The sequence below is a fragment of the Gryllotalpicola reticulitermitis genome, from assembly GCF_042651345.1.
GTDB classification, from domain to species: Bacteria; Actinomycetota; Actinomycetes; order Actinomycetales; family Microbacteriaceae; genus Gryllotalpicola; species Gryllotalpicola reticulitermitis.
In genome coordinates, this window is the sequence record NZ_JBHSCN010000005.1 from 1018316 (window position 1) to 1075585 (window position 57270).

Annotated in this window: 50 protein-coding genes and 1 pseudogene (2 of these 51 only partly in view); 33 read left to right on the plus strand and 18 right to left on the minus strand. The window is 70.6% G+C overall.

Going from position 1 to position 57270, the window contains the following annotated elements:
• Positions 1 to 1408, plus strand: partial view of a cell wall-binding repeat-containing protein gene (locus tag ACFOYW_RS11930; RefSeq protein WP_390229149.1) — the 3' portion only. 680 nt of this gene lie to the left of the window's left edge; the window shows 1408 of its 2088 coding nt (coding positions 681–2088); its start codon lies off the left edge, out of view; it ends in the stop codon at positions 1406 to 1408.
• Here the strand turns inward: ACFOYW_RS11930 and ACFOYW_RS11935 are convergent.
• Positions 1383 to 2648 carry an MFS transporter gene (locus tag ACFOYW_RS11935; RefSeq protein ID WP_390229150.1) on the minus strand — a complete coding sequence of 422 codons (1266 nt, stop codon included), beginning with the start codon at positions 2646 to 2648 and terminating at the stop codon, positions 1383 to 1385. The two genes, ACFOYW_RS11930 and ACFOYW_RS11935, sit on opposite strands and share 26 nt — an antisense overlap.
• A gap of 103 nt (positions 2649 to 2751) precedes the next feature.
• Here ACFOYW_RS11935 and ACFOYW_RS11940 point away from each other — a divergent pair, with 103 nt between their 5' ends.
• Positions 2752 to 3864, plus strand: a complete 1113-nt coding sequence (locus tag ACFOYW_RS11940; protein WP_390229151.1) for a LacI family DNA-binding transcriptional regulator — start codon at positions 2752 to 2754, stop codon at positions 3862 to 3864.
• Between the two features lie 62 nt (positions 3865 to 3926).
• Here ACFOYW_RS11940 and ACFOYW_RS11945 read toward each other — a convergent pair whose 3' ends face one another.
• Complete coding sequence (locus ACFOYW_RS11945; RefSeq protein WP_390229152.1) at positions 3927 to 5318, minus strand: glucose-6-phosphate dehydrogenase; 1392 nt, start codon at positions 5316 to 5318, stop codon at positions 3927 to 3929.
• 222 nt (positions 5319 to 5540) lie between these two features.
• Positions 5541 to 6878, minus strand: coding sequence for an MATE family efflux transporter (locus ACFOYW_RS11950; protein ID WP_390229638.1), 1338 nt, complete (start codon positions 6876 to 6878; stop codon positions 5541 to 5543).
• A 44-nt stretch (positions 6879 to 6922) separates the two neighbouring features.
• Here ACFOYW_RS11950 and ACFOYW_RS11955 point away from each other — a divergent pair, with 44 nt between their 5' ends.
• The 9 genes and pseudogenes from ACFOYW_RS11955 (at position 6923) to ACFOYW_RS11995 (ending at position 17400) form a co-directional block, all read left to right on the plus strand.
• Positions 6923 to 7990: a PrsW family glutamic-type intramembrane protease gene (locus tag ACFOYW_RS11955; protein ID WP_390229153.1), complete on the plus strand. Its 1068-nt coding sequence runs from the start codon at positions 6923 to 6925 to the stop codon at positions 7988 to 7990.
• A gap of 103 nt (positions 7991 to 8093) precedes the next feature.
• Positions 8094 to 8768, plus strand: a pseudogene (locus tag ACFOYW_RS11960) (ABC transporter ATP-binding protein); the annotation flags it as partial.
• Positions 8769 to 8839: 71 nt separating this feature from the next.
• Positions 8840 to 10453 (plus strand): ABC transporter permease, encoded by a 1614-nt coding sequence (locus ACFOYW_RS11965; RefSeq protein ID WP_390229154.1) that lies wholly within the window; start codon positions 8840 to 8842, stop codon positions 10451 to 10453.
• Entirely contained in the window at positions 10450 to 10962 is a 513-nt protein-coding gene (locus ACFOYW_RS11970) for a GbsR/MarR family transcriptional regulator (protein ID WP_390229155.1), read from the plus strand. Before ACFOYW_RS11965 ends, ACFOYW_RS11970 begins: the two co-directional genes overlap by 4 nt.
• Positions 10963 to 11024: 62 nt before the next feature.
• On the plus strand, positions 11025 to 12515 hold the full coding sequence (locus tag ACFOYW_RS11975; RefSeq protein WP_390229156.1) for a four-carbon acid sugar kinase family protein: 1491 nt from the start codon (positions 11025 to 11027) through the stop codon (positions 12513 to 12515).
• A complete protein-coding gene (locus tag ACFOYW_RS11980) occupies positions 12512 to 13441 on the plus strand; it encodes an NAD(P)-dependent oxidoreductase (RefSeq protein ID WP_390229157.1) in 930 nt (309 codons plus the stop codon). The genes ACFOYW_RS11975 and ACFOYW_RS11980 overlap by 4 nt, the downstream gene beginning before the upstream one ends.
• Positions 13438 to 14400: a DUF4862 family protein gene (locus ACFOYW_RS11985; protein WP_390229158.1), complete on the plus strand. Its 963-nt coding sequence runs from the start codon at positions 13438 to 13440 to the stop codon at positions 14398 to 14400. The genes ACFOYW_RS11980 and ACFOYW_RS11985 overlap by 4 nt, the downstream gene beginning before the upstream one ends.
• Positions 14397 to 15386: a D-erythronate dehydrogenase gene (gene denD / locus ACFOYW_RS11990; protein WP_390229159.1), complete on the plus strand. Its 990-nt coding sequence runs from the start codon at positions 14397 to 14399 to the stop codon at positions 15384 to 15386. Before ACFOYW_RS11985 ends, denD begins: the two co-directional genes overlap by 4 nt.
• 22 nt (positions 15387 to 15408) lie before the next feature.
• Positions 15409 to 17400: a M13 family metallopeptidase gene (locus ACFOYW_RS11995; RefSeq protein ID WP_390229160.1), complete on the plus strand. Its 1992-nt coding sequence runs from the start codon at positions 15409 to 15411 to the stop codon at positions 17398 to 17400.
• 26 nt (positions 17401 to 17426) lie between these two features.
• Here the strand turns inward: ACFOYW_RS11995 and ACFOYW_RS12000 are convergent, their stop codons facing one another.
• Positions 17427 to 18326, minus strand: a complete 900-nt coding sequence (locus ACFOYW_RS12000; RefSeq protein ID WP_390229161.1) for a serine hydrolase — start codon at positions 18324 to 18326, stop codon at positions 17427 to 17429.
• Between the two features lie 113 nt (positions 18327 to 18439).
• Between ACFOYW_RS12000 and ACFOYW_RS12005 the strand changes: the two genes are divergently transcribed.
• Entirely contained in the window at positions 18440 to 19828 is a 1389-nt protein-coding gene (locus ACFOYW_RS12005; RefSeq protein ID WP_390229162.1) for a glycine--tRNA ligase, read from the plus strand.
• A 2-nt stretch (positions 19829 to 19830) separates the two neighbouring features.
• On the opposite strand, the gene ACFOYW_RS12010 is transcribed toward ACFOYW_RS12005, so the two are convergent.
• Genes ACFOYW_RS12010 through hemE form a run of 5 tightly spaced genes read right to left on the minus strand, consistent with a single transcriptional unit; the run spans position 19831 to position 23574 of the window.
• Positions 19831 to 20088 (minus strand): hypothetical protein, encoded by a 258-nt coding sequence (locus ACFOYW_RS12010; protein ID WP_390229163.1) that lies wholly within the window; start codon positions 20086 to 20088, stop codon positions 19831 to 19833.
• A complete protein-coding gene (locus tag ACFOYW_RS12015) occupies positions 20078 to 20476 on the minus strand; it encodes a phage holin family protein (protein ID WP_390229164.1) in 399 nt (132 codons plus the stop codon). Before ACFOYW_RS12015 ends, ACFOYW_RS12010 begins: the two co-directional genes overlap by 11 nt.
• Before the next feature lie 12 nt (positions 20477 to 20488).
• Positions 20489 to 20881 carry a YtxH domain-containing protein gene (locus ACFOYW_RS12020; RefSeq protein WP_390229165.1) on the minus strand — a complete coding sequence of 131 codons (393 nt, stop codon included), beginning with the start codon at positions 20879 to 20881 and terminating at the stop codon, positions 20489 to 20491.
• Positions 20882 to 20929: 48 nt separating this feature from the next.
• A complete protein-coding gene (gene hemG / locus ACFOYW_RS12025) occupies positions 20930 to 22450 on the minus strand; it encodes a protoporphyrinogen oxidase (RefSeq protein ID WP_390229166.1) in 1521 nt (506 codons plus the stop codon).
• Positions 22447 to 23574 (minus strand): uroporphyrinogen decarboxylase, encoded by a 1128-nt coding sequence (gene hemE, locus ACFOYW_RS12030; RefSeq protein ID WP_390229167.1) that lies wholly within the window; start codon positions 23572 to 23574, stop codon positions 22447 to 22449. The genes hemG and hemE overlap by 4 nt, the downstream gene beginning before the upstream one ends.
• A 112-nt stretch (positions 23575 to 23686) precedes the next feature.
• Between hemE and ACFOYW_RS12035 the strand changes: the two genes are divergently transcribed.
• On the plus strand, positions 23687 to 25015 hold the full coding sequence (locus tag ACFOYW_RS12035; protein ID WP_390229168.1) for a glutamyl-tRNA reductase: 1329 nt from the start codon (positions 23687 to 23689) through the stop codon (positions 25013 to 25015).
• Positions 25016 to 25069: 54 nt separating this feature from the next.
• A complete protein-coding gene (locus ACFOYW_RS12040; RefSeq protein WP_390229169.1) occupies positions 25070 to 25690 on the plus strand; it encodes a GNAT family N-acetyltransferase in 621 nt (206 codons plus the stop codon).
• Positions 25691 to 25841: 151 nt separating this feature from the next.
• On the opposite strand, the gene ACFOYW_RS12045 is transcribed toward ACFOYW_RS12040, so the two are convergent.
• Positions 25842 to 26105, minus strand: coding sequence for a hypothetical protein (locus ACFOYW_RS12045; protein ID WP_390229170.1), 264 nt, complete (start codon positions 26103 to 26105; stop codon positions 25842 to 25844).
• Between the two features lie 146 nt (positions 26106 to 26251).
• Here ACFOYW_RS12045 and hemQ point away from each other — a divergent pair, with 146 nt between their 5' ends.
• The 6 genes from hemQ to hemL all read left to right on the plus strand — a co-directional run bounded on the left by hemQ (position 26252) and on the right by hemL (position 32477).
• Positions 26252 to 26983 (plus strand): hydrogen peroxide-dependent heme synthase, encoded by a 732-nt coding sequence (gene hemQ, locus ACFOYW_RS12050; protein ID WP_390229171.1) that lies wholly within the window; start codon positions 26252 to 26254, stop codon positions 26981 to 26983.
• Positions 26980 to 28041: a ferrochelatase gene (locus ACFOYW_RS12055; RefSeq protein WP_390229172.1), complete on the plus strand. Its 1062-nt coding sequence runs from the start codon at positions 26980 to 26982 to the stop codon at positions 28039 to 28041. Before hemQ ends, ACFOYW_RS12055 begins: the two co-directional genes overlap by 4 nt.
• 55 nt (positions 28042 to 28096) lie before the next feature.
• Positions 28097 to 29062, plus strand: a complete 966-nt coding sequence (gene hemC, locus ACFOYW_RS12060; protein WP_390229173.1) for a hydroxymethylbilane synthase — start codon at positions 28097 to 28099, stop codon at positions 29060 to 29062.
• Positions 29059 to 29841: a uroporphyrinogen-III synthase gene (locus ACFOYW_RS12065; protein WP_390229174.1), complete on the plus strand. Its 783-nt coding sequence runs from the start codon at positions 29059 to 29061 to the stop codon at positions 29839 to 29841. Before hemC ends, ACFOYW_RS12065 begins: the two co-directional genes overlap by 4 nt.
• Positions 29842 to 29991: 150 nt before the next feature.
• Positions 29992 to 30972, plus strand: a complete 981-nt coding sequence (hemB, locus tag ACFOYW_RS12070) for a porphobilinogen synthase (RefSeq protein ID WP_390229640.1) — start codon at positions 29992 to 29994, stop codon at positions 30970 to 30972.
• 80 nt (positions 30973 to 31052) lie between these two features.
• On the plus strand, positions 31053 to 32477 hold the full coding sequence (hemL, locus tag ACFOYW_RS12075) for a glutamate-1-semialdehyde 2,1-aminomutase (protein ID WP_390229643.1): 1425 nt from the start codon (positions 31053 to 31055) through the stop codon (positions 32475 to 32477).
• A 136-nt stretch (positions 32478 to 32613) separates the two neighbouring features.
• Here hemL and ACFOYW_RS12080 read toward each other — a convergent pair whose 3' ends face one another.
• From ACFOYW_RS12080 to ACFOYW_RS12095, 4 genes are all read right to left on the minus strand, one after another.
• Positions 32614 to 33882, minus strand: coding sequence for a sugar ABC transporter permease (locus ACFOYW_RS12080; protein WP_390229175.1), 1269 nt, complete (start codon positions 33880 to 33882; stop codon positions 32614 to 32616).
• Positions 33879 to 34721, minus strand: coding sequence for an ATP-binding cassette domain-containing protein (locus tag ACFOYW_RS12085; protein ID WP_390229645.1), 843 nt, complete (start codon positions 34719 to 34721; stop codon positions 33879 to 33881). Before ACFOYW_RS12085 ends, ACFOYW_RS12080 begins: the two co-directional genes overlap by 4 nt.
• Positions 34722 to 34813: 92 nt before the next feature.
• Positions 34814 to 35938 (minus strand): sugar ABC transporter substrate-binding protein, encoded by a 1125-nt coding sequence (locus ACFOYW_RS12090; RefSeq protein WP_390229176.1) that lies wholly within the window; start codon positions 35936 to 35938, stop codon positions 34814 to 34816.
• A gap of 91 nt (positions 35939 to 36029) precedes the next feature.
• Positions 36030 to 37238, minus strand: a complete 1209-nt coding sequence (locus ACFOYW_RS12095; protein ID WP_390229177.1) for an ROK family transcriptional regulator — start codon at positions 37236 to 37238, stop codon at positions 36030 to 36032.
• Between the two features lie 129 nt (positions 37239 to 37367).
• On the opposite strand from ACFOYW_RS12095, the gene ACFOYW_RS12100 reads away from it, so the two are divergent.
• On the plus strand, positions 37368 to 37757 hold the full coding sequence (locus ACFOYW_RS12100) for a hypothetical protein (RefSeq protein ID WP_390229178.1): 390 nt from the start codon (positions 37368 to 37370) through the stop codon (positions 37755 to 37757).
• A 12-nt stretch (positions 37758 to 37769) separates the two neighbouring features.
• Here the strand turns inward: ACFOYW_RS12100 and ACFOYW_RS12105 are convergent, their stop codons facing one another.
• Positions 37770 to 38708: an aldose 1-epimerase family protein gene (locus ACFOYW_RS12105; protein WP_390229179.1), complete on the minus strand. Its 939-nt coding sequence runs from the start codon at positions 38706 to 38708 to the stop codon at positions 37770 to 37772.
• Between the two features lie 201 nt (positions 38709 to 38909).
• On the opposite strand from ACFOYW_RS12105, the gene ACFOYW_RS12110 reads away from it, so the two are divergent.
• The 8 genes from ACFOYW_RS12110 to ACFOYW_RS12145 all read left to right on the plus strand — a co-directional run bounded on the left by ACFOYW_RS12110 (position 38910) and on the right by ACFOYW_RS12145 (position 51107).
• Complete coding sequence (locus ACFOYW_RS12110) at positions 38910 to 40955, plus strand: S53 family peptidase (RefSeq protein ID WP_390229180.1); 2046 nt, start codon at positions 38910 to 38912, stop codon at positions 40953 to 40955.
• 189 nt (positions 40956 to 41144) lie between these two features.
• Positions 41145 to 41867, plus strand: a complete 723-nt coding sequence (locus tag ACFOYW_RS12115; RefSeq protein WP_390229181.1) for a polyprenol monophosphomannose synthase — start codon at positions 41145 to 41147, stop codon at positions 41865 to 41867.
• A 73-nt stretch (positions 41868 to 41940) separates the two neighbouring features.
• Positions 41941 to 42492, plus strand: coding sequence for a YbhB/YbcL family Raf kinase inhibitor-like protein (locus ACFOYW_RS12120; protein WP_390229182.1), 552 nt, complete (start codon positions 41941 to 41943; stop codon positions 42490 to 42492).
• Positions 42493 to 42600: 108 nt separating this feature from the next.
• Positions 42601 to 44130, plus strand: a complete 1530-nt coding sequence (locus ACFOYW_RS12125; RefSeq protein ID WP_390229183.1) for an MmgE/PrpD family protein — start codon at positions 42601 to 42603, stop codon at positions 44128 to 44130.
• Between the two features lie 33 nt (positions 44131 to 44163).
• A complete protein-coding gene (prpB, locus tag ACFOYW_RS12130) occupies positions 44164 to 45063 on the plus strand; it encodes a methylisocitrate lyase (RefSeq protein WP_390229184.1) in 900 nt (299 codons plus the stop codon).
• A 29-nt stretch (positions 45064 to 45092) separates the two neighbouring features.
• Entirely contained in the window at positions 45093 to 46220 is a 1128-nt protein-coding gene (locus ACFOYW_RS12135) for a bifunctional 2-methylcitrate synthase/citrate synthase (protein WP_390229185.1), read from the plus strand.
• 115 nt (positions 46221 to 46335) lie between these two features.
• Positions 46336 to 47316: a DNA-3-methyladenine glycosylase family protein gene (locus tag ACFOYW_RS12140; RefSeq protein ID WP_390229186.1), complete on the plus strand. Its 981-nt coding sequence runs from the start codon at positions 46336 to 46338 to the stop codon at positions 47314 to 47316.
• Positions 47317 to 47318: 2 nt separating this feature from the next.
• On the plus strand, positions 47319 to 51107 hold the full coding sequence (locus ACFOYW_RS12145; RefSeq protein ID WP_390229187.1) for a bifunctional proline dehydrogenase/L-glutamate gamma-semialdehyde dehydrogenase: 3789 nt from the start codon (positions 47319 to 47321) through the stop codon (positions 51105 to 51107).
• A gap of 100 nt (positions 51108 to 51207) precedes the next feature.
• On the opposite strand, the gene ACFOYW_RS12150 is transcribed toward ACFOYW_RS12145, so the two are convergent.
• Complete coding sequence (locus tag ACFOYW_RS12150) at positions 51208 to 51573, minus strand: GntR family transcriptional regulator (RefSeq protein ID WP_390229188.1); 366 nt, start codon at positions 51571 to 51573, stop codon at positions 51208 to 51210.
• Between the two features lie 373 nt (positions 51574 to 51946).
• Between ACFOYW_RS12150 and ACFOYW_RS12155 the strand changes: the two genes are divergently transcribed.
• From ACFOYW_RS12155 to ACFOYW_RS12170, 4 genes are all read left to right on the plus strand, one after another.
• A complete protein-coding gene (locus tag ACFOYW_RS12155; RefSeq protein WP_390229189.1) occupies positions 51947 to 52819 on the plus strand; it encodes a C40 family peptidase in 873 nt (290 codons plus the stop codon).
• A gap of 159 nt (positions 52820 to 52978) precedes the next feature.
• A complete protein-coding gene (locus tag ACFOYW_RS12160; protein ID WP_390229190.1) occupies positions 52979 to 54142 on the plus strand; it encodes a C40 family peptidase in 1164 nt (387 codons plus the stop codon).
• Positions 54143 to 54219: 77 nt separating this feature from the next.
• A complete protein-coding gene (locus ACFOYW_RS12165; RefSeq protein WP_390229191.1) occupies positions 54220 to 55647 on the plus strand; it encodes a purine-cytosine permease family protein in 1428 nt (475 codons plus the stop codon).
• Positions 55648 to 55657: 10 nt separating this feature from the next.
• Positions 55658 to 56122, plus strand: a complete 465-nt coding sequence (locus ACFOYW_RS12170; RefSeq protein WP_390229192.1) for a nucleoside deaminase — start codon at positions 55658 to 55660, stop codon at positions 56120 to 56122.
• 91 nt (positions 56123 to 56213) lie between these two features.
• On the opposite strand, the gene ACFOYW_RS12175 is transcribed toward ACFOYW_RS12170, so the two are convergent.
• Complete coding sequence (locus ACFOYW_RS12175) at positions 56214 to 57068, minus strand: anti-sigma factor family protein (RefSeq protein WP_390229193.1); 855 nt, start codon at positions 57066 to 57068, stop codon at positions 56214 to 56216.
• Positions 57065 to 57270, minus strand: partial view of a sigma-70 family RNA polymerase sigma factor gene (locus ACFOYW_RS12180; RefSeq protein ID WP_390229194.1) — the final stretch only. It continues 316 nt past the right edge of the window; 206 of the gene's 522 nt are visible here — the last part of the coding sequence; its start codon lies beyond the right edge, outside the window; its stop codon occupies positions 57065 to 57067. Before ACFOYW_RS12180 ends, ACFOYW_RS12175 begins: the two co-directional genes overlap by 4 nt.

A 57270-nucleotide genomic window follows, 5' to 3' on the forward strand; every position in this document is an offset into this window, starting at 1 on the left:
CGTCGCGGTGTCCGCAGGAATCGAGTCGAGGCTCGACTCGCTCGTCGGCTCGACCCATGTGAGCCGCCTCGGTGGCGCCGACCGCTACGCGACGTCCGCGCTCATCGGGCAGGCCTCGTTCCCGACCGCGACGACGGCCTATCTCGCGTCGGGCGCGCAGTTCCCCGATGCGCTCGCCGCGTCGGCCATCGCCGGCGCCCAGCACGCGCCGCTGTTCACCGTCCAGGCGGGATGCGTGCCGAATCAGACGCTGGGCGTGATGAGCGGTCTCGGTGTGACGAAGGCGGTCGTCGTGGGCGGAACGGCCGCACTGTCAGCGAGCGTGCAGTCCTTGCACAGCTGCCAGCCCTCGTCGCCGGTCACCCCGGTCACGCCGTCGTCACCGTCGTCACCCTCGTCCCCGTCATCGCCGCCTCCCGCCTCGTCGGCCGGAATCCTGTCGATCGTCGCGGGCGTCGGTGCAGCAGTTCAGCCGGGCCGGCCGGGAAGCCCGATGTTCCCGCAGGGCATCGCGGTCGACGCATCGGGAAACCTCTTCGTCGCCGACTCGAGCAACGATGTGATCGAGAAAGTGACGAGCTCGGGTACGGCCTCGGTCGTCGCCGGCAACGGCACGAGCGGCGCGCCGCGTGCGGGGGCCGCAACGAGCAGCCCTCTCGGCACGGTCCAGGGCGTCGCCGTCGACGCCGCGGGCAACCTCTATATCGCCGACGGCATCGGCTACGTCGAGAGAGTGACGCCGGGTGGCACGCTGTCGATCGTGGCCGGCAACGGCGGCTATGGGGCGCCGACTGCGAGCGCGGCCCAGGGGGCGGCGACGCGCACGGCCGTCGTGCCGTCGGGCATCGCGGTCGACAAGGCGGGTGACCTCTTCATCGCCGATCCGAACAGCCTCGTCGTTCTCAAGGTGACGCCGGCCGGTGCGCTCTCGATCGTCGGCGGCAACGGGAAGCAGGCGTCGCCGAAGGCGGGACCGGCGACCGGCAGCCCCGTCGACGCCTCGGCGATCGCCGTCGACGGCGGCGGGAACCTGTATCTCACCGACTGGAACGGCTACGTGCTCAAGGTCACGGCGGCGGGGGCACTGTCGGTCATCGCGGGCAACGGCACCTGGAATCCGCCGCTCTCCGGCGTTGCGACGCACACCTCGGTCGAACCCGGCAGCATCGCGGTCGACGCGGCCGGGAACGTCTACGTGTCCGGCTGGGTGGGCGACGTCGAGAAGGTGGCGTCGTCGGGCGCGCTGTCGGTCGTCGCCGGCACCGTCGCGCCGGGCGCACCCACCGCCGGGTCGGCGACCGCGAGCGGCCTCGGCTCCTGGATCGACGGCCTCGCCGTCGGCAGCGCCGGCACCCTCTACATCGCCGACGCGAGCAACCGCGTCATCGAGAGGGTCGTGGGCTACTGACCTCGCGGTGCCTGAGCGCCGGTGCGCAGAAGAACGACGCGAGCACGAGGGCGAGCACGATGATCAGGGCATGCAGAATGCCCACGTGGTCGGCGAGGAAGCCGATCACGGGCGGTCCGCCCAGGAACGCGAGGTAGCCGATCATCGCGACCGCGGCGACCCGCGTGGTCGCGTTCCGCTCGTCGTCGGCCGCGGCGGACATGCCGAGCGGGAACCCGAGCGAGGCGCCGAGGCCCCACAGTACGGTGCCGGCCACGAACACCTCGGGGCGGCCGCCGAGGATGAACAGCAGCAGTCCGACGACGGCGAGACCCGCGGTGATGCGCACCGCCGTCGCACGCCCGAGGCGGTCGACGAGCGGGCCGCCGGCCATGCGACCGATGGTCATCGCGACGAGGAAGGCGTCGAGCACCAGCGCTCCCTGCGCCTTCGTGGCGCCGTGCTGGTCGACGGCCGCGAGGGCGATCCAGTCGTTCGCGGACCCCTCGGCGAACGCCATGCCGAGCATGACGACGCCGATCAGCACGAGCGTCGCGTCGCGCCAGACGACGATGCGCTCGATCACGGAACGCTGAGCCCGGCGCAGGGCGGACTCGGCGGCGCCGCCGACGGATGCCTGGGCCTTCGGCTCCTCGACGCGGGTGGGAATGAAGCGCACGGCGACGACCACGGTCACGACGATGACGAGGGCGATGACGGCGAGGTGCGCCCAGGTCGGCACGTTGAGGGCCGCGGCGCCCGCGCCGATGCCGGCGCCGATCACGGTCCCCACCGAGAAGCAGCCGTGCATGAAGGGCAGGATGGTGCGCCCGATGCGCCGTTCGACCGCCGCGCCCGAGACGTTCATCATCACGTCGACCGCGCCGTTGCCGAAGCCGAGCAGCGCCAGGCCGACGACGGTCGCCGGAATGTTGCCCCACAGGGTGGCGCCGGCGCCGGCCAGCGCGAGGCCGACCGACCCGACGATCAAGGCGGCGGAGATGCCGACCCGGTGGCCGAGCAGCTGCGCGGCCGGCGGCGCTACGACGAGGCCGAGGATCGCGCCGAACGAGATGCAGAGGATCAGCAGACCGATCTGCCCCGGATCCACGTCGAGCGCCTGCCGCGCCGCGGGCAGCCGGGCCGCGAAGCTCGAGATCATCACCCCGCTCAGGGCGAAGATGACGAAGATCGCGTTTCGCCAGTGGCGCTGTTCCGTCGTGACGGTGCGGGGCGCAACGGTGGTCATGGGTGTGCTCACTTAGGAAGTCGGAATGCTCCCTGTGAATTCGACGGTCGAATCGATTCGAGGGGAGGGTCCGCCTAAGCTATCTGAAACCCTTCTCGAAGGGAAGGAGCACTCCGTGACCGACCTCTCGACTTCGATCGAGCACCGGCCGACCCTCGCAGCGGTCGCTGCGCGCGCGGGCGTCAGCGCATCCACCGCCTCCCTCGCCTTCAGCGGCACCGGGCCCGTCTCCGACGCGACCCGCGAGCGCGTTCTGCAGGCGGCGCGCGAGCTCAACTACGGCGGCCCCGACCCGCGCGCCCGCTCGCTGCGGCGCGGTCGCAGCGGCATCGTGGGGGTCGTACTCGAAGAGCGCGTCCGCGACGCCTTCCGCGACCCGATCAAGATCGCGACCCTCGACGGCATCTCCGAAGAGATCGGTGCGATCGACGCCGGTCTGCTCGTGCTGACCGAGGTCGCCGGCGACGCCGCGGCGGCGACCGCGGCGGAGGCCGACGGCAAGAACCCGATCACCCTGCGGGACGCGCCCCTCGACGGCGCGGTGCTGATGGGGTGCAGCCCGCGGTTCGAGGAGTCGATCGCCACCCTGCGAGCACGCGGAGTTCCGATCGTCGCCATCGAGGGCGACCCGGGCGACCCGGACGTTCTCATGATCCTGCAGGACAATCGCGACGCCACGCGCCGCGGCGCCGAGCACCTGCGCGAGCTCGGCCACACGCGTGTTGCGATCGTCGCGCTGCCCCTCGACCGCGACCACAGCTATGCCCCGGTGACGCCCGAGCGCGTGGCCGCCGGCACGAGCGCGACGACGCTCGAGCGTCTCGCCGGCGCGTGGGACGTGTTCCCCGACGCGGCCGCCTACACCGGCAACGGCTCGTACGTCGAGGCGGGCCGACGCGTCGCCCTCGAACTGCTGGCGGGCGACGCATCCGACCGACCGACCGCCATCATCGCGCAGAGCGACCTGCTCGCCGCCGGCGTGATCCGCGCGGCGGAGGAGCTCGGCATCTCGGTGCCTGGCGAGCTCTCGGTGATCGGCTTCGACGGGGCGAAGGTCGACGGCCTGTGGCCCTACGACCTCACCACGCTCGTGCAGCCCGCGGTCGAGAAGGGCCGCGCCGCCGGCCGGGCGATCGTCGCGATGCTCGCCGGCGAGGAGATCTCGTCGCAGCACTTCACGAGCGAGTTCCACCTGGGCGACACGACGGCGCCGCCGCCCGCCGTCTAGCGCGTCAGCGCTCCGGCAGCCCAGCTGCGCCGCTCAGCCGAGCTGTGACAGCTGCGCCGCTCTCAGCCGAGCGGCGACGCCCACGGCCCGTCTGACCCGGCCGGGTACTCCTCGAGCGGCACCTCGCCCTTGTGCCAGGCCGCGACCACGGGGTCGACGAGCCGCCAGCACTCCTCGGCCGTGTCGCCGCGCACTGCGAGCATCGGGTCGCCCTCGAGCACGCCGGCGAGCACCTCGCCGTACGCCGGCAGCTGGCCCGGGTTGAGTGAGGCCGTCAGGCTCGCGTGATCGATCGTGTACGGGTCGCCGGGGCCGTTCACGTCGAGCTCGAGCGTCATCTCGAGCGTCTTCAGGTCCAGGCGCAGACGGTTCGGAGCATCCGATCCTTCGATGTGCTCGGGGACGTGAGCCGGCGGCTGGAAGGTGAACACGATCTCATGCCGGCCCGAGCCGAGCCCCTTGCCGCTGCGCAGCATGAACGGCACGCCGGCCCAGCGGTTGTTCTGCACCTCGACGGCGAGCTCGGCGAGCGTCTCGGTCTCGTTGCTCGGGTCCACGCCCTGCTCGTCGACGTACGACGGCAGCTTGCGCCCATCGATCGTGCCCGCCGTGTACCGCGCCCGTCGCGACGCCGTCTTCGGGCTGCCGCCCCAGAGCTGCGTCGCGCGCAGCGCGAGCGCCTTGAGGTCGCGCACGTCGAGCGCGTCGAGGGCGGCGGGGGGCTCCATCGCGACGACCGCGAGCACCTGCAGCAGGTGGCTCTGGATCATGTCGATCAGCGCGCCCGCGTGGTCGTAGTAGCGCGCACGGCCCTCGAGCCCGAGAGTCTCGTCGAACACGATGTCGACGCGCGCGACATGGAGGTTGTTGAGCAGCGGCTCGATGATGCGGTTCGCAAACCGCGTGCCGAGGATGTTGAGCACGCCGCTGGTGCCGAGGAAGTGGTCGACGCGGAAGACGTGGTCCTCCGGCACGAGTGTGGCCAGCTTCTCGTTGAGCTTGTGAGCGGATGCCTCATCGGTGCCGAATGGTTTCTCGAGCGCCAGCCGCACGCCGTCGAGCTTCAGGCTCGCCAGCGCGTCGCACGCCTTCGCGGTGATGGCGGGGGGCAGCGCGAAGTAGATCGCCGGCGGGTTGTCGCACGCGTCGATCAGCTTCTTCAAGTCATCGGCGGAGGTGACGTCGGCCGTGAAGTACTTCGTCCCCTTGACCAGTGCGTCGACGGCTTTGCCCGAGGCATCCCCGGTCTTCATCGCGGTCTTGACGCGATCGGTCCACTCGGAATCGCTGTACGTCTCGACGCCCGCCCCGACCAGCTGCACCTGCCGCTCGGACTGCACCGTGAGCAGGCCGCCGAGGCCCGGCATCAGCAGCCGCGATGCGAGGTCGCCGCTCGCGCCCAGGATCAGGAGTGTTGCAGGGTCCGTCTTCGCATACTTCCCACTGTTCGTCACGTCCCTGAAGGTACCCGCCGCCCCGTGCCGAGTCACGGTACCCATCAGTTCTTCCCAGTCCCGGCGCCGGCCCGCGGCGCCGGGACGCGGCCGCGCGCTACAGTTACGGCTCCGCGCGCCAGCGAGAGCTGTAGCGCCGACCGGCAGCTGTAGCGCGGCTCACGGGACCCGGCCCCAGGGGCCCTGGGGCTCAGGAGCTCAGGGGCTCAGGGGCTGAGGGGCTCAGGTGCCGGTGACGAGCCACCTCGGCGTGCGGGCGCGCAGGCCGAGGGTGAGCGCACGGGCACCCAGATAGACGAAGGCGAACGCCGCCGCGAGCCAGCCGAGTCCGGCCCACGCCGCACCGTCGAAATGCGCGACGAGCACCGCGAACGGCACGAAGCAGGCGAGGTTCACGATGCCGGTCAGGGCGAGGTAGCGCGCGTCGCCGGCGCCGATCAGCACCCCGTCGAGCACGAAGACATAGCCGTCGAGCGGCGCCGCGACCGCGATGAGCGCCACCGCGAGCGGCAGCACCGCGAGCACCCGCGGGTCGGATGTGAACGCGTGCCCGAGCCACGGCGACAGAACCAGCACGAACGCGCCGAGCACGATGCCCGCTCCGATTCCCCACTCGAGGCACCGGCGCAGCACGGCGCGCACGCGCGGCACATCGGCGGAGCCGAGTCCGTGCCCGATCAGCGCCTGCGCCGCGATCGCGAGCGCGTCGAGCGCGAACGCGAGCGTGTTGAACACGGTCATCGCGACCTGCCAGCCCGCGAGCTCGGTCGAGCCGAGACGAGTGGCCGCCCACGTCGCGAACAGCAGCGCGGCACGCAGCGCCGCTGTGCGGATGAGCAGCCACCACCCGGCCCCGGCGACCCCCATGACACCGTGCAGGTGGGGCGCGAGGCTCGCACGTTCACCGTGCTCATCGCGCTCGGCGCGGGCGCGGCGCACGATGACGGCGACGTACGCCACGACCATGGCCCACTGTGCGACATCGGTGCCGAGCGCCGAGCCGCGTACGCCGAGCCTGAGCCCGTAGATGAACAGCACGTTGAGGCCGGCATTCGCCGCGAAGCCGCAGACGGCGACGACGAGGGGCGTGCGCGTGTCCTGCAGGCCGCGCAGCAGGCCGGTCGCCGCGTAGACGATGAGCATGGCCGGCAGGCCGACCATCGCGATGCGCAGATAAGCGGATGCCTGTGCCGTGACGTCCGGCGCGGCGCCGAAGGCGCCGACCAGAACCGGCGCGGCGAAGAATCCGATCACCCCGAGCAGCAGCCCGAGCCCCGTCGCCAGCCAGGTGCCGTCGACGCCGAGCGAGATCGCGCCCGGCCGATCGCCGGCGCCGAGCCGTCGTGCGACAGCTGGGGTGGTGCCGTACGCGAGGAACACCATCAGGCCGACGATCGTCTGCAGCACCGCGCTCGCGAGGCCGAGACCCGCGAGCGGGACCGCGCCGAGGTGCCCGACCAGCGCGCTGTCGACGAGGAGGAAGAGCGGCTCTGCGACGAGCGCACCCAGCGCCGGGACCGCCAGCGCCAGGATTTCACGGTCGACGGGGCGCGACTTTATCCGGGGCACCGCTAGATCATTACAGGCACCGGCAGAATGCGAGCATGACCGACGGTCCCGACCGCTCAGCTGCGCCCCCGCCCGAGTCGCACTGGCCGCATGCGCCCGAGCCCCCGCAGCCCATTTCCGTTGCGCAGCCCGCGCCGTCGCACTGGCACCTCGCCCCGCCTCCGGCCGCGCAGCGTCCACCCGTCGCCCCGCAGCCCTGGCAGCACCCCCAGAAGCTGCCCCGCAAGTGGCTCGGCGCGTGGGGTGGTCTCTGGATCGTCCTCGGGTGCCTCGTCATCGTCGGCCTCGAGATCCTCGAGGCGTGGGCGCTGCGCGGCGTCGTGCGCCCCTCGCCGCGCGACTACGACGTGCTCGATCCGACGCTGCTGCTCATCGGCGGCGCGAGCGTGAATGCGGGCTTCCTCTACACGATGGCCTACCGGCTCCGGCCGGAATGGCGCCTCACCGCCGTGCGTCTCGTAGCGGGCGGCCTCGTGGCCGGTTTCCTCGCGGGCATCGTCGCGGGCATGGGCAATGGGCTCGTCGACGCGGTGAGCGGTGGCACGAACGCAACACCGAGCACGGCGAGCTTCGCCGCGGTCGGGTTCATCGAGGAATCCGCGAAGCTCGCCGCCGCGCTGCTGCTCGGCCGCACCCTGCCGTTCAAGAACGGCCGGATCGGCCTGTTCGTGGGCGCCGCGGTCGGTTTCGGCTTCGCGTCGGTCGAGAACTTCGGCTATCTGCAGGTCGCGTGGTCGGTCGGGCTCGCCCATGCGGACCCGCTCGGCGCGACATTCGGCACGTCGATCGCTCGCCAGCTGATGGGACCGCTGCTGCACCCGGTGCTCACGGGACTGTCCACTGCGGCGGTCTTCGCGACGAGCCGCGGGGGTCGATACCGCCTCAGCTGGGGTGCCGTCGGCGCGTGGCTCGCGGTCGCGTGCGCGCACAGCCTGTTCGACCTCGGCTCGTCCGCGGGCGACGGGGTCACCGCAGTGACCATCGTGGCGTACCTGGTGTGCGCGTTCCTGGCGTGGCTGCTGATCAGCCGCGCCCTGAAGCGCCGCGACGAGGTTCGCCTGGGCTTCCGCCCGCCGCCCCCGGGCGTCCTCGACTTCCGCTGACCGGCCGCCTCCGCTCCCACTCCCGCTCCCGCTCCCGCTCCCGCGGGAGCACCGATGCTTCGCCATCTTCACAAAATTGTGAACACGGCGTAGCTTGTGCCGCGTGACCGCTGTGATCGAGGCACAAGGCCTCACGAAGCGCTTCGGCAAAGTGCACGCGCTCGATGGGCTCGATCTCGTCATCGAGCAGGGCGAAGTGCACGGCTACCTCGGCCCGAACGGCGCCGGGAAGTCCACGACGATCCGGATTCTGCTGGGGCTGGCGCGCGCGAGCGGCGGCGCAGTGAGCGTGTTCGGTGCGGATCCCTGGCGCGAAGCATCCGCTCTGCATCGCCGTATCGCAACGATCCCCGGCGACGTCGCCCTCTGGCCGAACCTCAGCGGTGGTGAGACGATCGACCTGCTGGTGCGGTTGCGTGGCGGCGACACCAGATCGCGTGACTATACGGATGCCCGTGCCGGGCTCATCGACGCCTTCCAGTTCGATCCGACGAAGAGGGCGCGCAGCTACTCGAAGGGCAACCGGCAGAAGGTGGCGCTGATTGCCGCGCTCGCGCACCCGGCCGAGCTGTACATCTTCGACGAGCCGACGAGCGGACTCGACCCGCTGATGGAGTCGGTGTTCACGCGCGAGGTGGGCCGCATCGCAGCCGGGGGAGGCACGGTGCTGCTCAGCTCGCACATTCTGAGCGAGGTCGAGAAGCTGTGCACGCGCATCTCGATCGTGCGCGCCGGGAAGGTGGTCGAGTCGGGCACCCTCGGCGAGCTGAGGCACCTCGCGGGCGCGACGCCCGACGGGCCGCCGGTGTCGCTCGAGGAGCTCTTCCTCAAGCAGTACAGCGCCGGCCAATGATGTTCACGCGGCTGCTCCGCTTCCGCTTGCGCCGCGATCGCTGGCAGCTGATCGTGTGGGCCGTCGCGCACTTCCTGGTCACGGCTCTGGTGGTGAGTGCCGTGCAGACGACGTACGGCACTGCGGCTTCGCGCATCAGCACGATCAAGGTGCTCATGGTCACGCCCGCGATCCTGATCTTCCGCGGCACGCCTCACGGCGCGAGCGAGGGCGACTTCGTCGCGCTGCTCGGCCTCACGTTCATCGCACTGCTCGTGGTGTTCCAGAGCACGTTCCTGGTGATCCGGCACACGCGCGCCGAGGAGGAGCGCGGGCAGGCCGAGACGATCGCGGCGACGGCCGCCGGGCGACTGGCACCGACCCTCGCGGTGGTCGTGCTCGGTGTCATCGCGAACGGCATCGCGACCGTGGCGATCGCTCTCGCCTGCCTGGTCGGCGGTCTGCCGGCGGCGGGCTCATGGGTGTTCGCCGCGGCGTGCGGCACGAGCGGTCTCGCGTTCGTCGGCATCGCCTTCGTGTTCGCGCAGCTCTTCCCGACGTCCCGCGGTGCCAACAGTTGGGCGGCGACCGCGGCTGTCGTCGCCTACTTCGTGCGCGGCATCGGCGACGCGGCCGGAACGCCGCACGCGGCGACTCTCACGCTCTCGCCGGCGTGGCCGCGCTGGGTGAGTCCGATCGGGTGGGCGCAGGCGACGCTGCCGTGGGCCGAGAACCGGCTGTGGCCACTCGCCTTGGGGCCCTTGGCCGTCGTGGTGCTCACCGGCGTGGCACTCGTGATGCAGGAGCGCCGCGACGTCGGCGCGGGCGTCTTCGCCGAGCGGAAGGGTCGCGCCACGGCGTCCCGTCGGCTGGGCGGCGCATTCGGCCTCGCCGTGCGGCTGGAGCGCGGTGTGCTCGCGGGGTGGATCGCCGGGGTCGTCGCCGTCGGCCTGCTGCTGGGCGGCCTCTCAGGCGTCGTCGTCAACCAGCTGAGCAGCGCGGGCCCGGGCGTGACGAGCGCGATCAACGCGATCGGCGGCGCGAACGGCACGGTCCTCGACGCATTCGCGAACGTCGGCGCGATCTTCTCGGCGCTGCTCGCCTCGGCGATCTGCGTACAGGGCGCGATGCGGCTGCGACAGGAGGAGTCAGCGGGCGGTGCCGAACTCGTTCTCAGCGCCGCGACGGGTCGGGTGCGGTGGATGCTCGCTTTTCTCGTCGTCTCGGGCATCGGCGCGATCGTGAGCCTGCTGCTCGGCGGACTCGCGGCGGGCGCGGCGGCGGGCGCCAAGGGCGGCGGCTTCGGCACGTGGTTCTGGGCGATCGTGTGGGAGATCCCCGCGGTGCTCGTGTTCCTCGGCGTCGTCGCGCTGGTCTTCGCTCTGCTGCCGTCGGCGACCATCGTGGTGGGGTGGGCGATCTTCGCGCTGGGCGCGGTCATCGGGTTGTTCGGCCCGCTCTTCGGGCTGCCGGACTGGGCGCGGCAGCTCGCGCCGTTCGCACACACGCCGCAGGTGGCGCTCCCCGACCCGAGCTACACCGGCGGCTGGGTGATGGCGGTGATCGCGGTGGCCCTGGTCGTCGCATCCGTCCTCCTCTTCCGCCTTCGCGACACGAGGCCCGGTTCATGACGGGCGGTGCCAGCGCCCACGACGCCAGTGCGCACGACCCCGGCGCCCACGAGGAGCTGCAGCAGTACGCCGAGAAGCTCGCCGCCGTCTTCATCGCGGCCGGGTTCCCGCGCATGGCCGCGCGCGTCCTGCTGACGGTGATGCTCTCAACGGATGCCGCACTCACCGCCGCCGAGCTGCAGGAGCGCCTCGGCGTCAGCGCCGCGGCGGTGTCCGGTGCGATCAAGTACCTCGAGACGCTGGGCATGGTGCGCCGCCGCGCGCACCGCGGCTCACGAAAAGAGCGCTACGAACTGCCCGAGCAGGCGTGGTACACGGCGACGCTGCGTCAGCCGCCCTTCTACGCCGAGATCGCGGGAATGCTGCCCGAGGGAATCACGACGGCACGGCGAGCGGATGCCTCGGACACGGTCGCTCGGCTCACAGAGATGCAGCAGTTCTTCGAATTCCTGCGCGTGCGCCTGCCGCAGCTCTACGAAGAGTGGGCCGCGCAGCGGGGCGACCGCTAGCGAACACGGCGCCGCACCGATTCAATGAGGGTGGTGGTCCGTCGCGATGAAGGGAACTGGGCATGGAACTGAGGTCTGTCGCCGTCGTCGGCTCGGGCAGCCCAGGCGGCGGCATGGCGCAGGTTCCGGCCGAGTATGGCGTCGTTGCGGCACGAGGCGCCGACTGGGCTGATGGCCTGCCGGTGCCGCTCGACGTGCCCCCCGAGCGCGTCGCCGCAGCTCTCGCCGGCGCCCGGCGCCTGGTGGTCCTCGACGACGACCCGACTGGTACGCAGACCGTCCGCGACGTTCCCGTGCTCACGCGGTGGGGGGTCGATGACATCGCCTGGGCGCTCGAGCAGGACACCCCAGGGTTCTTCGTGCTGACGAACACCCGGAGCCTCAGCCCCGAGGACGCCGCGCAGCGCAACCGCGAAGCGGCCGAGGCGGCGCTCACCGCCGCAGCTCGGGCCGGCGTCGACCTCGTGTTCGCGAGCCGCAGCGACTCGACCCTTCGCGGGCACTTCCCGCTCGAGACCGACGTTCTCAGTGCGGTCCTCGCGGCCCATGATGAGCCGGTGGACGGCGTGCTCCTGTCGCCCGCGTACATCGACGCGGGCCGCGTCACCCTCGACGGCGTGCATTGGCTGCGCTCGCCGAGCGGTCTCACGCCCGCCGGCGAATCCGAGTTCGCGCGGGACGCGACGTTCGGGTACCGCGCGTCTCGGCTGTCCGATTGGGTGGAGGAGAAGACCGGCGGCCGGATTCCCCGCGCCGGGGTGCGGCTTGTGACGCTCCCCGAGCTGCGCGGTTCGACCGGCGCGCTCCAGCAGGCGCTGTCGTCGGCACGCGAAGGCGGTGTGCTCGTGGTCGACGCGGTCACCGACGACGACCTGCGCGCGACGGCGCTCGCCGTCGTGGAGGCGGAGGCGGCGGGCATCCGTCTCATCTACCGGGTCGGTCCCTCGTTCGTCCGCGCCCGCCTGGGGCAGGGCGCACACCAGCCGCTCACCGACTCGCAGCTCGACGAGCTCACGGGCGACGGCCACGGCCTGATCGCGATCGGCTCGCACGTCGGTCTGACGACCCGGCAGCTCGACCGGCTCGCGGCACGCGTCGACCCCGCTCTCATCGAGGTCGACGTGGAGCGCATCGTGACCGGCGACGCCGCCTCGCACGTCGACGAGGTCGTGGCGCGGGCGGCCACGGCCCTTTCCGATGCGCCCGTCGTGGTCAGCACGAGCCGGCGCCTGCGCCTCGGCGCGACGGCCGCCGACAGCCTCGACGTCTCCCGTCGCGTGAGCGCGGCGCTCACCGAGGCCGTGCGGCGCATCGTCGCCGCGCGCCGCCCGGCGTACGTCGTCGCCAAGGGCGGCATCACGTCGTCCGACATCGCGACGCACTCGCTCGGGATCGACCGTGCGATGGTGCGCGGCTCGCTGCTGCCGGGGATCGTCTCCCTGTGGCAGGCCGAGTCGGGACCGTCGCTCGGGCTGCCCTACGTGGTGTTCGCGGGAAACGTGGGCGACGATGACGCGCTCGCCGACGTCGTAGAGAGGCTGGAGGGCAGATGACGATCCGATCGATCGCCGTGATCGGGCTGGGCGCGATGGGACTGCCGATGGCGGCGCGCCTCGCCGCGGGCGGGTTCGAGGTGCGCGGATTCGACCCCGTCGATCAGCGCAGGCAGCTCGCCACCGCCGCGGGCGTGCGCCCGGCTGACAGCATCCGTACGGCCGCCGACGGCGCCGACTGCGTCCTTCTCGCCGTCCGCGACGGGGCCCAGGCCGAGCAGGCGCTGTTCGGCCCCGACGGAGCTGAGCCGGCGTTGCACCCCGGCACGGCGGTGATCGTGACGAGCACGATCGGCGCGGCGGCGGTCGGCGCGCTCGCCGCGGCGGTCGCAGAGCGCGGCGCCCTCTTCGTCGACGCCCCCGTCAGCGGCGGCCCGCGCCGCGCGGGCGAGGGCGATCTGCTCGTCGTGGTCGGCGCACCCGACGCGGCGATCGAGGGCGTCCGGCCCGTTCTCGACCGACTCGCGTCGACGCTCACCATCGTCGGCCCGCGCCCGGGCGACGGGCAGCTGCTCAAGACGATCAACCAGCTGCTGGCGGGTGTCCACATCGCGGCCGCCGCCGAGGCGATCGCGCTGGCGCGCGGGGCCGGGCTCGAGCCCGGCGTGGTGGTCGAGGCGCTCTCGACGGGTGCGGCCGGCTCGTTCATGCTGCAGGACCGGGGGCCACGGATGCTTGAAGCCCTCACCGGCGACCCCGAGGTGCGCTCCCGCGTCGACATCTTCGTGAAAGACATGGCGCTCGTCGCAGGCCTCGCGGCCGAGACCCACGTGCCGACTCCGCTGGCCGCCGCCGCAGGCCAGCTGTACCTGCTGGCCGAGCGTGCCGGCCTCGGCGCGCACGACGACTCCACGGTCGTCACGCTGCTGACGGGCGGCGCGGCGCGCACGCCCGAACCCGATGAGAACAGAGGAGAACGTCGATGACCGACGGAATCGTGCTCGGCGCATATGTGCTGCACCAGGAAGATTTCGAGACGCCGGACGAAGAGGCCGAGTGGTATCGGCTGCTCGCAGGCGTCGATGGCGCGGGTGGCCTTGAGATTCCGCTGCGCGGGGGGCGGTTGCATCCGGAAGGCCCCCGACGCGTTGCCGAGCTGCTGCCCGCCGGGTGGAAGGTGGTGATCACGGTGCTGCCGGCAGCCCTGGCCGCGCTGCGCACAGCGCCGGGGTACGGCCTCGCGTCGGTCGACTCCGAGGGCCGCGCCGCCGCGATCGCCGACGTGCGCGCCGCGCTCGATGAGGCCGCGCAGCTCGCCGGACTCCTGGGGCGACCGGTCGTGTCGGCGCTCCACGTCACCTCCGCTCCGCGTGGCGGCGGCTCCGGGCCGCTGCGCGTCGAGGCGCTCACCACGTCGCTCGCCGAGCTCGGCGACGAGGCCGGGTCGATCGGCCTGTTCGTCGAGCACTGCGACTCGTGGCACGACGACCGGCGCTGCGAGAAGGGGTTTCTGGCGCTCGGTGACGAGATCGCCGCGATCACCGCTGCGCAGGAGCGCACGGATGCCTCGCTCGGCCAGGTCGTGAACTGGGGCCGGTCGGCCATCGACGAGCGTTCGGTCGACGGCGCGCGCCGCCATCTCGACGCGCTGCTCGGCGCCGGAACGCTACGCGGCGTGGTGCTCTCCGGTGCGTCCGCGTCAGGTGGCGCACTGGGCGGCGCCTGGACTGACGTGCACAACCCCATCGACACCGCCGACCCGAGTTCGCTGCTGACCGAGTCGGAGGTCGCGCTCGCCCTCACCCGCGAGGTGGTCGCGGCCTCGGCCCACATCGGAGTGAAGGTGCAGGACCCGGCCAGGTCCGCTGATCTCGACGCGCACCTCGAGCCGTTGCGCGCCACCGTCGCCTCCGTCCGCCGCGCCGTTGCGGGGGTGACGGCATGAAGATCGGCATCACCGGGGGAGCGGGCTTCATCGGCACCCGTCTCGCAGAGCGACTGCTCGAGGCCGACAGCCTCCGTCTCGGGGGCGCGGCCCCGGCCGCACTCGACGAACTCGTGCTCGCCGATCTCGCTGCGCCGCACGCGTCCGTCGCCGGCGACTCGAGGGTGCGCCCGGTCGTGGGCTCGCTCGCCGAGACGCTCGACGAGCTGCGCGACGTCGACGCCGTCTTCCACCTCGCCGGCGTCGTGAGCTCGGCGGCAGAGGCCGACTTCGATCTTGGTCTCGACACCAACATCGACGCCACGCGCGCACTGCTCGAGCTGTATCGCGGGAACGGCCGTGCGCCGCTCTTCGTCTTCTCGAGCTCGCTCGCGGTCTTCGGCAGCGACCCGGCGATCGGGCCGATCGGCGAGGTCGACGACGACACGCTGCCGCGGCCGCAGAGCAGCTACGGCGTCGAGAAGTTCATCGCGGAGCAGTACGTGGCCGAGTACACGCGACGTCGCTTCGTTCGGGGGCGCAACGTGCGTCTCATGACGGTGTCCGTGCGCCCGGGGCGGCCGAACGCGGCGGCGTCGAGCTTCCTCTCGGGCCTGATCCGCGAGCCCCTCGCGGGCGAGCGCGCCGCGTGCCCCGTGCCGCCCGACACCGAAGTGGCGCTGTCGTCGCCGACGAAGACGGTTCAGGGACTGCTGCGGGCCGTTGAGGTCTCCGACGGCGAGTGGGGCAGCCGCACGGCGATGAACCTGCCGGCACTCACGACCACGCCGGCGGAGATGGTGGCCGCGCTCGCGCGCGTCGCGGGGACCGAGGTCGCGGCCCTCGTCGACTGGACCCACGACGACGCCATCGCCGCGATCGTGACCAGCTGGCCGGCACGCTTTCGCCCCGCGCGGGCGACGGCGCTGGGTCTCGAACCCGAGACCTCATTCGACGACATCATCCGTGCCTACCTCGGCGGAGCAGGCCACTCGGCTTCCTCATAACCGCGTCGCTAGTGTGGGGTGAATGACCGAGTCATCCGCCCCCGCCGTCGCCGCGGCGTCCGGCATCACCCTCGACGAACTCGACCCGCAGACACGTCCGCAGGACGACCTGTTCCGGCACGTCAACGGCAAGTGGCTCGAGCGCACCGAGATCCCCGCCGACAAGGCGCGCTGGGGCAGCTTCTACCAGCTCGCGGAAGAAGCCGAGAAGGCGGTGCGCACCATCATCGACGAGTCGCAGAGCGCGGCCGTCGGCACCGAGGCCCGCAAGATCGGCGACCTGTTCACGAGCTTCATGGACACCGAGCGCATCGAGGAGCTCGGCGCGCGCCCGTTGTCGAGCTCTCTCGCGATGGTCGACAACGTGCACTCGATCCCGCAGTTCCTCGAGACGCTCGCGCACTTCGAGCGCATCGGCGTCGGCGGCTTCTATCAGCTATTCGTCGACAATGACCCGGGCGACCCCACGCGCTACCTGGTGTTCTTCGAGCAGGGCGGCCTCTCGCTGCCCGACGAGAGCTACTACCGGGACGAGACCTTCGCGGGCGTGCGTCGCGCGTTCGTCACGCACGTGCAGTCGATGTTCGAGTTCGCCGGGCTGGCGGATGCGGCACGCAGGGCCGAGAACGTCTTCGCACTCGAGACCCAGCTCGCCAAGCACCACTGGGACAACGTCAAGTCGCGCGACAGCGAGAAGACCTACAACCTCTACAAGTGGGATGCCCTCGCGGCGCTCGCCGCCGGGGACGGCGCCGACCTCCAGGTGTGGCGCGACGCGCTCAAGGCGCCCCACGGCACGTTCCGCGAGCTCGTGCTGCGGCAGCCGTCGTTCACCGTCGGGCTCGCGAGCCTGCTCACGGTCAAGCACCTTCCCGCGTGGAAGGACTGGCTCGCGTGGCAGGCGATCCACGCGCGGGCGCCGTACCTCAGCTCGGATTTCGTGCACGCGAACTTCGACTTCTACGGCCACACGCTGACGGGCACCCCGCAGATCCGCGAGCGGTGGAAGCGCGGAGTGTCGTTCGTCGAGGGCGGCATGGGCGAGGCGGTCGGTCGCGAGTATGTCGCGCGGCACTTCCCTGAGCAGTCCAAGTCGCAGATGGACGCCCTCGTTGCGAACGTGATCGCGGCGTACCGCGACAGCATCCGCTCGCTGCCGTGGATGGGGGAGGACACCAAGAAGCGCGCGCTCGAGAAGCTCCAGAAGTTCACGCCCAAGATCGGCTACCCGGCGAAGTGGCGCGACTACTCGAAGCTCGCGGTCGACCCCGCGAACCTGATCGGCAACGTGCGTGCCATCGCGGCCTTCGAGTTCAACCGCGAACTGGCGAAGATCGGCAAGCCGATCGACCGCGATGAGTGGTTCATGACGCCGCAGACGATCAACGCGTACTACAACCCGGGCTTCAACGAGATCGTGTTCCCGGCAGCCATCCTGCAGTACCCGTTCTTCGACCCGAATCGTGACGCGGCGGCCGACTACGGCGCCATCGGCGCGGTCATCGGGCACGAGATCGGGCACGGATTCGACGACCAGGGCTCGAAGTTCGACGGTGACGGCCGACTCGTGTCGTGGTGGACGGATGCTGACCGCGCCGCGTTCGAGAAGCTGACCGGGGCGCTGATCGCGCAGTACGACGCGCTCACGCCCGCGCAGCTTCCGGCCGGCTCGCCGCACGTCAACGGCGCGCTCACCATCGGTGAGAACATCGGCGACCTGGGCGGCCTCGGCATCGCGTGGAAGGCCTACGTGCGCTCGCTCGGCGGCGCGCAGCCCCCGGTGATCGACGGTCTGACCGGCGCGCAGCGGTTCTTCCTCTCCTGGGCTCAGGCCTGGCAGCAGAAGGGGCGCGATGCCGAAGTCATCCGTCTGTTGACGATCGACCCGCACTCGCCCAACGAGTTCCGCTGCAACCAGATCGTGCGCAACATCGCCGGGTTCTACGAGGCCTTCGACGTGCACGAGAGCGATGCTCTGTACCTGCCCGAGGCGAGCCGCGTCACGATCTGGTAGCGCGGGGTAGCCCCGTAACGACCAACTCAGTACACGTACTCGAGCAGGTCGAGGCCGATCGTGCGCATGCCCTCGACGACGCGCAGCCGCGACGAGAGTTCGGAGTCGTCGAAGTACATCGAGACGGCATAGACGACTCCGGCGCGCGGACCGCGCAGCACGCCGACCTCGCTGCGCACGCCGACGTCGGCGCCGGTCTTGTTGATGAGCATGATGCCGTGATCCGCGCCGCGGTGCGCGAACGGATCCAGCCCGAAGGCGCCCGCGACCAGCGTGACGTCGGCATTGAGCGAGAGCCATTGCACGACGCGCTCGCTGACATCGCGGTCGACGACGCTGCCGCGGGCGAGGGCGCCGAACAGCCAGGTGAGCTCCGCGGCCGAGCCGACGGACAGCTGCGGCGCGTCGTCAGGCCCGCGGTGGTTCCGCACGAGGTCGAGCAGCGCGGTGCGGGTCAGGCCGAGCTGCTCGGTGCGCGCGCTGACCGCGTCGAGCCCGATGCGGCGCAGCAGCACGTTGGTGGCGAGGTTGTCGCTGGCGGCCCCGACGAGCGCGGCGAGGTCGGCGATCGGCAGGGAGGGCACCGCGAGGTGCTGCCACACGCCGGACTCGCCGACCGCGTCGCGCGTCTCGCGGTCAAGCAGGGTGAATCCGGCCGACTGCCGCTGCTCGAGTTGCGCGGCAACCTCGATGAGCAGCAGCACCTTCCCGATCGATGCGGTCGGCATCACGACGTGGTCGTCGACGGACAGCAGAACGCGATCGGATGCCAGATCGACGGCCCGTGCCGAGACCTGCACCCCCGCGAGCGCCAGCTCCGCCAGGGCCGCGAAGCCCCGCTCGAAGCTGTCCGACGTCGTCTCGCCGCGGTGTCGCCCCTGCGACGCGGAGGCGTGCCGCGCACGGCGCTCCGCGGTCGATTTCACCCTGAAAGCATAAATGGACCTGCGCCCGTGGCGGGCGCCCGAAGCTGCTCTCTGGGCGCCAAGTAGGATTGACCGGATCCCCCTCTCGCAATCCCCTCCAGGAGACCGCTTCCATGGCAGAACAGTCCCGCCTCGAGTCCGTCATCGCCCTCGCGCAGCACCGTGGCTTCGTGTTCCAGTCGGGCGAGATCTACGGCGGAACGCGCTCGGCGTGGGACTACGGCCCCCTCGGCGTCGAGCTGAAAGAGAACATCAAGCGGCAGTGGTGGAAGACCTTTGTGCGTGGCCGCGGTGACATGGTGGGCCTCGACTCGTCGGTCATCCTGCCGCCGAAGACGTGGCAGGCCTCCGGTCACCTCGCCACCTTCAACGACCCGCTCACCGAGTCGCTCGTGACGCACAAGCGCTACCGCGCCGACCACCTGTTCGACGCGTACGAGAAGGAGCACGGTCACCCGCCCGTCAATGGTCTCGACGACGTTCCCGACCCCGACAACCCTAAGGTCGTCGGGCAGTGGACCCCGATCCGCCAGTTCAACGGCATGCTGAAGACCTACCTCGGTGTCGTGGAAGACGAGTCGGGTCTCGCGTACCTGCGGCCCGAGACCGCGCAGGGCATCTTCACGAACTTCCTCAACGTGCTGCAGACGAGCCGCAAGAAGCCGCCGTTCGGCGTCGGCCAGATCGGCAAGGCGTTCCGCAACGAGATCACTCCGGGCAACTTCATCTTCCGTACCCGCGAGTTCGAGCAGATGGAGATCGAGTTCTTCGTGCCGCCGACCGAAGCACCGGAGTGGTTCGACAAGTGGGTCGAGGCGTGCGTGAACTGGTTCGTCGACCTCGGGGTCTCGCGCGACAGCATCCGTCTCTTCGACGTTCCCGACGGCGATCGTGCGCACTACAGCGACCGCACGATCGATGTCGAGTACGACTTCGGCTTCGAGAACGAGCCGTGGGGCGAGCTCATGGGCATCGCGAACCGCACCGACTTCGACCTGAAGAGCCACGCGGGTGTGTCCGGCCGTGACCTGTCGTACTTCGACCCGACGAGCAACGAGCGCTGGACGCCCTACGTCATCGAGCCGTCGTTCGGACTGACCCGCTCGCTGATGGCGTTCCTGCTCTCGGCGTACGACGAGGAGGAGGTGCCGACGGCGAAGGGCGGCACCGAGACGCGAACCGTGCTGCGCCTCGACCCGCGCCTCGCGCCGTTCAAGGTGGCCGTGCTGCCGCTGTCGAAGAAGGAGACGCTGACGCCGCTGGCCCAGCGCATCGCCGACGAGTTGCGCGGCGAGTGGAACGTCGACTACGACGAGACGCAGGCGATCGGTCGCCGCTACCGCCGGCAGGACGAGATCGGAACGCCGTACTGCGTGACGGTCGACTTCGATTCCCTCGAGGACGACGCGGTGACGGTCCGCGACCGCGACACGATGCAGCAGGAGCGCATTCCGGTCGCCGGCCTGCGCGCCTACCTGGCGGAGCGCCTGGCCGGCGCCTGAGCCTAGTGGCGGCGGCGCAGGGCCACGATCAGCGTGACTGCGCCGCCGATGGCCGCGCCGACCACGCCGATGGCCGAGTAGACCTTGGCCGGCTCCTCGTCCCACATGCGGCGAATCCGCTTCGGGAAGTTGATCTTGTCTTCGAACTCCTGAAGAGCCGAGACGAGCTCGGCGCGTGCGCGCTCGACCTCGGTCTCGCGCGGCAGGTCGCTCTGCTGCGGTCGCGCGGCGTCGCGCGGGGGCTGGTGCTCAGTAGTCATAGTCGCCCACTCCCTTGACGGCGTCGACGTCGCTCTTGATGCTCGTGATCGTCTGCTTCGGCGTGGCCGAGCCGATGCGCTTCAGGAAGCGGATGCCGATCAGCACCAGCACGATGATGATGATGAGCAGGATGCCTGCGACGATCAGCGCCGCCGCCCAGGGCGGCACGATCAGGCAGAACGCCAGGATCGCGGCGGTGATCAGCACCGGAACGAGCAGGAGCCCGATGACCGCGGCCCCGAGCAGCAGGCCGATGCCGATGCCGGCGACCTTGGCCTTCGCGATGAGCTCGGCCTTGAGCTGGTTGAGCTCCGCGCGCAGAAGCGCGATGAACAGCTGCGGCAGCTCGCTGACGAGCTCCGGAAGAGAACGTGCCCCTTGTGCCATGTTCTCGCGCCGCTAGCCGTTGAGCGGTTCGGACGTCGAATCGGTCTCCGCTGCGGCTTCGGCCGCGGCAGCGCGTGCCGCGGCGACCTGGGTCGCCTTCGCAGCGGGAGCGCCGGACGTGCCGTAGACGCGGCCGTTCGTGCTCTTGCCGGTCGTCCTCGCCTGGACCGCGTTGATCGCGCCGGTCGCCGCCTTGCGAGCCCCGTCGAATACCGCGCCGGGAATATCTCCGATCTTCTCGGCGACGTAGTCCTCGGCGGCGTGGACCTGCTTCTGGATGCCCTCGCTCTGCCAGACCTTGTTGGTCGCGGCCGCGATCTGGTCATACCGCTTACGCCCGGCACGTGCTCCGAGCACGTACCCGGCGGCTAGTCCTACCGCGAAAAGCAGTCTGCCCTTCATCATGACACCCCCGTGATCCTCTGATCTCAGCCGTCAGGTGACGGTCGCTCGTCAATCGGTTCGCGACTTGGTTTCGGTCAGCTTTCGCCAGCGTAGCCCACGCAGCCGCGCCGCCGCCTCCCTCGCGTGCGGAATGACGGATGCCATACCGGTACCCGCAATCCAGCCGCCAGTCACCTCGAGTCCAACAGTGGATTCGACCGCGGACTGAAGTGCGGCGAGCCGTTCGCGCTGTCCGACTGCTGCGAGGGGCTGCGCATTGCGCCAGCTCACCCGCGCGAAACCGACGAGTTGGGATTCCGTGAGCGGAATGTTGGTGAGCGCCGACGCATCCGCCAGCGCGCGGGTGCGCAGCTCCGAGTCGGACAGCGTCGTGCTCTCGTTCACGCGGCCCGCGCGGCCATAGGAGAGGCGCAGCACATGCCGGCCGTCCGGCAGCCGCTCGGCGAGCCACGACCACTTGGCGGTCATGTGGGTCATCGCCTTCGCCGTGACGAACGCAGGGTCGACGCGGTCGGAGACGAGCAGGCCCGTGCCGCGCGGCGCGGCGTCGAGCGCAGGGGCGTCGAGCACGAGCGTGACGAGCTCGACGCTGGTCGCCTCCGGCCAGTCGGCGCGAGCGAGAGCGTCGAGCTCGGGCGACACGTATGCCAGCAACGGCAGCGCTTCGGCGGACGGAGCATCGACGAGCACCGCGTCGGCCTCGATCGGCGCGGGATCGCCCTCGACCTGTACGAGGTAGCGGGTGCCGCCCTCACCGAGCGAGAGGCCGGTGACGCGCGCGCCGGTGCGCACCACGGCGCCGCGGCGCGAGGCATCCGTCGCGACCGCCTCGGCGAGCCGCCACATGCCGCCGTCGAGGCCGCCGACGGCCGACCCGGCCCGCGACGGGCCGCCCGCGCGCAGCTCGGCCACGGCGCCGGACAGCGAGCCGGTGCGGGTCAGCGCCGGGTTCAGCCCGGGGGCGGCGATGGCCACGTCGAGCTGATCCGGTGCGGCGGAATAGACACCCGTCGTCACCGGCGCGACGAGGTTCTCGAGCACGGCGCGTCCCATGCGCCGGCGCACGAGGCGGCCGAGGTTGTGCTCCTGCCCGATCCGCATCGGCGGCAGGAGACGGTCGAGGTAGGCGCGCAGCGCCCCTGGCCAGCCGATCGCGCCGATCACCTCGCTCGACAGCGGCGACACCGGAATGCCGAGCATGCCGCCCTTCGGCATCGGGATCGCCTTGCCCGGCAGCTGCAGCCACGCTCCGGCGGGATTCGGCTGCACGACCTCGCCGCTCAGGTGCAGCTCCTCGAGGAACGTCGCCACGTGACCGCCGCGGGTCGCGAAGCTCTCGGCGCCGGCGTCGACGGTGAGCGCGCTGCCGTCGCTTAGCGCGAGATCGATGCGCTGCACCGACCCGCCCAGCCGATCGGATGCCTCGAGCAGCGTCACCTCGAAGCCCGGGCGCGCGAGATCGCGCGCCGCGACCAGCCCCCCGAGGCCGCCGCCGATCACCACGATGCGCGTCGGGTCGTCATTGATCAGCCCAGCGAGCGCGTCGCGTGCGTCGTGTTCGTCGGTCACTGGGTCAGTCCGTGCACGAAGTCGACGATGCGGGTGAGGACGCCTGGGTCGGTCTCGGGCGGCACGCCGTGGCCGAGGTTGAGCACGTGCGCCGGTGCGGCCGCGGCGCGCGCGAGCACGTCGCGAAGGTGCGCCTCGAGCACGGGCCACGGTGCCGCGAGCAGTGCGGGGTCGATGTTGCCCTGTACGGGCACGGCGCCTCCGAGGCGGCGGACGGCCTCATCGAGGGGAATCCGCCAGTCGACGCCGACCACGTCGGCGCCCACGTCGCGCATGGCGGGCAGCAGTTCGCCGGTGCCGACGCCGAAGTGCACCTTCGGCACCGGAATGCTGACCTTCTGGTCCCCGGCCTGGTCCCCGGCCTGGTCGCCGCGCGCCGCCGGCTCGCCGGGAACCTCGACATGGAGATCGGCGACGTGGCCGAGCGCCCGCGCAGACGCCGGCGCGACGCGGGTCACGTAGTCCGCCAGCGAGACCGAGCCGGCCCACGAGTCGAACAGCTGCACGGCCGAGGCTCCGGCGAGCACCTGGGCGCGCAGGAACAGCCCCGAAGCATCCGCCGCCCATGCCATCAGCGCCGCCCACGCGTCGGGGTCGGCGTGCATGAGCGTGCGAGCCGCGAGGTGCTCCTTCGACGGGCCGCCCTCGACGAGGTACGCCGCCAGCGTGAACGGCGCTCCGGCGAAGCCGATCAGCGGGGTCGTGCCGTCGCCGATCGCCCTCAGCCCCTCGACCGTGCGGGCGACGCCGGCCGCCACGGGCGCGAGATCGTCGACGGTGAGGGTCGGCAGCGCCGCGACATCCGCCGCCGTTCGCACTGGCTTCTCGAAAACGGGACCGCGCCCGGCGACGATCTCGACACCGACGCCCGCGAGCTTGAGCGGGATCACGATGTCGCTGAAGAAGATGGCCGCGTCGACGCCGTGCCGACGGACCGGCTGCAGGGTGATCTCGGCCGCGAGCTCGGGCTCGAGGCACGCGTCGAGCATCGAGTGGCCGATGCGCAGCTCGCGGTACTCGGGCAGCGACCGGCCCGCCTGCCGCATGAACCACACTGGAGTGGTCGCAGGGCGCACCCCTCGATATGCGGAGATAAGAGGAGCGACGGGCGCAGCGGAGGTCACGAGCCGATTCTTCCAGAGGCACGTCCCAGCGCATGCTGGGAGCGGGCGCACGGCCCGCGCGCGGGGACGGGCCGCGGCCGTTTCATAGGCAAGCAACGTAGAATCCACGTTCGTGCTGTTCTGCTTCACTTCGAGTCACCGCACCGCGGGATTCGACCTGCTCGACCGCCTTGAGCGCGGTGCGCAGGCCGTCACCGAGGCGATCCGCACCAAGCCCGCTGTCAAGGGCTCGGTCGTTCTCGCGACCTGCAACCGGTTCGAGGCCTATCTCGACGTCGATCTCGACGCCCTCGAACTGCGCGAGCAGGCCGCTGCCGGCCTCATCGAGCTGGTCAGCGATGCCGCCGGCGTCGCCTCGGCCGAGCTCACCACGAGCAGCGAACTGATCGCGGGCGACGCTGTCGCCGGCCACCTCTTCTCCGTGTCCAGCGGCCTCGAGTCCGTCGTCGTCGGCGAGGGCGAGATCGCGGGCCAGGTACGCCGCGCTTACACGAGCGCCCGGCACGCGGGTGCCGTCACCCACGACCTCGAGCGCCTGTTCCAGGTCGCGAGCCGTACGAGCCGCGGCGTCAAGAACTCCACCGGGCTGATGACCCAGGGCCGGTCGATGGTGCGTCTCGCGCTCGACCTCGCCGAGAGCCGCTTCGCGGACTGGTCGCAGGTGCGCGTCGTGCTCGTCGGCACCGGCCGCTACGCGCGGGCTTCGCTCGCCGCACTGCGCGACCGCGGAGTGTCCGACGTCTCCGTGTGGAGCCGCACCGGGCGCGCCGAAGTGTTCGCGCTCAAGCACGCGATCGAGCCCGTGCCGGTAGAGGGTCTTGCCGAGGCCATCGCCGACGCCGATCTCGTCATCACCTGCACCGTCTCACCCGAGGTCGTCGTGACGCGCGCGATCGTCGACGAGGCGGTCGGGGGCGATGGCGCGGATTCCTCGTCCGAGGCGCCATTGCTCATCGTCGACCTCGGCTTGCCGCGCAACGTCGAGCCGGCCGTCGCCGAGGTCCAGCGGGTCGAGCTGCTCGACCTCGAGACCATCTCGCTGCACGCCCCGCTCGAAGAGCTCAACGCCACTGACGACGCGCGCAACATCGTCGGCGCGGCCGCCGCCGAGTTCGCCGCGAAGTCCGCCGAGCGTGAGGTCGAGCCCGCCCTGGTCGCGCTCCGCAAGCACGTCTTCGGCCAGCTCGAGGCGGAGATCGCGCGCAACTCGAAGCGCGACGCATCCGGTGACATCGAGCGCGCCCTGCGCCACCTCGTGGGCGTCATGCTGCACACCCCCAGCGTCAAGGCCCGAGAGCTGGCGCGCGACGGTGATGCGCAGGCGTTCGTCGAGGGTGTCGAGGCCGTCTTCGGTGTCGACGCTGCGACCCCAGCGCGGCCGGCCGCGGAGCCGTTCGTTGCGGAAGGCAACGTGGCGGAGCACGGTCGCGAAACCGCCTAGGCTGAGTCGTGGGTAGGGTGTAGGGCCCGGCCCATCGGGGAGGGGACCACAGCCATGACCGACATCGTCGACCAGCCTTCGCCGGCGACCGTTCCGTTCGACGCCTGCATCGTCACCACCGACCGTCTCGTCCTGCGGCCCCTCACGATCGACGAGGCCACCGCGGCGCACAGCGACTTCGCGCTCGCGAAGAAGGTCGTCAAGTACCTCCGCTGGGAGGTGCGCGACCACGACGACGAGCAGAGCGAGGGCCGGGTCTCCAAGCGCCTGGTCACCACCTCGCGCATCACCGCCAAGGGCGACGGTCTCGCCTGGGCGGTCGAGTTCAAGAAGGCCGATGGCTCGCAGGGCGGCGAGATCGGCGACGTGGCGCTCTTCGCCAAGAGCATTCGCAATGCACAGTTCGAGATCGGCTGGGTCTTCCACCCCGCGATCCACGGGCGCGGCCTCGCCACTGAGGCCACCAAGGCCGTGTTCGACCTCGCCTTCGGGCAGCTCGGCGCGCACCGTGTCTATGCCGAACTCGACGCGCGGAACGAGGCATCCGCTCGCCTGTGCGGTATTCACGGCATGCGGCAGGAGGCGCTGCTGAAAGAGCGCGAGATCGTCGACGGCGAATGGCACGACGTCGCCATCTACGCCATCACCGCGGCGGAGTGGGCCGCTCGCGCCTGACCTCGCGTGACCTCACGTGACCTCGCGTGTCCGTTGCGCTACAGCTACGGCACCGCGCGCCTCGCGTACCTGGCGCGCCATGCTGTACCTGTAGCGCGAGTCCGGTCTGACGGCCACGGGTCCGCGCGGCTCAGGTCTGCGCGGCCAGGGGCTAAGCGGCGCGGCGCGTGGCGACCGAGCGCTCGGCGCGATGCTTCCACGAGACGATCAGCGCCTCCAGCTGGGCATTGCTGAACGAGCTGGGGTGGTGCGCGAGCGCTTCCGCGAACTCTTCCCGCTCCGGCGGCGTCAGATTCCTGCTCCACGGGAAGGTGAGCAGCATCTGCTCCTGGCCGCTCAGATGCTCGACGAATTCGATGTTCTTGCGCCGACGGCTCCGACGGGCCGTCGGACGAGGGGTACGTTCCGAGGTCATAACACTTTCACTAACGCGCAGATACGTGCATTTATTCGATGAATGCCCCGACGGAGCCGAACGCACACACAGAGTTACCTGAATGTGACGCCCCTAAACGCTTCCCGATTTTTGCGCAAGGCCCTCTGCGGGTGAGACTGGAGGCCATGACGAACTCGGCAGCACCGGGGGCGGCATCCGCTCCTTCCGTCGCCGACGCATCAGACCCGAACGCGCAGCCCGATGGCTACACACTCTGGGTCGTGCTGCGTCGTGATCCGCGGCACCCTTCCGCAGCATCTGCCGCCGATGCCGCCGAACTCGACGACGCCGTCGCCCGGGCCGCAGATCGCGGCGTGACCGTGCGCGGCTTCTATGACGTGTCGGGTCTCAAGGCCGACGCCGATCTGATGTTCTGGATCTGGGGGCCTGCCCCCGAAGAGCTGCAGGCCGTTGCGCGCGAACTGCGTCGCACCGCTCTGCTCAAGGACCTGCTCCCGACGTGGAACGCCATGGGCGTCCACCGCGCCGCCGAGTTCAACAAGGCCCACATTCCGGGATTCCTCCGCGGCAAGGACGCCAAGCAGTGGATCACGGTCTACCCCTTCAACCGCAGCTACGACTGGTACCTGCTTCCCGATGACGACCGGCGCCGCATGCTCGCCGATCACGGTCGCAAGGGTGCGGCCTTCACCGGGGTGCTGGCCAACACGGTCGCCGCGTTCGCGCTCGGCGACTACGAGTGGCTGCTGCCGATGGAGGCCGACGAGCTGTCGGACCTCGTCGACATGATGCGTGAGCTGCGCTATACAGAGGCGCGCCTGCACGTACGCGAAGAGGTACCGTTCTTCACCGGCCGGCGCATCGCCACGGCGGACATTCCGGAGGTTGTGATTTGACGCATTTCAACGCCATTCTGCTGTCGAGTTTCGGTGGCCCTGAGGGGCAGGACGACGTCATTCCGTTCCTGCGCAATGTGACCGCCGGCCGCGGTGTGCCAGACGACCGCCTCGAAGAGGTGGCCCATCACTATCGTCACTTCGGCGGCGTCAGCCCGATCAACGCGCAGAACCGCGCGTTGAAGAGTGCTCTCGAGGCCGAGCTCGCCAAGCGGGGCATCGAGCTGCCGGTGTACTGGGGCAACCGCAACTGGGCGCCGTACTTCGCCGACACCGTGGCCGAGGCCGCGGCGAACGGCCACACCAGGCTCCTCGCCCTCGTGACGAGCGCGTACACGAGCTACTCGGGTGTCGGCCAGTACCGCGAGGACTTCGAGAAGGCCCTCGCTGCGAACGACCTCAGCGACCGCGCGTCGATCGATCGGGTGCGCGAGTACTTCGACCACCCCGGGTTCGTGACGCCGCTGATCGACGGCACGCGGGCGGCGGTGCAGCGGCTGACGGATGCCGGGCACGAGGCATCCGCTATTCGCATCCTCTTCTCCACCCACTCGATTCCGACCGCGGCCGCCAAGGCATCGGGCCCCGAGTTCGGCGATGGCGGCGCCTACGAGGCGCAGCACCGCGCCGTCGCCGAGGTCATCTCGCGCGACGCGGCGCCGGGCATCCCGTGGCAGCTCGTTTACCAGTCCCGGTCGGGTGACCCGCGCGTGCCGTGGCTCGAGCCCGACATCAACGACGTGATCGCCGACCTGCACGACGAGGGCGGCACGACCGCCGTCGTGGTCGTGCCCTTCGGCTTCGTGAGCGACCACATGGAGGTCCTCTGGGACCTCGACAACGAGGCGAAGGCGAGCGCCGAGGAGGCCGGGTTCGGCTTCGAGCGCGTTCCCACCTCGGGTGTTCACCCGGCGTTCGTCGCCGGCCTCGTCGACCTGATCGAAGAGCGCCTCAACGACGTGCCGATCGAGCAGCGGCCGCACCTCACCCCGCTCGGCCCGTGGCCCGACCACGAGACCGTCGGCTCTTATCTCGAGGTTGAAGCAGCTGCGCGATGAGTAGTGGCCGTACGTTCACTGAGGCCGCCGGCGGCGTGTGCCGGGCGATAGCCCGATGAGTGCTGTGATCCGCGTCGGAACGCGGGGGAGTGCGCTCGCGCTCGCGCAGTGCGAACAGGCCGCGCGCGAGCTCGGCCGTGCTGCCGGTCTCGAGTACGAGCTCGTGACCGTGACGACGCAGGGCGACACGTCGAAGGCGAACCTCGCGAGCCTCGGCGGCACAGGCGTCTTCGCGACGGCGCTGCGCGAGGCCCTGATCGCAGGCGACATCGATGTGGTCGTGCACTCCTTGAAAGACCTGCCGACCGCGGCGTACCCCGGGCTGGTCATTGCGGCGACGCCGAAGCGGGCGGATGCTCGTGATGTGCTCGTTGCCCGCGACGGCCTCACGCTCGAGGCGCTCCCCGCAGGCAGCCGCATCGGCACGGGATCGCCGCGCCGCATCGCCGAGCTGAAAGCCGTGCGCCCCGACCTCGAGGTCGTCGCCGACTTCCGCGGCAACATCGACACGCGCATCGGGCGCGTCGCCTCCGGTGACGTCGACGCGGTCATCCTCGCCGCTGCGGGCGTCGACAGGCTCGATCGGGCGGAGGCCGTCACTGAGCGCTTCGCTCTCTCCGACTGGCCCACCGCGCCGGGCCAGGGGGCGCTCGCCATCGAGGTGCGCGAGGGCGAGGCATCCGATCTCGCACGATCAGCCGAGTTCGCTCGTGCGCTCGCCAAGGGCCTCGACAAGGTGAACCATTCGACCACGCGCGCGACGGTCACCGCCGAGCGCGCGGTTCTGGCCGGGCTCGAGGCCGGGTGCGCCGCGCCCGTCGCGACGAGCGCGATCGTCGACGACGGCATGCTGTTCCTCACCGCATCCGTCTATGCGACCGACGGCTCGACGAAGCTCACGGCGAACCACGCCGCGGTGCTCGATTCCCAGTCCGCCGCCGATCTGCTCGCCGCCGCAGCCGAGGTCTCGCAGCGTGCGGTCGATGAGCTGCTGTCGCTCGGCGCCAAGGAGCTCGCATGACCGAAGCCCGTATTGCCGAGAAACCGCTCGCCGGGTGGCGGGTGCTCGTGCCGCGCGGCGGCCCGTGGGGCGACACCGTCGCGGCCGACCTGCGCGCCCAGGGCGCCCAGCCGGTGATCGCGCCGATGATCAACTTCGCGCCCGCTGCCGACGCGGGCACCGTGACGCGTGCGCTCGAGCGACTGGCCGCCGGCGAATACGACTGGGTGACCGCGACGAGCGCTACCACCGTCGATGTCCTGCAGAGCTACCGGGCCGTGATCCCCGCGACGACGCGCGTGGCCGCCGTCGGCGAGACGACCGCGGCGGCGCTCGCGGCGGTCGGGTACCGCGTCGACTTCGTGCCCGCCGAAGAGAACTCGGCCAAGGGACTGCTCGCCGAGTGGCGCGAGGCGACCGGCGGGGCAGAGGGCCTGCGCGTGCTGACCCTGCGCTCCGAGATCGCGAAGCCGACCCTCACCAACGGCCTGACCGACATGGGGCACATCGTCGACGCCGTCGTCGCGTACCGCACGGTCGGCGTGCCCGTCGATGAGAAGATCGTGGCCGACGTGCGCTCGGGCAGCGTGAACGCGATCCTCGTGACCTCGGGCTCGGTCGCCGAGCAGGTCGCGGCGCAGCTCGGCCCGATCCCCGAGGGAACACTGATCGCCGCGATCGGCCCGCAGACCGCGAGCGACGCGCGCAGCTACGGTCTCGACGTGAATCTCATCGCGGCCGAGCGCTCGGCCGACTCGCTCATCGACGCGGTCGTGCACGCGGCGCGCTTCGACGCCTGACCCCGTCGGCGCGTCTCCGCTGTGCCAGATGCGCCGGATGGACCCAGGTGCGCGTTCCGGCCGTGCGTCCGGCGCACCCGAGTCCACCCGGCGCACCTGGCCGCCCCGCGGCTCACAGACACTCCGGCATAGGCTGGAACGGTGAGTGACGTGCTGCATCCCCGTGTTCGTCCGCGCCGTCTGCGCGCAACCCCGGCCATGCGGCGGCTCGTCGCCGAGACCCGGTTGCACCCGGCCGAGCTGATCCTGCCGATGTTCATCCGCGAAGGGGCGGCCGAGGCGCAGCCGATCGCAAGCATGCCCGGCGTCGTGCAGCACTCGCTCGATTCGTTCAAGGCGGCGCTCGGTGAGGCCGCCGAGGCCGGCATCGGCGGCGTGAACCTGTTCGGCGTGCCCGAGCACCACGATGCAGTGGGGTCGGGCGCGACCGATCCCGAAGGAATCCTCAACGTCGCGGCCGAGATCGCGAGGCACGAGGTCGGCGACGCGCTCGTCATTCAGACCGACCTGTGCCTCGACGAGTTCACCGACCACGGGCACTGCGGCGTGCTCGACGAGGCCGGCCGCGTCGACAATGACAGGACGCTGGTGCGCTACGCCGAGATGGCAGTGGCGCAGGCCTCCGCCGGTGCCCATCTCGTCGCACCGAGCGGCATGATGGACGGCCAGGTCGCCGTGATCCGCGAGGCTCTCGATGAGCACGGATTTCAGGACGTCGGCATCCTCGCCTACTCGGCCAAGTACGCGAGTTCCTTCTACGGTCCCTTCCGCGAGGCGGTCGACAGCCAGCTGCAGGGCGACCGGCGCACCTACCAGCAGGACCCGGCGAACCGCCGCGAGGGCCTGCGCGAGGCGACGCTCGACCTTGCCGAGGGTGCCGACATCGTCATGGTGAAGCCGGCGATGGCGTACCTCGATGTGCTTGCCGAGGTGGCCGCCGTGTCCGACGTCCCGGTCTGGGCCTACCAGGTCTCCGGTGAGTACGCGATGGTCGAGGCGGCGGCCGCGAACGGCTGGATCGACCGCGACCGCGCCATTCTCGAGACCCTGACCGGCATCCGCCGCGCCGGCGCGGACGCCGTGCTGACGTACTGGGCGGTCGAGGTGGCCACCCGACTGCTCGACCGGTAGCACCAGCCCGGCAAGCCCTCCAGCTCCGATCGACGATTGAGGCATCCGTGACGAACCCGACTCCAGTGACCACGACCGCGCTGACCACGACCGCGCCGACCACGACCGGCACCAACGAGACCCAGTTCGACCGCGCGCGCCGCGTCATTCCGGGCGGCGTCAACTCGCCGGTGCGCGCGTACCGCTCGGTCGGCGGTGCGCCTCGCTTCCTCACCTCGGCGCGTGGCGCGTACGTGACGGACGTCGAGGGCCGCGAGTACGTCGACCTCGTCGCGTCGTGGGGTCCGGCGATCCTCGGCCACGCGCACCCCGAGGTGGTTCGAGCGGTGACGGATGCCGCGGCCCGCGGCCTCTCGTTCGGCGCCACGACCCCCGCCGAGACCGAGCTCGCAGAGACGGTCGTCGAACGGCTGTCGGTCGCGATCCCGCGCGGCGACGTGCGCGATGACCCACGAGGTGATGCGCTCGGCAGCGGCGTTCCGCAGCGGCTCGGGCTCGTCGACGAGCTGCGCCTCGTGTCGACGGGCACGGAGGCGACCATGACGGCGATCCGGCTCGCACGCGGATTCACGGGGCGCCCGCTGCTGATCAAGTTCGCCGGCCACTACCACGGTCACTCCGATGGGCTGCTCGCCGAGGCGGGCTCGGGCGTCGCGACGCTCGCGCTGCCCGCGTCAGCCGGTGTTCCCGAGCCGATCGCCGCCCAGACCCTCGTGCTGCCCTACAACGATCTGGATGCGGTGCGCACCGCGTTCGAGGCGCACTCCGGCGAGATCGCCGCCGTCATCGTCGAGGCGGCGGCCGCGAACATGGGCGTCGTCGCGCCACTGCCCGGGTTCAACCGCGGGCTCACCGAGCTCGCGCACGAGCATGGCGCGCTGCTGATCCTCGACGAGGTCCTGACCGGCTTCCGCGTTTCGGCCAGAGGGTTCTGGGGCCTCGACGCGCTGCAGACGCCGGGGGGCGCGGTGGACTATCTGCCCGACCTCACCGCCTTCGGCAAGGTCATCGGCGGCGGCATGCCGCTCGCGGCCATCGGCGGCCGCCGCGAGGTGATGGAGTACCTCGCACCGGTCGGGCCCGTCTATCAGGCGGGCACCTTGTCGGGGAATCCGCTCTCCGTCGCGGCGGGCCTCGCGACGCTGCGCCTCGCCGACGCCACTGTTTACGACCGCCTCGACCAGGCCAGCGAGACCTTGCAGCGCGAGGTCTCGGCGGCGCTCACCCGCGAGGGTGTGGCACACAGCATCCAGCGCGCGGGCAACCTGTTTTCGGTGCTGTTCGCAGAGCGGCCGGCGGTCGACTATGCGGACGTGCAGGCACAGGATTCCTTCCGCTTCGGCCCCTTCTTCCACGCCATGCTCGATGCGGGCGTGGCGCTCCCGCCGAGCGTGTTCGAGGCCTGGTTCGTGACGGCGGCCCACGACGACGAGGCGCTCGGTCGCATCATCGAGGCGCTTCCGGCCGCGGCGCGGGCGGCCGGGGCCGCCCGCCCCTCCGCCTAGCTGCCGCACGGAGGCCCGCTGCGCTACAGTTCCGGGATCGCGCGCCTCTCGTACCAGGCGCGCGATCCCGGAACTGTAGCGCGCAGCCGGCCCAGCCGGCCCCGAGGCGGGCGGCCGCGGCCGGGAATTCTCCTGGCTAGGCCTGGCCGTGGCTCGCGCGGCTGCGGCGCGACAGCGAGTCGACGATCACCGCGAGGAGCAGGACGGCTCCCGTGATGACGTAGCGCTGCGGCGCGCCGAGGTTCATCAGTGTGAGGCCGCTCGAGATCGACGCGATCACGACGGTGCCGAGCAGGGCCGACCATGCGGAGCCGCGGCCGCCGAAGAGGCTCGTGCCGCCGATGACCGCGGCGGCGATCGCGTCGAGGTTGACGTCGCCGGTGCCGGCGCTCTGGCTCGCCGCGCTTAGGCGAGCGGCCGCGAGAATGCCGCCGACGATCGCGAACAGCGAGGTCAGCATGAACACCGACATGTAGATGAAGGTCGTGTTGATACCGCTGCGCCGTGCGGCCTCGACGTTACCGCCGACGGCGAAGATGGAGCGGCCCCAGCGCGTGCGCTTCAGCAGGAACTGCATCAGCACGACGATCAGGACGAAGAACACGAACATCACGCCCGTGCCGCGGTCCGTCGAGAGGTACCAGGCGACGCCCCCGAGCACGACGGCGAGCACGATCACCTTGGCGAGCGTGACCGAGAGGGACTGCACCGACAGGCCGGCCTCGCGGCGTCGGCGCGCCCGCGAGAGGTCGCTGAACAGCATCGCGAGCGCGGCGATCAGGACGATCGCGTACACGACCCACGGGGGCAGGAACCAGGTGTTCGCGAACTGCACGATCCAGCTCGAGAAGCTCAGGTTGATCGAGCCGAGCGGGCCGAGGATCCAGAGCTGAAGGCCGAGGAATCCGAGCAGGCCGGCCAGGGTGATCACGAAGCTCGGCACGCCGAATCGCGTGAACAGGATTCCGTACAGCGCACCGACCGCGGCGCCGACGACCAGTGCGACGATGATGGCGACGATGATCGGCCAGTGCAGCGACGTCATGCCGACACCGAGGATCGCGGCGGCGACACCGCTGACCGATCCGACCGACAGGTCGATCTCGCCCAGCAGCAGCACCAGCACGATGCCGACCGCGATGATGCCCTCCGACGCCGACTGCATCGCCAGGTTCACGAGGTTGTCGGCGGAGAGGAACTTGGGGCTGAGGATCTCGAAGATCGCCCAGATGACGACGAGGCCGATGATGACGGGCAGCGAGCCCAGGTCACCGGTGCGCACCCGGCGTCCGAAGCCGGCGATCGCGCCGCCGAGGCCCTCCGCGTGAATGAGGCGCTCGTCCTGCAGGTCAGCCGCCGCGAGCGACATGGTCGAGGTGCGGTCCTGCGGTTCGGTCTTGGTCATGCCTGGGTCTCCGTGTCTTGCGTGGCAGCGGGCGCCGCTGCAGCTGCCGTGGTCGATGCCCGACGGGCCACGACGTTGTCGGTCGCGCCCGTGATGGCGGCGATGATCTCCTCGTAGCTGACGTCGCGAACGTTGAAGACGCCGTTGTTGCGGCCGAGGCGCAGAACGGCGACCCGGTCGGCGACGGCTTGCACGTCTGCCATGTTGTGGCTGATCAGAATGACGCCGAGGCCGCGCTCGCGCAGACGCTCGATGAGGTTGAGCACCTCAGCGGTCTGGGCGACGCCGAGCGCCGCGGTCGGCTCGTCGAGGATGACCACCTGGGGCTCGCCGATGAGCGAGCGGGCGATGGCGACGGTCTGCCGCTGCCCGCCCGAGAGCGACGCGATGGCGATGCGAACGGATGGGATGCGCGCCGAGAGCTGGCGAAGCAGCTCCCAGGAGCGCTTCTCCATCTCCTCCTCGTTGAGCACGACGCCGCCGACGACCTCGCGGCCGAGGAACAGGTTCGACACCACGTCGAGGTTGTCGCACAGCGCGAGGTCCTGGAACACCGTGGCGATGCCGAGCTGCTGCGACGCGGTCGGGGACTCGATGCGCACGTCGCGGCCCTCGAAGGTGATGGTGCCGGAGTCGTGCGAGTGCACCCCGGCAAGCACTTTGACGAGGGTGGACTTGCCCGCGCCGTTGTCGCCGACGAGGGCGACCACCTCGCCCGGATAGACGTCGAGGTCGACATCGGTGAGTGCCTGGACCGCTCCGAAGCCTTTCGAGATGCCCTTGAGGGACAGGACGGGCTGGCGGTCGAGTACCGGGGTTGCCGACTCGGCGGCTTCCATGGTCACGGATTCTCCTTCAGATCTGAACGAAATCCACTCATGGTCCGGTCGGCCCTGCGGGTGCAGGGCCGACCGGACCGGAGGAGGGAGGGTTACTTGACGCCGTTCTTGGCGCAGGCTGCGGCGAAGGCCGAGGTACAGATCTGCGCGACGGAGTTGGCGCCGTAGAACTGGTCCTTCACGACGGTCGACTCGATGTTGCTCGCGGTGACGGCGACGGGCTGCAGCAGGTACGACGGAATCGATGCGCCACCGGCGGTCTTGGTGGTGGTCGGCGCGGTGTCCTTCGTGCCCTTCGTCAGGTCGACGGCCAGCTGCGCCGCCTGTGCGGCCTCCGGCTTGATCGCCTTGTAGACGGTCATGTACTGCTTGCCGGCGAGGATGTTCTGAATGCCGGTGAGCTCGGCGTCCTGACCCGTGATCGGGACCGGGCCGAAGCCCGCGGCCTGCTCGGCAGCGATCGCGCCGCCCGCCGTGCCGTCGTTGGCGTCGTAGATCGCCTTGATCTTGGAGCCGAACTTGGTGATCTGACCGGCGACCCAGTTCTGCGCCTGGGTCGGGTCCCAACCGGGCACCTGGTACTCGGCGAGGATCTTGTAGCCGCTGGTCTTCAGAACGCTGTCGGCGCCCGCCTTGAACTGCGTGGCGTTGTTGTCGGTGGGCGAGCCGTCGACCTGGAGGATGCCGCTGCCGGCCGGCAGCTTGAGGTCGTTCTTCAGGTGGTTCACGAGCGCGGTCGCCTGCAGCTGGCCGACCTTCTGGTTGTCGAACGACACGTAGTAGTCCGAGTCGGGGCTGTCGATGAGGCGGTCGTAGTCGATGACGGGGATGTTCTTGCTCTTGGCCTCGGCGACGATCGATGCGGCGGCCTCGCCGTCGTACGCGTCGATCACGAGGACGCTGACGCCCTCGGTCATCATCGATTCCGCCTGCTGCTGCTGCTTGCTGGCGTCGCCATCGGCGTCGGCGTAGAGGACGGTGCAGCTGGGGCAGTCGCTCTTGACCGCGGCCTCGAAGAACGGTTTGTCGGCGGCCGCGTAGCGCGCGGTCACGTCATCGGGGAGAAGCAGACCGATCTTGGCCTTCGCGGCGCTGGACGACGAGCCCGCCTTGGACGGGCTCGTGCCGGAGCCGTTCGAACAGGCCGTGAGCGCCGTGGCGGTGATGAGGACGGCGGCCGCGACGACGGTCGCTCGTCTCAAGGTGGCAATCTTCATTGAAAAACCTCCGGATAGCGTCCGCCATCGTTGGCGGCTGGACGAGCATCTCAGTTCCGGTTGTTGGCGTCAATTCTTGAACACAAGCGACTCATAACAAATTTGTTGCGGCTACCTGGGACTCGAGATCGAGCTCTGGATGCAGCGGCAACCGGTCCACCGCGTACGCCACGGCGCCCATCGTCGCGGCCCGATACCCGAGCTGGCCCTGGACGATGTCCGGCCACGCGTCGCGCCCGACGATCACCGATCGTTCGACGGTGTGCCGCAGCGGTCCGAGCAGCAGCTCGCCGGCACGCGACAGCTCGCCCGAGACCACGATGCGCTCGGGGTCGAGCAGGTTGCAGAGATTGGCGGCGGCCAGGCCGATGGTGCGGCCCGCATCGCCGATCGCGCGGATGCATGCCGCATCGCCGTCCATCGCGGCGACGATCACGTCGGCGAGCTTGTTGATACCCCGGTTGTCGGCGAGCGAGTCGAGGATCGCGGAGCCGCCGGCGATCGCCTCGAGGCATCCGCGATTGCCGCAGCGGCAGACGGGCCCGTCCTCGCGGATCACGGTGTGCCCGAACTCTCCCGCGAGCCCGCTGTGCCCGTAGAGGAGGTGGCCGCCGGTGATCAGCCCGGCTCCGATCCCGTCGCCGACCTCCAGCACCACGGCGTCCCGGCGTCCCCGCGCTGCCCCAAGCCGGAGCTCGGCGAGCGCGGTGAGGTTCGCCGCATTGTCGACGAACACGGGCCGATGCAGGCGCCGCTCCATCACCTCGCGTACGACGACGTTGTCCCACCCGCGCATCATTCCGCGGCGGGCGATGATGCCGGCTCGGCGATCGTAGGGCGCCGGCAGTGCGATGCCGAGCCCGAGCAGCTCGCCCATGCTCGCGTCCACCGAGTCGAGCAGGTCGGCGAGCAGCAGCATCACGCGGTCGAGCTCGTTGTCGGCGCGATGGTCCTTGGCGAGCGGCATGTGGCTCTCGGCCACAACTGTGCCCGCGACATCCGACAGCGCGATGCGCATGTGCCGTGCCGAGAAATGGACGCCGGCGACGAGCCCCAGCTTGTGCGCGAGGGTGACGTGCATCGCGCGCCGGCCGCTGCGCGTGCTCGGGGAGGTGTTGAGCACGCCGGACCCGGCGAGCTCCTTCACGATGTTCGAGACGGTCGCCGGACTGAGGCCCGTCGCCCCCGCCAGCTCGACCTGGGTCAGGCCGCCGTGTTTCTTGACGGCGTCGACGATTCGCGCCCGGTTGGCTTCACGAAGTGAAGTCTGAGATCCGGGAGTCCGCCGTCGGTCCGCCACGACAAGACAATGTACACACCGCGACAGGGTGCAGCGGTGTGAGCTCGCGCTGTCCCGTGAGCGCACCCCGTCGGCGCACCTGTGGCGCGACCCGGGAACGCGAGGTGGCCGCACTCCTAAACTCGTCGTATGGCCGACCTGCACGTGCATCGCGACCGTCTCGAAGTGCGTCTGTCCGCAGCCGAGAAGGTGCTCGCGCTGCGCCGGACCGACCTCATCATTCCGCGCGAGTCGATCCGCTCGGTCGCCATCACGCAGGACCCGTGGATCTGGGTGCGCGGCGTACGGGTGCCCGGCGCGGCGATTCCCCTGACGCTCGCGATCGGCACGTGGAAATACCACGGCGGCAAGGACTTCCTGATCGTGAAGGGAAAGTCGCGGCCGGCGGTCGTGATCGACATCGATCAGAGTGCGGATTCCCGTGCCGACGGCGCCGAGATCGCCGAGGGCTACGACCGGGTGATCGTCTCGACGCAGCACGCGGCCGCACTGATCGAAGCGCTCCGCGAGGCGGGGTAGCGGTCCGCGGGGCTACAGCGCGTAGATCGTCCAGCCGGCCGTGTGCGACTCGCCGGGCTCGAGAACGACGAGATCCGTACCCGAGTTGAAGGCATCCGGCGGGCACGTCATCGGCTCGACCGCGAGGCCGATCCGGCTGATCTCGGGCTGCTCGGGCTTGTCGGCCGTGTGCACCTGCACCCACGGGCACGCGGAATCCCACGAGATCGCGACGCCTGACCCGTCTGCAGTGCGCACCTCGACGGCCGATCGTCCGGCGGCGTCGCGCTCGAGCGACGTGAACGCATGGTCGATGAACACCTGGCCGATGGTGCGCGCCTCGCGGAAGTCCCACGCGCCCGCGCCCTCCGAGCCGCCGGCGGCGGTGACGGATGCCACGCCCACCGGCAGCAGACGATCCGGGGTCACTTCGAGCACCTCTGCGGCCGGCAGCAGCAGGGTCCAGTCGTCAACGAGGCCGGGGCCGGCGACGAGATAGGGGTGCGGCGCGGTGCCCCAGGGCGCAGCATCCGCCCCGGTGTTCAGCCCCGTGATCGCGGAGTGCAGGCCGTTCTCATCGAGCTCGAAGACGACCTCGACGTCCACGCGGTGCGGGTAGCCGAGCTGCGCGACGATCGTCGCCCCGAGCGTCACGCGCGACGGCGTCTGCTCGATGGCGCCGAAGTCGAGCCAGGTGGCGAGGCCGTGCAGCGCGTTGCCGCGCTCGGGCTCGGTGAGCGCGACGAGCTGCTCTACGCCCGCGAAGGTGTAACGGCCGTCGGCGATGCGGTTCGGCCAGGGCGCAAGCGACACCCCGCGATAGGCGGGCCGCATCTCGTCGGCGTCGAACCCCACCACGAGATCGCGACCCTGATACTTCAGCTCCCGAATCGACGCCCCGATCGACGCGATCGTCGCGGTGTAATCGCCGAAGCGGAGCTCGTATTGGGTGCCGGAGAGCGGTCGCGTCATGAACCACACGCTATCGAAGCCGACCGGCGCCGGCCCACCCTCGCGTTGCGCTCATGGGTCGCGCATGTAACGGCTCGTCACGGTCGCTGTTGCGTAACCCATTTGTGGGCATATGGTGATCCGCACCGGGCGCAGGGGACGCCTGGTGGCCGCGTCATTTCGCGGCCGTTCGCTGTTTTTGCCAAAGGTGGTAACTGAACAATGAGATCCACTCGCTCCGGGCGCGCCCGGGCAGGTTTCAGTCGGGCGCTGCCCGGCCGGGTGACGATCGGGGCGGCTGCGACCGCGGCCGTGGCACTGGCTCTCGCGGGCACGTCGCTCGCCCAGGCCGCGACACCGGCCCCCTCGCCGGTGCCCCAGGGCGTCGTCGGCTCGGCGCTTCCGGGCGCGAAGCCGTTCGAGAACACGCCGGGGAGCACGCCGGAGGCCGTGACCTTCGTGCTCAAAGAGCGGAACGCTGCGCAGCTCGAGGCCCTGGTCGAGGGCGGTACGAAGCGTTTCGTCAGCGTCGGTCAGTTCAAGGCCGAGTACGGGCAGAGTGACGCCACCGTCAAGGCCCTCACGAACTACCTGAAGAGCTACGGAATCTCGACGACTGTCTACGCGAACAACATCGACGTGTCCGCGACGGGCACCGCCGACGAGTTCAACCGCGCGCTCAGCGTCACCCAGAAGCAGTACCACGTGCCGGCGGTCAAGGGCTCGGCGGGTCGGCCGGGGCACCCGGCGCAGACCATCCACGCGCCGGCCGCGGCGCCGAAGCTGCCCGGCTCCGTCGCCGCGTCGGTCGCCGTCGTGCTCGGCCTCTCCAACTACGCACCGTATGAGAGCAACAGTCAGAACTCGTCGGCCATCGAGGGCAAGACCGCGCCCGCGGACACCGCCACGTACAGCGGCGACTGCACCGCGCTCACCGGGCTCTCCAGCGCGTGCAACACGCCGCTCGACTTCGCGTCGCGCTACGGGCTCTCGCCGCTCGAGAAGAAGAGCGACGGCGCGGGCCAGACGATCGGCATCGTGACGCTCGCGGCGCTCGACCCCGGCGCGCCGCAGTACTACTGGTCGAACATCGTCGGCCTGCCGAACACGAACCGCAGCGTCACGGTCAAGAACATCGACGGCGGCCCCGGCGCTCCGAGCGACGCGGACGGCACAGGCGAGACCGACATCGACGTCGAGCAGTCGGGCGGTGTCGCGCCCGGCGCGAACATCGACGTCTATCAGGCGCCCAACACGGATGCCGGATTCGCGGACGCCTTCTTCCAGGCCGCGAGCGACGACACCGCGGGCAGCGTCTCGACGAGCTGGGGCGAGTCGGAGACGATCATCGCAGCGGCGGCTGCCGCCGGCCAGGAGCCGTCGAACTACGAGGCGGCGTTCGACGAGGCGTTCCTCGAGCTCGCCATCCAGGGTCAGTCGACCTTCGACGCCTCGGCTGATGAGGGCGCGTACACGGCGATCGCCGACGCGGGCACGACGAATCCGTCCGTCGATGTCAGCGCCGCGAGCCCCTACGTCACTGCGGCCGGCGGCACCACGCTGCCGTTCTCGCACACCTTCGGCGCGTCGCTCGGGCTCAGCCTGCCGGTCACGGTGAGCGCGGAGCGCGCCTGGGGCTGGGACTACCTGTTCGGCGTGACGGCGGCGGAGCACAACATCCCGCTCGCCGAGGCCGCCGAGTCGGACGTCTCGGGTGACGGCGGCGGGTTCTCCGTCGATCAGGCGACCCCGTCGTACCAGAAGGGCGTCTCGGGCACGCAGAGCTACAGCGCCGTGCAGTACTTCACGCCGACCGACTACCAGGAGATCGCACCCGGATTCACCGCGCCGACCGACTGGAGCTTCAACCCGACGCCCAAGGTGACCCACGGCACCGCGACCGGCCGCGCGATCCCCGACCTGTCGACCGACGCCGACCCGGAGACCGGGTACCTGCTCTACGAGCCCTCCGCGACGCAGGCCAACAAGGCGCCGCTGCAGGGCGGCTGGGGCGGCACGAGCTTCGTCGCCCCGCAGCTCGCGGGCGCATCGGCCGTGATCGACTCGGTGAACGGCGGCCGTGCGGGCCTCTGGAACGCGGCGATGTACAAGTCGGCCAGCTCGCGCAGCTCTGCCTTCACGCCGCTCAACACGCCGGGGACGAGCAACGACAACCTGCTCTACACCGGCACGCCGGGCACCGTGTTCAACCCGGCGACCGGTCTCGGCACGCCGAACCTCACCAAGCTGGCGGCCGCTCTCCGGTAGCCCACGCAACCACGCGCGGCAAATCGCGCAGAACGACCGGCCCGTGGCGAGCGTCTTCGCCGCGGGCCGGTCGCGCGTCGCATGCATTCGACGCCCACGTCGTCTGGTTAGGATTTCCGGCGTGCCACGATCGACGCGCCGCCGCCACGCCCTCACTGCGGTACTCACCGCCTCACCGCGGCACTGACCTTGACGGTGCTGGTGATGATCCCGACCTACAACGAGCGGGACAACCTCGAATGGATCGTCGGGCGTGTGCGAGCCGCGCAGCCCGCGGCGCACGTGCTGGTCGTGGACGACTCGTCCCCCGACGGAACGGGTGAGATCGCGGATGCCATCGCCGCGGCCGATGATCAGGTCCACGTTCTGCACCGCCGCGGCAAAGACGGCCTCGGCCGGGCGTACATCGAGGCGATGCACTGGGGCGTCGCAAACGGGTACGAGATCCTCGTCGAACTCGACGCCGACGGCTCGCATCAGCCCGAGCAGCTCGGCCGCCTGCTGGCGAAGGCGCAGCCCGCTGACGGCACGGAGCCCGTCGACCTCGTGCTCGGGTCACGCTGGGTACCCGGGGGCGCCGTCGAGAACTGGCCCGCCTATCGCCGGCTCATCTCGCGCACCGGCAGCGCCTACGCGCGGTGGGTCCTCAGGCTGCCCGTGCGGGACGTCACCGGGGGTTACCGTGCGTTCCGGGCATCCGCTCTCGAGAAGCTGGCCCTCGACGACGTCGAGAGCCACGGCTACGCGTTCCAGGTCGACATGCTGAATCGCGCGGTGCGCGCCGGCGTGAGCGTCGTCGAGGTGCCGATCACCTTCGTCGAGCGGGAGCGCGGCAAGTCGAAGATGTCGCTCGGCATCGTCGCCGAGGCGATGCTGCGGGTCACGCTGTGGGGACTGCGCGGCCGGCGGTGACCGTGCGGCGGTCGGGGCGATCGCGGGCTCGCGAGACTGACGGCACCGCGCACACCGACCGTAGGCTCGTGTCATGACCGAAACCTGGCACGACCCGTACAAGGAACTCGCCGAGCTGCGCGAGTTCGGCTCGTTCGATGTCACGAGCACGTCCGTCGCCGACGGGCAGCCGATCGCGACGCTCCACCGTTCGCCCGGCCAGGGCGGCTCCTCCGTCTCGCCGCAGCTCACCTGGACCGGATTCCCGGCCGACACCAAGAGCTTCGCCGTCACCGTCTTCGACCCCGACGCGCCGACCCAGTCGGGTTTCTGGCACTGGGCGGTGTTCAACATCCCCGCATCGGTCACCTCGCTCGACGAGAACGCAGGAGCGGAGGGCGGAAGAGGCCTGCCGGCCGGTGCCGTCATGCTGCGCAACGAGTTGGGGGAACGCGCGTACACGGGCGCCGAGCCGCCCGTGGGCACCGGCACGCACCGCTACTTCACGGTCGTGCACGCGGTCGACGTCGACTCCCTCGACGTGCCCGACGGCGCGAGCCCCGCGATCCTCGGTTTCAATCTGCACTTCCACACGCTCGCCCGCGCGATCATCGTGCCGACTGCGAGCGCCGAGGACGCGAGCTGAGTCCGGCAACGGCGCTGAGTCCGGCAACGGCGCTGAGTCCGGCAACGACGCTGAGTCCGGCAACGACGCGGAGTCCGGGCACTGGCACCCCTCGATAGGGTGGCACGCGTGGAAACGCATCGCATCACGGTTCATCGCAGCGACGAGAACCTGGCCAAGGAAGACCAGCTGGCCTGGAAGATCGCGCAGCTCGCGGCCGACCGGGCAGCGGTCGACGACGAGGTCGCCGACATGGTGGTGAACCGGGTGATCGACAACGCGGCGGTGGCCGCGGCATCCCTCGTGCGGGCCGCGCCCGCCGCTGCCCGCGCTCAGGCGCTCGCCCACCCCATCTCGATCGGCGGGGCGGGCTCCACCGTCTTCGGGGCGCCGCGACGGGCATCCGTCGAATGGGCCGCCTGGGCGAACGGGGTCGCCGTACGCGAGCTCGACTTCCACGACACGTTCCTGGCCGCCGAGTACTCGCACCCGGGTGACAACATCCCCCCGGTCGTCGCCGTCGCCCAGCACGCGGCCGCGCGCGGCCTCACGGGCCTCGACGTCATCCGCGGCATCGCGACCGGCTACGAGGTCCAGATCGACCTCGCCCGCGCGATCAGCCTCCACGCGCACAAGATCGACCACGTCGCCCACCTCGGCCCGAGCGCCGCGGCGGCCATCGGCTCGCTGCTCGGCCTCGACGCCGACACGATCTACCAGGCCGTGGGTCAGGCTCTGCACACCACGACAGCGACCCGCCAGTCGCGGAAGGGCGCGATCTCGTCGTGGAAGGCGTACGCGCCTGCGCTCGCCGGCAAGGTCGCCGTCGAGGCGATCGACCGCGCGATGCGGGGGCAGACCAGCCCGACGCCGATCTGGGAGGGCGAGGACGGCGTCATCGCGTGGCTGCTCGACGGACCGGATGCCGCTTACGACGTCGCGCTCCCCGCGCCGGGCGATGCGAAGCGGGCGATCCTCGACTCGTTCACCAAGGAGCACTCCGCCGAGTACCAGGCGCAGGCGTGGATCGACCTCGCGCGCAAGCTGCACAACGAGTACCCGCTGCTCTTCGACGACCCTGAGCGCATCGAGTCGATCGTGCTGAAGACCAGCCACCACACCCACTACGTGATCGGCTCCGGCGCGAACGACCCGCAGAAGTACTCGCCAGACGCGTCGCGCGAGACGCTCGATCACTCCGTTCCGTATATCTTCACGGTCGCCCTGCAAGACGGCGGCTGGGACCACAGCACCTCGTACTCGCCCGAGAGGGCGCACCGCCCCGACACGGTGGCGCTGTGGCAGAAGGTCACGACCGTCGAGGACCCGGAGTGGACGCGGCGATACCACTCGCTCGACCCTGCTGAGCAGGCGTTCGGCGGCGCGATCGAGGTGAAGTTCACTGACGGTTCGACGATCGCCGAGGCGATCGCCGTGGCCGACGCGCATCCGTACGGCGCGAAGCCGTTCGCACGCGAGGACTACATCCGCAAGTTCCGGACTCTCGCCGCCGATGCGCTGGAAGGGTCGGAGATCGACCGGTTCCTCGATGTCGCCCAGCGCCTGCCCGAGCTGACGGCCGACGAGCTCGGCGAGCTCAACATCGTGGCCCGCTACGGCTACCTGGCTCAGGCATCCGTGCCCGACGGGCTGTTCTAGGCCGTCGAGAGACGGCGAGAGGAAGGGGCGATCGTGTTGTATGCGGAGTCGACGGCGGCGGTCAAGCGTGCGGGTTTTCGGGAGCGGTTGTCGAGTGGGGAGTTGCTGCGTTTTCCGGGTGCGTTCAATCCGCTCTCGGCGCGGTTGATTCAGCAGCGGGGTTTTGATGGCGTGTATGTCTCGGGTGCGGTGGTGGCGGCGGATCTGGGGTTGCCGGATATCGGGTTGACGACGTTGTCGGAGGTCGCGGGCCGGGCGCGGCAGATCGCGCGGATGACGGAGCTTCCGGTGCTGGTGGATGCGGACACGGGGTTCGGTGAGCCGATGAACGTGGCCCGCAGCGTCCAGGAGTTAGAGGACGCGGGGGTCGCGGGGGTGCATATCGAGGATCAGGTGAATCCGAAGAGGTGCGGGCATCTGGACGGGAAAGAGGTCGTGGATGAGCAGACCGCGATCAACCGCATCCGTGCCGCGGTTCAGGCGCGCCGGGATGCGAACCTGCTGATCATGGCGCGCACGGATTCGCGGGCCGTGGCGGGTCTGCCGGCCGCGATCGACCGGATGAAAGCGCTGGTGGATGCCGGGGCGGATGCGATCTTCCCGGAGGCGTTGACGTCGTTGGCGGAGTTCGAGGCGGTGCGGGCGGCCCTGGACGTGCCGATCCTGGCGAATATGACCGAGTTCGGGAAGTCGGAGCTGTTCACGGTGGATCAGTTGCGGGACGTCGGGGTGAACATCGTGATCTGGCCGGTCTCGCTGCTGCGCCTGGCGATGGGGGCGGCGCTGGCGGGGCTCGAGGAGCTGGAGACGGCGGGGTCGTTGGCCGGTTTGCTGCCGCGGATGCAGCACCGGGCCGATTTGTACGACCTCATCGACTACGCGGGGTACAACGCGTTCGATTCCGGTGTCTTCAACTTCACGCTCGAGAAGTAACACCCTGCTACACGCTCAAGGAGGAGCACATGACTGACCAGCCGGAGATCAAGAAGGGTCTGGCCGGGGTCGTGGTCGACACGACCGAGATCTCGTCCGTGAACCAGGAGACGAACTCGCTCCTGTATCGCGGCTACCCCGTGCAGGAGCTGGCCGCGTCCTGCTCATTCGAACAGGTCGCGTACCTGATCTGGCACGGCGAGCTGCCGAACGACGAGGAACTCGGCGCGTTCGAGGAGATCGAGCGTGCGCAGCGGGCACTCGCGCCGGAGATCGCGGCGATGATCGAGTCGGCGCCGGTGTCGGGGCATCCGATGGACGTGCTGCGCAGTGCGGTCAGCCTGCTGGGCACATACGAGACGCATGCGTCGTTCGGCACCCGGAGACCCGAGGACGAGCGCAGCGATTACGCCAAGTCGGTGCGCCTGTTCGCGCAGCTGCCCGCGATCGTCGCGTACGACCAGCGGCACCGGCACGGCATGGACCCGATCCCGCCGCGCGCGGACCTCGACTACTCGTCCAACTTCCTGTGGATGACGTTCGGCGAACTGCCCGATGCGGTCGTCATCGACGCGTTCCGCCGCTCGATGATCCTGTATGCCGAGCACTCGTTCAACGCCTCGACGTTCACCGCCCGCGTCGTGGCCTCGACGCTCTCGGACCTGCACTCGGGCGTCGTGGCCGCGATCGGCGCCCTGAAGGGCCTGTTGCATGGCGGAGCGAACGAGGCGGTGATGGCGACCTTCGCCGAGATCGGCTCCGCCGACCACGCCGAGGCGTGGCTGGAGGACGCGCTGGCACGCAAGGCGAAGATCATGGGCTTCGGACACCGCGTCTACAAGAACGGCGACTCCCGCGTCCCGACCATGAAAGCCGCGCTGGACACCCTCGTCGAGCACTACAACCGGCCCGACCTGCTGGCCCTGTACGACGCCCTGGAACACGCCATGGCCGAACGGAAGAACATCAAACCCAACCTCGACTACCCCTCCGGACCCGCTTACCACCTCATCGGCTTCGACACTCCGACCTTCACACCCCTGTTCGCCGCCGCGCGCGTGACCGGGTGGACGGCGCACTTCATGGAACAGCAGCACGCCAACTCGCTGATCCGGCCCCTGTCGCTCTACACCGGCCCGGCCCAGCGCGAGGTGTAGCGCCGACAACGGAGTTGTTGCGCGCAAACGCGCCGCGGAGCAGCGACAACTGCGTATTCGATGCACGCCGACGCGCCGGGGCGGCGGTGTCAGCCGCGCCAAATACAGTGGGCGGGTGACATTGGTGACGGATGCTTCGAGCGCGGTCGATGCTGCGCTCGACGCCGCCGACGAGGCATCCGCCGCCCCGGTCACCACGATCTACGAGCCGGCTCTTCCCGTCGACCTGCGCGCCACGCTCGCGCCCATCGGCCGCGGGCCTTACGACCCGACGACGCAGTGGTCGGGCGCCGGAGTGTGGCGCACCTTCCACACGCCGAGCGGCCCTGCGACCCTGCACCTCGAGCAGTCGCGTGTCGGCGCTCCCGTGCGGGCGCGCGCGTGGGGTCCCGGCGCCGAGTGGGCGATCGACGGCGTGCCGCAGCTGCTCGGACGCGACGACGACTGGTCGCAGCTCGATGTGGCGGCGCATCCGTTCCTGGTCGAGACGCTGCGGCGCAACCCGGGGCTCAGGCTGCCCACGACGCGGCGGGTGTTCGAGGCGCTCTGCCCGGCGATCCTCGAGCAGAAGGTGACGAGCCTCGAGGCGTACCGCTCCTGGGCCGCGCTCGTCACGCGCCTCGGCCACCGTGCTCCCGGCGCGGCGATCGAGCCGCGCATGCCGGCTCGTCTGAGGCTCGCGCCGACGGCCGCCGAGTGGCGCTTCGTGCCCAGCTGGGAGTGGCATCGAGCCGGTGTCGACCCCACCCGCAGCCGCACTCTCGTCGAGGCCGCAGCGCGCGCGGCGGCGATCGACCGGGTGACGCGGGCCGATGCCCTCACGAGCCTGCGCGGCGTCGGCGTGTGGACGGCCGCCGAGGCGATGCAGCGCAGCCACGGCGACCCCGACCAGGTGTCGGTCGGCGACTACCACGTGCCGCACTTCGTCGGCCACGCTCTCGCGGGCGACAGGAACTGCGACGACGACGGCATGCTTGAACTGCTCGCACCGTGGGTGGGGCAGCGGCAGCGGGTCGTGCGCCTCATTCTCGCGAGCGGCCGCCTGCCCGAGCGCCGCGGCCCGCGCGCAACGATCACCGACCACCGCTGGAGATAGCGATGACCGAACTGACCGAGATCGCCGACACTGCCGTCGAGCAGGTGCGCGCGTGGCTGGCCGAGCCCGGCTCCACGCAGACGGTCGGCGCCCGCCGCCTCGCCGAGCTGCTGCGCGAAGAGGGTGGTCTCGATTTCGCAGTGCGATTCGTCGACGGCGTGGCCCGGCCGCGCGATCTGTGGGTCGCCGCACGGAATCTGCGTCTGCTCGCGGGTCGTGTCCCCGAATCACTGCACGGCGGGTTGCGCACAGCGATCGGCCTCGGTGGTCAGCTCGGCCCGGCGTTCCCGTGGGTCGTGGTGCCGGCGGCGCGCGCCGCGCTGCGCCGCCTCGTCGGCCACCTCGTCATCGACAGCAGCCCGGCGCGGCTCGGGCCGGCCCTCGCGCGCCTGCGCGGGGCGAGCCAGGCGCCCGTCCGGCTCAACCTCAACCTGCTCGGCGAATCCGTGCTCGGAGAAGAGGAGGCGGGGAACCGGCTCGCAGGCATCCGTCAGCTGCTCGAGCGGCCCGACGTCGACTACGTGAGCGTCAAGCTCAGCAACGTGAGCAGCGAGCGGCAGTTGTGGTCATTCGACGAGACGGTCGCCCGGCTGACGCAGCGGCTGATCCCCCTTTACGAGGTCGCGGCGGGCAGCGGCGGAACATCGGTCGCGCGCGGGCGCACGAAGTTCATCAACCTCGACATGGAGGAGTACGGCGACCTCCACCTCACCGCCGCGGTGTTCCGGCGCCTGCTCTCGAATCCGCGACTCGCGCACCTCGAGGCCGGCATCGTGCTGCAGGCCTACCTGCCCGACACGCTCGACGTGCTGCAGAGCCTGACCGAGTGGGCGCAGCAGCGGTGCGCCGACGGCGGTGCGCCGATCAAGGTCCGCATCGTCAAGGGCGCGAACCTCGCGATGGAGCGCGTCGACGCCGAGCTGCACGGCTGGCCGCTCGCAACCTGGGGCAGCAAGCTCGACACCGATGTCAACTACAAGCGGCTGCTCGACTGGGCGCTGACCCCGGAGCACGCGCAGGCCGTGCGCATCGGCGTGGCGGGCCACAACCTGTTCGACGTTGCGTTCGCGTGGGAGCTCGCCGGGCGGCGCGGTGTGCGCGAGCTGATCGATTTCGAGATGCTCCTCGGCATGGCATCGGATGCGGTGGCGCGCACCGTCGGCGGCCTCACCCTCTACACGCCCGTCGTCGCCCCCGACCGCTTCGATGTCGCGATCTCGTACCTCGTGCGCCGCCTCGAGGAGAACGCGAGCCCCGAGAACTTCATGTCGGCGATGTTCGCGATCGATCCGGAGTCACCGGTCGGCGCCCCGCTGTTCGAGCGCGAGCGCGACCGTTTCCTCGACGCCGTGGATCGCTACGAGGCGCAACGGCTGCCGATGGGCGTCGCGCCGATGCCCAACCGCCAGCAAGACCGGGGCCGCGAGTGGCAGGACGAGAACGCGACCGCGCTCTTCCACCCGCGCGTGAATCCGGTCGATCCGGCCGGGCAGGCGGCGGGCGACGCGGGCCTCACGAGCGCCGTGCTGGGGCTGCCGCTCGGCACCTCGTGGACCCTCGCCGCCCCCGAGCCGTCCGAGGCGTTCGAGCCGGCGAAGCCGCCCGAGTGGCACGCGCGCGGCGATCGGCGCAGCTTCCGCAACACGTCGGACACCGATCCGTCGCTCCCGGCGAACCGCGCGTGGGCGCGGCGCATCCTGTCGCGGGCACCCGGCAGCGACCTCGGCATCGCCGCCACGGTCGCGGCGCGGGTCACCGAGCCGCGGAAGCTCAGGCAGTTGATCTCGCGCGTTCGCGCGGCGGGAGTGCGCTGGGGCACGGCGCCGGGCAGCGAACGTGCCGACGTGCTCGACTTCGCGGGTCTCGCCATCGCCGGCAACCGCGACCAGCTCATCGAGGTGATGGTCGCCGAGACGGGCAAGACGATCGCCGAGGCCGACGTCGAGGTCAGCGAGGCCGCCGACTTCGCCCACTATTACGCGGCGCTCGCGCGCGAGCTCGACACCGTGCAGGGCGCGCACTTCGTGCCGAGCGCGCTCACCGTCGTGGTTCCGCCGTGGAATTTCCCCGTGTCCATTCCGGCCGGCGGCGTCCTCGCCGCGCTCGCGGCGGGAAGCGGTGTCATCATCAAGCCCGCGCCGCAGGCCACGCGCTGCTCCGCTGTGCTCGTCGACGTGCTGCACCGCGCGGGGGTTCCGCGCGACGCGCTCGTGCTCGCCGACATCGGTGAGACGAGCGAGCCCGCGAGCACGGGTGACGCCGCGCCCGACGCAGCGCCCGATCCAGTGCCCGAGCCGCCGTCGACCCTCGCCCGTGACCTGATCAGCGACCCGCGCGTCGACCGGGTCGTGCTCACCGGTTCGCACGAGACGGCCGAGCTGTTCCGCTCGTGGCGCCCCGACCTCGCGCTCCTCGCCGAGACGAGCGGCAAGAACGCCATCATCGTGACGCCGAGCGCCGACCTCGATCTCGCCGTCGCGGACATCGTGCGAAGCGCATTCGGAAACGCGGGGCAGAAGTGCTCGGCGGCATCCCTCGTGATTCTCGTCGGCTCGGTCGCCGACGACGCGCGCTTCCGCCACCAGCTCATCGACGCGACTCGCAGCCTGCGCGTCGGCGCTCCGACCAACGGCTCGACCGACGTCGGGCCCCTCATCGAGCCGGCGTCCGGCAAGCTGGCGTGGGCGCTCACCGAGCTCGACGACGGCGAGGCGTGGCTCGTGCGCCCGAAACAGCTCGACGAGGAAGGGCGCCTGTGGTCGCCGGGCATCAAGACCGGCGTCGCGGCGGGCAGCCGCACCCATCGCACCGAGTTCTTCGGGCCGGTGCTCGGCATCATGCAGGCCCGCACCCTGACCGAGGCGATCGCGCTGCAGAACGCCGTCGACTTCGGTCTCACCGCCGGGCTGCATTCGCTCGACGCGCGCGAGATCGGGCAGTGGCTCGGGTCGGTCGAGGCGGGCAACCTGTACATCAACCGCCACATCACGGGCGCGATCGTGCAGCGTCAGCCGTTCGGTGGCTGGAAGCGATCGGCCGTCGGCCCGACCGTCAAGACCGGCGGTCCGAACACGCTGCTGCCGCTCGGCACCTGGCGCAGCGTCCGCGGGGAGCAGGGCAGCAGCCTGCACCTGCGCGGCCTGTCGCGTGACGTTCAACAGCTCATCGAGCTCGGCCAGAGCGCGATGTCGTTCGAGCAGTTCGACGTCGTGCGCCGCTCGGCCCTGTCGGACGCGATCGCGTATGCGACCGAGTACGGCCACGTGACGGATGCCGCGGGCCTCCAGGCGGAGCGCAACCTCCTGCGCTACCGCCCCGTGCCGGTCAGCATCCGTCTCGGGGCCGACGGCACCATCGCCGATCTGCTGCGGGTGCTCGCCGCAGCATCCGTTTCCCGTGCTCACGTCGACGTGACGAGCGCGATCGCGCCGCCCGAGGGCGTCGCGGCGTGGCTCGACGCGCACAACATGCCGCTCGTCATCGAAGACGACGAGACCTGGCTCGGTCGCCTCACCTTCACACCGACGGAACGCGTGGTCGGAACGGCCACCCTGCTGGGCGTCGTGACTCCCGCTGCGGTCGGAGCCGGTGTGCGGCGCATCCGTCTGATCGGCGGCAACGGCCTCGCGGTGGCGCGTGCGCTGCGCGGCGACCCCGACGTCGCGATCTACGACGCGCCCGTGACCGCGTCGGGCCGCGTCGAGCTGCTCCCGTTCTTCCGCGAGCAGTCGATCTCGATCACGAACCACCGCTACGGGGCCGTCACCGACCTCACCGACGGGGTCATCTGACCGACGGGGTCATCTCGCGGTACTGGCTGCGCACGCAGTTGCCTGTGGTGGCTGGGTGGCTCGTGCTGGCTGGGTAGCTTGTATTGACGAGGCGGCTCGCTCAGCCGAGCTGGGCGCGAATCGCCGCGAGGGCTGCGGCACGGGCCTCGTCTGCCGTCACCCCGAGGCCGGCCGCCCTGCGCGCGAACTCGGTCGCGGCATTCTGCAGCTGCTGCTGCACGACGTTGCCCTGGGCCGTGATGAAGCTGCCGCGCCGGCCGAAGGTCTCGACGATGCCGTCCTCTTCGAGCAGCCGGTAGGCGCGAGCCACCGTGTTCACCGCGATCCCGAGCTCGTCCGCGAGCCGGCGGACCGTCGGGAGCTTCGTGCCGGGCGCCGCGGTGCCGCCGCGCACCTGGTCGAGGATCTGCTGGCGCAGCTGCTCCGAGGCGGGTGCAGGGTTTGCCACGTCGATTCCCAGTTCCATATCAGCTTCCCCTCAATCGCCCGAGCTCGCCGTGGGGACCGACCGTGACGCCGAGCCGTGAACCGCCGCCGTCGGTGCGCCGATTTCCCAGGTCAATGACCATATCCAACCGCGCGGGAGCGCAGCCCGGCAAACCCGAAGCTCCGAATCCCCGGTGAATGAGACCGACAAGGCGACGCAATGCCGCTGCCTGGTGCAACGCGCAGGCACGGCGGCTTGACAACCGGGAAGCCCGTCCGGATGACCCGCATAGAGTTCCCCGCGGTCCCCGAAGACCGAACGGTTCCCGAAGACCGAATGGTTCCCGAAGACCGAACGGCCCCGAAGGTCGAAACCGTTTTTCTCCCCCCACTCCGCCGAACTCGAAAACGAAATGCGATCCACCCTGCCTCCCCGCCATGCCCACAGCTGGCTTCGCAGCCGTTCTGCACGCCTGCTCGCCGGCACCTCGCTTGCCCTGACCGGATGCCTCGTCGCCGCCGTCCCTGCCCAGGCGGCGGTCAAGTCCGCGGTGCCGTTGGGTCACGTCGTCCACTCGGCCGAGTCGGCGCACTCGGCGCAGTCAGCGCAAGCAGGCCAGTCAGCGCAGGCAGGCCGCTCCGCGGGGTCAGCGCAGTCCGCTGACGCGCCTGCCGCGACGGTCGGTGCGACGAGCGCGGTCAAGGATGTCCGCGCCGCCCGAGCCGCCGGCATCGTCGGCGTCGCCGTCAAGGCTCCTGCCGCTGACATGCAGACGCTCAACGTCGCCGCGACCGTTGCGGCGCCGAGCATCGTCAAGGACTCTTTCGCCGCGGTGCCGCCCACCGTGTCCCAGGTGCTGCACCGGGCCGCCCCCGCGGCATCGAACGCGACCGTGACGTCGACGTCGGCGGCGCTCGGTGCGGCCGCGGGCGATCGCGCAACGGTGGTCGCCGCGGCCCTCAGCTACCTCGGCGTGCCGTACGTGTTCGGTGGCGCGAGCCGCCTGGGCATCGACTGCTCCGGACTTGTCATGGATGCTTATGCAACGGTCGGCGTTCAGCTCGCGCACTACGTGCCGACCCAGGACGCCGCCGGCCACGAGATCACGCAGGCCGAGGCGCAGCCGGGCGACCTGATCGTGTTCGACAACGAGGAGCATGTCGCGATCTATCTCGGCAACGGAAAGCTCGTCGCCGCCCCCGCGCCGGGCCGTAGCGTCGAGATCGAGTCGCTCAGCGAGTGGTCCGGCGTGGCGTACCACTTCACGCGGGTGCTGCCCGACTGAGCTCTCCGACTGAGTTCCGCGTTGCGCGGTGCGCCAAAACTGGGAGGGTCCCGTGTAGGTCGCCCACTTGTTTTGATATGGTCGCTGAGTTGACCTCGATCGGCCGGTTCCGGGCACTGAAACGGGGTGGCCATCCGAACCGCGTGAGGAGCTTGAGCTGTGACAGATCAGAGGGTCGACGCGTCCCTTGACGCCTTCGATGCTCTGATCGTCGAACTCGCTGCAGCGGGCGAATACCCCGACGCGGAAGTCAGGGCGCTTCGTGCCCAGGCCGCGGTGCCGCAGACCCAAGAGATCCCGGTGCAGGGCGCCGGCCGCTGGGTCATGGCGCCGGAAGACGTGCCTGTCGTCGCCGAGCCCGTCGTGGCCGCCGAGTCCGCGCCGGAAGCTGTCATCCCGGCACAGCCGATGACGCGCCGTGAGGCCCGTGCCCTGCGCGAGGCTCAGGAACGCGCCGAAGCAGACCGGCTGCGTGCGGCCGAGGCGCAGCAGCGCGCGGAATCCCTCGCCGAGGCGCAGGTCGAAGAGCGCGTCGACGCCGAGAACGTGCGCCGCACGGAAGAGGCCATTCACTCGCACAGCGCCCGCCCCCTTGCCGAGCAGGTCGCGCCCGAGGCATCCGCTGAGGTCGACACCGCGAGTCTGCTCGCCGCTGCCGCGCCGAAGCCGCAGCGCCGCAGCGCGCGGCGCACCCTGCTCGCGACCGTCGGCGCATTCGCGATGGTCCCGGCCCTGTGGGTCGTTCCTCCCGCCACCGCAGGCACTGTGCCGGGCAGCCAGGTCGCAGACGGGCACGGGCACACAGCGCAGCAGATCCTCCAGGTCGGCTCCAACGTGACGTCGCCGACCATGCAGAACGTCGACTACATGGCGACCGCGATCGCCTCGATCGTCGCGCGAGAGGGCGGGGCATCCGCTCAGGTCGCAGCGCCCGCGATCGTCGACGCGATCTCGACGGGCGGCACGCGTGCCAAGATCGTCGAGGCGGCGCTCAGCTACATCGGCACGCCGTACGTCTTCGGCGGCTCGAGCCACACCGGCATCGACTGCTCGGGCCTCACCATGCAGGCCTACGCCGCTGTCGGCATTCAGATGGCGCACTACGTCCCCACGCAAGACGCGATGGGCACGCAGATCCCCCAGTCCGAGGCACAGGCCGGCGATCTCGTCGTCTTCAACAACGAAGACCACATCGGCATCTACCTCGGCGACGGCCAGGTGCTCGCCGCGCCCGAGCCGGGTCGTCGCGTCTCGATCGAGTCGGTCGACCTGTGGAAGCCGATCGGCATCCACTTCACGCGTATTCTGCCCGCCGGGAAGTGAGCGTGCGGCCTCAGGCCGCAGAAAAACGTCATGGCCCAGAAATAGGGCACACGCCCAACGCTCGGTAGCATCCGAACATGACCATGACCCCTGCAGCGCCGACGACGACCCTGGTGGAGGCCGGCGGCATCGAGGCGATCCCCGAGGACCGCCGCCACGGCTCACCCTGGCAGCTCTTCGCGACCTGGAGCTCGCCGAACCTCGAGTTCGCCACCGTCTACGTCGGCCTGATCGCCGTCGCCTACTTCGGGCTGAGTCTGCCCGCCGCGATCCTCGCAGTCGTGATCGGCAATGCGCTCGGGTCGCTCACGCAAGGCATCCTGTCGACGTGGGGGCCGCGCGAGGGTCTCGCTCAGCTGGTGCTGAGCCGCACCGCGTTCGGGACCCGCGGCAACATCCTGCCCGCGGCGATCAACACGGTCATGGCGGGTCTCGGCTGGTTTGCGACAAACTCGGCGAGCGGAACGCTCGCGCTCTCGGCTCTCACTGGCATGCCGGCGTGGCTGGCGCTCATCATCGTCGTGGTCGTGCAGGTCGGCCTCGCGTTCGTGGGGCACGACCTGGTGCAGCACTTCGAGCGCTACGCGGCGATCGTGCTCGGCATCATCTTCCTCCTCGCCGTGATCGTGATCCTCGCCCACGTGGGCGGCGGCCACGCCCCGAAGGGCGCGGGCTGGCCGTTCGGCGGCTTCACGCTCACCGTCTCGGCGGCGTTCGGCTATGCGGCGGGCTGGAACCCCTACGCGAGCGACTACACGCGCTACCAGAAGCGCGACGTCAACAAGCTGGTCCTCGGCTTCGCGGCCGGCCTCGGCAACTTCATCAGCTGCACCGTGCTCATGATCGCGGGCGCGGCCTCGGTCTACGTGCTGTTCCCCGGCAGCAACCCGACGGACAGCTTCGTGCACTCGCTTCCGACCTGGCTGCGGGACCTCACGCTGCTCGCGATCTGCGTCGGTGCGATCGCGGCGAACGCGCTGAACATCTATTCGGGTGCGATGTCGTTCCTCGCGGCGGGCATCAAGATCCCCTTCAGCCTGCGCCGCGCGATCATCGCGCTCGGCTTCGGTGTGATCGGATTCTTCATCGCCCTCGCCGCCGTCATCAACGCCAACTTCTCCGACTGGTACGAGAACTTCCTGCTCGTCATCGCGTACTGGATCGCGCCGTGGCTCGGAGTCGTCCTCGTCGACCGCTTCCTGCGTCGGGGTACGTCGATCGCCGCGCTTGTGCCCGACACCGCGAGGTATCGCAACTGGGCCGGCCCGATCGCGCTCGTCGCGGGCGGCGCGATCTCGATCTGGCTGTTCTCGAACCAGACGTTCTATGTGGGACCGGTGGCGAAGAGCACGGGTGTCGGCGACATCACGCCCTACGTCGGCTTCGTGCTGGCGGCGATCATCTACTGGGTGCTGTTCCGGGCGCTCCGAGTGCGGCTCGGCGGTCCGCTCAGCGATGAGCCCCAGCTGATCGTCGGGATCGACGCTGCGGACGAGATCGCCTGATCACGCGATCATGGGCGACGAAACGCGTTACGAGACGGATGCCGCGATGCTCGTCGTCGCCGCGGAAGAGGCGCGTGCGGGGCTCGCGGAAGGCGGCATCCCGATCGGTGCCGCCCTCTTCACCCGAGACGGCCGGTTGCTCGGCCGGGGCCACAACCGGCGGGTGCAGCACGATGATCCGTCGGTGCACGGCGAGACGGATGCCTTCCGCAACGCCGGCCGGCAGACGTCGTACCGTGACACCGTCATGGTCACGACCCTCTCGCCGTGCTGGTACTGCTCGGGGCTCGTCCGCCAGTTCGGGATCGGCCGCGTCGTCGTCGGTGACGACCGCTCGTTCCTCGGCGGCCAGGGATGGCTCGCCGAGAACGGCGTCGAGGTGACGGTCGTGAACGACCCGGACCTCATCGAGCTGATGAGCACCTGGATCGACGAGCACCCGGCCCTCTGGAACGAGGACATCGGCGAGGACTGACGCGTCGCGCTACAGTTGCGGGCCCGCGCGCCTCTGGCAGGCGTGGCGCGGGCCCGCAACTGCAGCGCAGCGCAGCGCTGCTCAGCGCTGCTTAGCGCACGGGGGAACTGAGCAGCACCTCGCCGGACGACGCGTCCCGGACCTGCAGGGTGCGCAGCTGCGAGACGGCCAGGTCGACGGCGCCCGAGGCGTGAATCGTCGCGCCCGGCCACGCGGACCACGAGGCCACCCGCGTGGCGGTGCCCGAGGCGTCGGTCACGTAGAGCGCGTAGCGGCCGGTCGAGTCCGCATACCCGGTCGAGCCTGCATCCCCTGCATCCCCTGCGTTCCCTGCATCCCCTGCGTCCCCCGCACCCACTGCATCACCCGCGGGGCCCGCCGACGATGGCGCGGAGTCGTACCGGCACGTCATCGTGAGTGCCGTGCCCCAGCGCTTCGCCGTGAGGTCGACGGTCGCGGAGAGCGGGCCGGGCTCCGCCTGCGCGAGCGCGACCGAGGCCGTGGGCCGAGGCGGCGCGTCGAGGCGCATCGGTATGACGACGGCGCCGGCGATCGCCGCGGCGGCGACCACAGCGGTTCCGGCGGTGAGCCACCGCCGGGCAAGCCGCCGGCGCCGCACCCGGTGCGCGAGGACCGCCAGCGTCTCGCCGCTCGCGCTCGCGCTCGACGGCGCAGGCACGGCCTGCGCGAGCGACGCCCGCCCGACCGGCATGACGCCGGAGCCGACAGCGGTCTCACCGGTCTTACCGGTCTCACCGGTTCTGCCGGTCACGGCGCGCGGAGCGGGGAGCCGCCCGAGCAGCGCCGGAATGCCGGCCAGCTCAGCGATCGACGCGCGACATTCGGGGCACCCCTCGAGGTGCTCCTCGAAGGTGCGCCGGTCTTCGGGCGACAGCGCCCCGAGCACATACGCGGCATCCCATTCGTGCAGCGATTCGGCGCTCATCGCGTCACCCCCTTCTCTTGAAGCGCGAGCCGTAGGGCGCGCAGTCCGTAGTGCAGCCGGCTCTTCACGGTGCCTTCCGGCACGCTGAGCTCGGCCGCCAGCTCGGCGGTCGACAGGCCGCCGTAGTATGCCCGCACGATGACCTCGCGATGGTCGGCGCTGAGGCCGGCGAGCGCGTCGCCGATGAGCCAGGCGTCAAGCA

Coding starts and splice junctions, on each gene's coding strand:
- ACFOYW_RS12155 (WP_390229189.1), top strand. CDS start 51,947: ATGCGATCCACCCTGCCTCCCCGCCATGCCCACAGCTGGCTTCGCAGC.
- ACFOYW_RS12020 (WP_390229165.1), bottom strand. CDS start 20,881: ATGATGAAGGGCAGACTGCTTTTCGCGGTAGGACTAGCCGCCGGGTAC.
- ACFOYW_RS12165 (WP_390229191.1), top strand. CDS start 54,220: ATGACCATGACCCCTGCAGCGCCGACGACGACCCTGGTGGAGGCCGGC.
- hemC (WP_390229173.1), top strand. CDS start 28,097: ATGAGTGCTGTGATCCGCGTCGGAACGCGGGGGAGTGCGCTCGCGCTC.
- ACFOYW_RS12080 (WP_390229175.1), bottom strand. CDS start 33,882: ATGACCAAGACCGAACCGCAGGACCGCACCTCGACCATGTCGCTCGCG.
- hemQ (WP_390229171.1), top strand. CDS start 26,252: ATGACGAACTCGGCAGCACCGGGGGCGGCATCCGCTCCTTCCGTCGCC.
- ACFOYW_RS11995 (WP_390229160.1), top strand. CDS start 15,409: ATGACCGAGTCATCCGCCCCCGCCGTCGCCGCGGCGTCCGGCATCACC.
- ACFOYW_RS11965 (WP_390229154.1), top strand. CDS start 8,840: ATGATGTTCACGCGGCTGCTCCGCTTCCGCTTGCGCCGCGATCGCTGG.
- denD (WP_390229159.1), top strand. CDS start 14,397: ATGAAGATCGGCATCACCGGGGGAGCGGGCTTCATCGGCACCCGTCTC.
- ACFOYW_RS12005 (WP_390229162.1), top strand. CDS start 18,440: ATGGCAGAACAGTCCCGCCTCGAGTCCGTCATCGCCCTCGCGCAGCAC.
- ACFOYW_RS12145 (WP_390229187.1), top strand. CDS start 47,319: ATGACCGAACTGACCGAGATCGCCGACACTGCCGTCGAGCAGGTGCGC.
- ACFOYW_RS12010 (WP_390229163.1), bottom strand. CDS start 20,088: ATGACTACTGAGCACCAGCCCCCGCGCGACGCCGCGCGACCGCAGCAG.
- ACFOYW_RS12135 (WP_390229185.1), top strand. CDS start 45,093: ATGACTGACCAGCCGGAGATCAAGAAGGGTCTGGCCGGGGTCGTGGTC.
- ACFOYW_RS11955 (WP_390229153.1), top strand. CDS start 6,923: ATGACCGACGGTCCCGACCGCTCAGCTGCGCCCCCGCCCGAGTCGCAC.
- ACFOYW_RS12040 (WP_390229169.1), top strand. CDS start 25,070: ATGACCGACATCGTCGACCAGCCTTCGCCGGCGACCGTTCCGTTCGAC.
- ACFOYW_RS12105 (WP_390229179.1), bottom strand. CDS start 38,708: ATGACGCGACCGCTCTCCGGCACCCAATACGAGCTCCGCTTCGGCGAT.
- ACFOYW_RS11970 (WP_390229155.1), top strand. CDS start 10,450: ATGACGGGCGGTGCCAGCGCCCACGACGCCAGTGCGCACGACCCCGGC.
- ACFOYW_RS12085 (WP_390229645.1), bottom strand. CDS start 34,721: ATGGAAGCCGCCGAGTCGGCAACCCCGGTACTCGACCGCCAGCCCGTC.
- ACFOYW_RS11980 (WP_390229157.1), top strand. CDS start 12,512: ATGACGATCCGATCGATCGCCGTGATCGGGCTGGGCGCGATGGGACTG.
- ACFOYW_RS12150 (WP_390229188.1), bottom strand. CDS start 51,573: ATGGAACTGGGAATCGACGTGGCAAACCCTGCACCCGCCTCGGAGCAG.
- ACFOYW_RS12065 (WP_390229174.1), top strand. CDS start 29,059: ATGACCGAAGCCCGTATTGCCGAGAAACCGCTCGCCGGGTGGCGGGTG.
- ACFOYW_RS12175 (WP_390229193.1), bottom strand. CDS start 57,068: ATGAGCGCCGAATCGCTGCACGAATGGGATGCCGCGTATGTGCTCGGG.
- ACFOYW_RS12045 (WP_390229170.1), bottom strand. CDS start 26,105: ATGACCTCGGAACGTACCCCTCGTCCGACGGCCCGTCGGAGCCGTCGG.
- ACFOYW_RS11975 (WP_390229156.1), top strand. CDS start 11,025: ATGGAACTGAGGTCTGTCGCCGTCGTCGGCTCGGGCAGCCCAGGCGGC.
- ACFOYW_RS12110 (WP_390229180.1), top strand. CDS start 38,910: ATGAGATCCACTCGCTCCGGGCGCGCCCGGGCAGGTTTCAGTCGGGCG.
- ACFOYW_RS12100 (WP_390229178.1), top strand. CDS start 37,368: ATGGCCGACCTGCACGTGCATCGCGACCGTCTCGAAGTGCGTCTGTCC.
- ACFOYW_RS12170 (WP_390229192.1), top strand. CDS start 55,658: ATGGGCGACGAAACGCGTTACGAGACGGATGCCGCGATGCTCGTCGTC.
- ACFOYW_RS12120 (WP_390229182.1), top strand. CDS start 41,941: ATGACCGAAACCTGGCACGACCCGTACAAGGAACTCGCCGAGCTGCGC.
- ACFOYW_RS11985 (WP_390229158.1), top strand. CDS start 13,438: ATGACCGACGGAATCGTGCTCGGCGCATATGTGCTGCACCAGGAAGAT.
- ACFOYW_RS12090 (WP_390229176.1), bottom strand. CDS start 35,938: ATGAAGATTGCCACCTTGAGACGAGCGACCGTCGTCGCGGCCGCCGTC.
- ACFOYW_RS12015 (WP_390229164.1), bottom strand. CDS start 20,476: ATGGCACAAGGGGCACGTTCTCTTCCGGAGCTCGTCAGCGAGCTGCCG.